Below are 50,001 nucleotides of genomic sequence, written 5' to 3'. Positions count from 1 at the left end.
AAATAAAAATCACTCTGCTCAGATAACCAACTCACAGTATGTTTTGCAAAAAATTCTGGTGTCACTGTTTTACTAGTTGCCTCAAAAGCAACAGCCTTTGCACCATTTTCACAAAAGTTAAAGGCATGAGTATCTTTTTTTTCAGGCCATGCACAACCTGGACAATCAAAGCCTGTCGGCTGATTAATGTTTAATAGTGTGATTGAACCTTTTTTTAGAACATCTTGACGTTTTAGGTTACGTGCAACGCTAAGCAATGCACCCCAACCTCCCGCGGGTTGAGTATATGGCTCTATACGCGCATAACCTTGATTTTCTTGCTTGTGGATGTTTTGTTCTGAATTATCCATTTTGCCCTCATTTGAGCTTTTTTTTGTATATTGGAGATAGAATTATCACGAATTGAGATTCTTTTCTATTTATGATTTGTCGGATTCAGTTTGTTTTATTCTAATTTATGCATAGAAAAGCCTACTTTCTGTAGGCTTTTTTTAAAGTAGATTCAAAAATTCTTATTATTCTTGAATCCTCTAGAGACTATCAGCTACCACATGAATAATTAGTAGTTGTAATTATTCCCCACTCAAAGAACATTCAAAATTTGTACGTTCCACCGTACAACGGGCACGCTTTAGTACACTCATCATCGTACGGTCATATACGCCTAATTTAGTCAGTTCGATGCGTCCATCGCGCAACATTTGCTGATAACGGCGTTTATCATCAGCTGATAAGCTACGTTTATATTTTGTCGGTATTTCCGACTCCAAACGAGCAATATTCGTAAAATTCTTATTCAACTGTTGAGTTGCCCAAGCTCGTGATTTGAGCCCAAAGCCTTGAGGAAATTTGTTCGGTCGAATAATAATATCACCCGTTAAATTGACCACGGGGAAGTTAAACATCGCCCCATTTGCACTAATACCTTTTTCAATTTCTAAAGGTTTATATGCATAAGCAGGTGCAGCAATCACATCGACTTGATTTTGATTAAACTTTTTTGCAAAGTCTGAAATTTCAGATGGCACACCAACCAATTGCAAACGCTCTACAATCATCTTTTGTGCTTGATCATAATGTAAGTAAGCAAACTTTTTCCCTTTACCCTTTTCGATCGTATCAATATTTTTTATCCCGTACAAAAACATAAGCTAGTCCAATTTGGACAATCACCGCAACCTCATACTTATCGCCATCCATTTCTGTAACTAGGCGATTTTTATTACGAGGATCAAGTACATAAGTAATTGCTTTTTTGGCAATCGAATTATTCGGTACGGCACCCAGCGCATCGATTGAACCTGCGAATTTATTATATTTACGTGCTCGCATGGAGGTCATGGAAACTCCATCACATTTCCCAGCATCAAAATCATTTTGCGCTTTGGCTTCATCTTGATAAGGGATGAGATTCATATCCACTTTCCAAGCTTTGGCTGCCAATGCCCACTCCTCGACGGTTTTATATGATTCTCCTGCTTTACCCTGCAAATCAAACACACAAATATCTATTTTTGCTTGTACTGATTGAAAGCCCAACATCAAGGCAATCAATAGAAATCCTTTTCTCATTTTATTTCCTATTGAATTTCAGTTAATTCATTAACTTTTTATTGTTTGCGGAATTCATTTCATTTTTTAAAATTCCGTACTCACCAAATAACTTTTCTCTCCACTCATTCAACAACTGATCAGTGTCATGCTGACTTGGATGAAAATTAGGTTTAAAGAAATCTAATAATTGTGGAACGATTCCCTGAAACATACCGCCACGTCCCCAAAAATGCTTAATACCACGCCAATTTTTGGTAATCGAAAATAATCGTTTGTCATGAGCCAATAAACGTCCATGAAACCACAAGAACATGAATGCCAAAGTGAAGGTCGTTGGAATCATCATTAGGCTGCGCTCAAGATAGTGCCCTCCAATTTGTTGATACACATCAAAAGCCACTGTTTTGTGTTCATTTTCTTCTAAGGCATGCCACAACCATATTTTTAAAATTTCTGAATCAGCCAAGCGATGCATATGATCAGCTTTCAAACAATACTCAGCAATGATAGCCGTGTAATGCTCTAAACAAACGGTGATCGCTATTTGCAGTCGATGTGGAGCGTATTCTTATATTAAGGACAATAAATTTCCTACATCTCGGTCCAAATGATCCATTGGATAGCCTTATGCAGCAAAGAACTTATTAAATGAAACATGCTCTTTACTATGCATAGCCTCTTGACCAATAAACCCTGCAATTTGAGCTTTTAAAATATCACCTTGTACTTGGTTGCGATAATGTCGCACTGACTCAACGAAAAAAGATTCTTCTTTTGGAAATAGTGCAGAAAATGCAGCCCAAAAAGTTGTCATATAAGCATCATTGGCATAGCCATTGATCGGTGCCTTAGAAAAATCAAAATCCATACGTCGTGGTGGAATATTGACCTGAGCGCCAAGTGGTTTTCTACTGCTTTGTTTTTGAACTGTATCTAAATGCGCCATCACTTTTCACCCTCTAACCAAGAAACTGCTATTTTTCCTAGAAAAAACTTGTGACAATAGTTCAGAATTTGCTTTTGGTTTTTATTTAGGTATGCAGATGACTGTGACTTGCCATGGACTAATCGGTTTTGCAGCACTGGCAGCTCAAGATGTACATGATGCCTTAAAAATAGCTCAAGAGTTTATTGCGCTACAGTCAACCATACATAAAATTAAATTAAACACTGATGATGAGTTTGCGTATCTATATTTTGAACAAACCACACCATATCAATACGATGAGGTGATTCAAACTGCTTTATTACTTGGTTTCGTACAAATGGGGCAAGCAATATCAGGTCATAAACTAACAGGTTTTGCTGATGTGCAATTTGAGCGTCCAGTCTATTTTGAAGAACTCTTACACTTGTTGCCAGGAGAGGTTCGATTTAATCAATCTTCAACCCGACTGGTTTTTAACAAACAAATTTTAGAGATTCCACTACCAACTGCTGATCCAATCACTGCTCGTCTAATGCGAGAACAATGCAAAACTCAATTACGCAATTTAATTAAACACTAAACCTTTAGCAGTCTTGTTCAAGACTTGGTTTACGATGAAGTCTTAGGAATCAGCTCAACCACGGAGATCTGTGAGAAACTTCAAATTTAAGAACGTACCATGCAAAGAAAACTCGCAGATGAACAAACGAACTTTAGAGATATTGTGGAGCAAGTCCGCTGCAACAAAGCAATCATGCTGTTAAGAAATCATAATCTAACCTTAAACTACCTTTCAGATCATTTAGGCTATACCAACATCACTAATTTCTCGCGCGCATTCAAAAGATGGACAGGCAAGTCTCCTCGCCGATATTCATAATTCGTCTAAAAAAAGCTTACTGTTGGACACAATGTCAACAGTAAGCTTGAGAAAATATAAGTGATTTAGCATTCTAAGTTTATTCAGTTGATGAATGTGCTGGTTGAATCTTTTGAATATTCTGCTTCTGTTGTGACGGCATATAATCTGGTTGGTTACTGACCGCAAGGAAGAAGAAAACTAAAAATAAGCAACCAAGTAAAATACTGATACCAACTGTTAAGTATGGAAACTTTGATTGTTGCTGAGACATATTGTCTACTCCTATTCAAATACAAATATTCAGTTCTAAAATCTTTAAATTATAGATAAAGTTTTATAACTTGATCCATTTTGGATATGGGTCTGCATGTATTCGGCATAGACTGATAATTTTTCAAAAATATGTTCCGAATAAAACATGTCTTCAATCAAATGAGCTGCCTGTACTTCACTAAGTTGACTTATTTGTGCAATAAGTTTTGCGTTTAAAGATGAAAACAATGTACAAATATTTCGATGGAAATCATCTTTGTTTTTAAACAACAATTTCCGAGTATTTAACATTTCATCCTTTACAATACTTTCTTCACAAACTGTCTGAATGACACTAATCTTTACGCTTAAGAAATCCTGCAACTGTTGAAGTTGGTGATGATTCATCGCTGATGATGTGATCAAAAAAATTTGCGAAATATCTGATCGACAGAGTGCTTTAACCAAGTTTCTAAATAGAAAGTCTTCTTGGTTTTTGGGTTGATCGACAACATCTACATAAACTTTCAGACTTTGCAGCAAATCTATGACATTCAACTTCACTCTTGTTTCTGCCTGATAATATTGATTTAATATCTTTAAAATCGAAGATGAATTGAGCGTGGTATAAATCACAGGCTGATTTATATTGGCAAGCACAAACGGCGCAAATAAATATGCTAGATTTTGGTCATTCTCATAAATTTGAGTTTGCACAATGTAAGTCACTTTCTCTTTAGCAAAATTTCTTAAGACTTTTGCTCTTAATAAAGTCGCTTCAAGATTCACATATTCAAGTTGTAATTCTTCCTTAATCAGTGATGAAGGCATACTGTCTTCAAAAACTGCTGTCATCGCATTAAGTTCTTTGGTCACAAACATCGAATACGCCCTGTCAAATCGAAACATTCTTTAGAACCCAATAAACTCAAATTTTGTGTTTGGAGTTTTAATCGTTCATGGTGTTATTTTGAGCGTTACTTCAAGTATTGAATAGCTACAGAGCATGCTTAAAAAAATATAACAGATGATTCAATTGGACTAAATCTGTTATAAAATCCTGATAGATTTTCTTTAAAATAAAAGCAGATATAATTAGGGCTGCAAACTTCATGTATAAGTCTGAACAGTTAGCGCACAATCTAAAATTACTGATCGAAAATGGCACTTGGAAGGCACATAGCAGACTTCCATCTCTACGTGAGCAAGTACAACGTTCAGGTTTTAGCTTGATCACTGTGATGAATGCTTACCAAGAATTAGAGGCACAAGGATTAATTTATTCAAAAGAAAAATCTGGTTATTTTGTTGCTGAGCAAGTATCGACCCAAATTCCACAAACACACTCAATTGTTGCATTGAATCCCAAAATTGAAATTAACTCTCTGGTATTTAAATATCTAAAATCGATCCAATCTAAACATGTCAGTCCGCTAGGTTCGGCATTTCCTGATAGTCAGTTGCTCTATCCACCCAAGCTGATTCAAATCATGGGACAACTCTCCCGTAACCGACATAGTTACGACCAAACCACCAATCTTCCACCTGGGAATTTGGAACTTCGGAAACTGATCGCCCAACGTTATTGTATGCAAGGTATTCCAACCGATGCGGATGATATTGTTATCACCTCTGGAGGGTTGGAAGCACTCAATCTGTCTTTGCAAGCGATCACACAACCCGGTGATTATATTTTATTGCAGCAAACCATTTTTTATGGCGCTTGGCAGGCAGCCGAACGTTTAGGATTGAAAGTCATTACACTTCCTGAACATCCACAGCATGGTTTTGATATTGAAGCTTTTGAACAAGTAATTAAGACGTATCCAATCAAAGTCTGCTGGTTTATGCTCAATGCACACAATCCAATAGGCTTTACAGTCAGCGATGAAATCAAATTTAAAATTGCTCAACTTTTGCACGAACATCAAATTCATTTAATTGAAGATGATGTCTATGAAGAATTGTTTTATGGCAGTCAGAAACCACTTCCAATGAAGTATTTTGATCAACAAAATTTGGTATTGCACTGCTCTTCTTTCTCGAAAACTTTAGGTTCTGGTTTTCGTATGGGCTGGGTCTATGCGGGTAAATTCTCAGAGCACATCCAACATTTACAACTGATGAGCACGATTTCTGCAAATGCACTCATCCAAAATGCCCTAGTTGAATTTTTAGCCCATCATCATTACGAAAAGCATTTAAGAACGCTTAGACGCTCATTAGAAAAGAATAAAAAACAATTTTTCCAATATCTAAAACAACATTTACCAGAAAACTGCAAGGTATATAACTATCCAAGTGGTTATTTTCTTTGGATTCAATTGCCTGAAAAAGTCAGCAGCATGCAAATCTATGAACAACTGATTCAACAACAGATTGGTATAGCACCCAGTCCGCTATTTAATGTATTGCCTTCACATCAACACTTTATTCGAATGAATTGTTCTTTTGAATGGACTGAAAAAATTCAACATGCCGTGGATCAATTTATTCTAGCTATTGAGAAAGAAATCTCAATTTAACTAGATTTGGCTACGCTACGCTTTCGATATTGGCTTGGTGTTTCTCCAAAGGTCTTTTTAAAAGCACGGATAAAATTGGTCGCTTCTTCATAACCAACAATACTTGCAATATCTTGGATGCTATATTGTTTGTGTTGCAGCATTTTTTTAGCCTCCGTAAATCGCACATCAGCTAGAATCTGTAAGAAAGTCGTCCCTTGCGCCTGTAAATGTCTTTTTAGAGTTCGTTCAGACATATTCAAACGTACAGCAATCATGGGCAATGTGGGATAACCATTGCTTGAGTTATACAATAATTCTGAGCGAATACTTTTCTGTAAATCCCTTATATTTTCTTTAACTAACCGCCATTTATCATTTTCACAATACAAAAGTGCCTGCTGAAAAGAAACTTGATCAGCATTTTTATTTTTGCAGTTAAGGAAGAATTTAGGAAAACGAAGCCCATTTCTTTTTTGACTAAAATGTATCTTAACTTTTGAAAGCTCAATACACTGGTAATCATTGCTTTCTTCCCAATCAAGAAAGACTTCACTCTGCTCAATCAGCTCTTTTGAAAATAAACTTAAAAAATGAATTGCTCCAAAGATCAAACATTCAACTAGAAAAGATCGTAATTGCGCTGATTGTTGCTCATCACCAAATCTAACAGGATGTACATCATCTAAATAGACATACACAAAATCCTGATCAACAGTCCACTCAGGTGTGAAATTTTGAATCCGAGTACAGAAATATTGCTGACAGAGTGTCAAAGCAGTTTCAACATCAGCACAACTTAAAAATGCAAAGCCCAATGCCCCATGTGAAGTAGGACGAAGTTTGAGTCCATACTCAATACCCAAGCGATGATTACCTGTGAGTTGTAATGCATTCACCACCAGCTTAGACCACTGATGAGCACTCATTTTGGCATCAGCATGTTTCATAGCTGATAGAACCAACCCAGTATTATATAAAACAGTTTGATTCTCGATGCCATATGCTTCAGTAATTTCTAATAATACATGAGCATAAGAAACAGAAATGTTTTCTTGAAACAGCCCAAAAGGATCACGCATAGCACATCCAATGTCCTAAAATGATCATTAATATGGCATAGTCTACCCTATTGGGCGAGCAGTTTATTCTGAATAATCAGTCATAGATAAATGAATAAACTTAGAGGAATTGCTTAAATGGCAAGCCTACATCTCGATAAACAACAATCCATTTATGTGCTGACATTAATCAACGGCGATCAGGAAAATGCGCTCAACAAAGACGTTTTAGATGAATATATTTCGGTTTTTGATGAAATTGAAAACGATAAAAATAACGCGAGCCTGATTATTCGAAGTGATCATCACAAAACGTTTTGTAATGGATTAGACCTTGCATGGTTGATGCAACAATCTATCGAAGATAAAAAAGCATTTACTACTCAACTAGAAGATATGTTACTTCGCTTAGCATTATTGAATCTCCCTGTCATTGCAGAAATCAATGGCAATGCTTATGCAGGCGGTGCGATCTTAGCATCAGCTTGTGACTTTAGATTTATGCGGTCAGATAAAGGTCGATTCTGTTTTCCTGAAATAAAACTTACCATTCCTTTTACCGATATCATTGCAGAGATTGTGCAACTGCTACCAAATCAATATGCAACTTGGGAAATGTCGTTAACAGGCAAATCGATGACAGGCATTGAATGTTTACAAGCTCAAGTAGTGAGCCAGATACATTCTGTTGAATCCTTACAGACTGAAACTTTACGATTTGCAGAAGATATGTCACAGAAACATCGCCTGACCTATGCCGTAATTAAACGTCAATTGCGCCATCGAATTGTAGAAATTGCCAAACAACGACAGTTGTATAATCCTGAAAAATTTTCACATCCTTTTATTCTTTAACTTAATTTTTAGCATGAATTAGAAATAGGAAATTACAATGAAAACTATGCAAGGAAGAACTGTTTTTATCACTGGTGGAAGTCGTGGTATTGGTCGATCAATTGCAATAAAGGCTGCCCAAGCAGGTGCGAATGTCGTGATTGCTGCGAAGACTGCTGTCGAAACACCTAAATTATCAGGCACGATATACAGCGTTGCAGAGGAAATTAATGCTGCGGGTGGCAAGGCACTTCCTCTCATTTTGGATGTACGAGATGAGCAACAAATTCATTCTGCTATCAAACAAACAGTTGAAACCTTCGGCGGATTAGATGTGCTCATCAATAATGCAGGCGCAATCGCTCTCACGGGTGTTGAGTCAACTTCACTAAAACAATATGACTTGATCCAGACCATTAATCACAGAGCCACATTTATCTGTGCTCAAACAGCATTGCCCTACTTAAAAAAATCTTCAAACCCACATATTTTGAGTTTGTCTCCACCAGTCAATATGTCACCGAAATGGTTAGGAATGCTTTCTCCCTATGCATTATCTAAATATGGAATGACTATCCTCACGCTAGGTATGGCGGAAGAGTTTCGGCAATATGGAATTTCTTGTAATACCTTGTGGCCAGAAACTTATATCGCGACTGCTGCGGTTTCAAAAAATTTGGGAGAAGAAAATACCCTACAACTAAGTCGCAAACCCGAAATTATGGCAGATGCAGCTTATGCAATTTATACAACTAATCGTGGTGAACTCACAGGACAAAGTTTAACTGATGAGCAAGCGCTTGCAAGAATTGGGATCACTGAACTAGGCGGCTATGCTTGTATTGAAGGAAAGACAGAATTACAAAAAGATTTCTTTTTAGATTAACTTCTAAGACAAAAGCGACCTTAAAACTATGGTCTTAAGGTCGCTTATTGTTATTTCACCCGTATTAACCTGGGAAAATACCACGCTCTTTACGTGCTTTTAAGATACGCTCACAACCAAGAATAAATGCTGCGGTTCTTAGCGTACATACTTTCTCGTTGGCAGTATTCCAAACATCATGGATTGCTTGAATCATCAGCTTATCAAGACGTTCGTTGATCTCTTCTTCTGACCAGAAGTAGCTCGACATATCTTGAACCCATTCAAAGTAAGAAACAGTTACACCACCCGCATTACAGATAACGTCTGGGACAACCGTGATACCACGTTGAACTAGAATATCATCAGCTTCAGGATATGTTGGTCCGTTTGCACCTTCTAAAACCAACTTCGCAGTTAATTTTTGTGCACGTTCAACTGTGATTTGACCTTCTAAAGCTGCTGGAATCAAAATATCCATTTCCACATCCCAGAATGCTTCATCACTGATCGCTTGCGCACCAGCAAAACCGCCCACACCTTGATTTGTTTGAAGATAAACTTTTAACTCTTCAAGGTTAATACCTTCTGGATTATAAATCGTACCTGTATGGTCTTGAATAGTTACGACTTTAGATTTTGACTCAGCGAATAAATACGCAGCTTCACTACCTACGTTACCAAAACCTTGAACTGCGATTTTCGCGCCATCTAGAGGTAATTTGATCTTCTCAGCAACTTGTTGACCTGTGATAAACACACCACGACCCGTTGCTTTGATACGACCTAATGAACCACCTAAATGTACAGGTTTACCTGTTACAACACCTGTCACAGTATGACCTTGACCAGATGAATATGTATCCATGATCCAACCCATGACATTTGGGTTTGTACCTACATCAGGTGCTGGGATATCTTTTTGTGGTCCAATGATGTGACTAATTTCACTGGTATAACGACGTGTCAAACGTTCTAACTCACGAGGTGAAAGTTTACGCGGATCAACACGTACACCACCTTTAGCACCACCAAATGGAAGATTTAAAACTGCAGTTTTAATCGTCATCCACGCAGAGAGTGCCATCACTTCATTTAAGTCAACATCTGGATGAAAACGAATACCACCTTTACCTGGACCACGTGATAAATTGTGTTGAACACGATAGCCTTCAAAGTGCTGGATCGTACCATCATCCATTACAATCGGCACATCCACAATCAAGGCACGTTTAGGGCGCTTCAATGTGTCGATGTAATCTTTTAAATGCTCTAAGTAAGGCGCAACGCGATCGATTTGTTCGAGGTAAGTTGACCATGGACCGTTATTTTGAGAGATATAAGATAAATTAGACATTGTCTATCCTTATAAAAAAAAATAGATGGGTCAGCTCACGCCAAGCCATCAGTCAAAAATGTAGTTAAAAATAATATAAGCGGCTAATTTGGCTGTTCGATTATCCAAATCAAACCGTGGATTGCATTCAGCCACATCGAAAACTCGAATTTTTCCAGATTTCTTTATGGCTTGAAACAATGGATCAAAGACCGAAAGATCAATTCCTTTGACCGAAGGTGCACTCACACCGGGAGCAATGCTGGCACTAAATACATCCAAATCTACTGTAATGTATAACGCGTCAATTTTTTCTATAAAACCGTTAATTTTCGATATCAAATGGTCAATTTCTGAAAGCTGAAGTTGCTGATCGTATATATATTGACAGTTCAGGCGATCTGCCGTGTCAAACAAAGCTTTCGTGTTTGAATGCTTCGCGACACCGATGCACAAATAATGAAATTCTTTTTGATTCTGTTCTGATAATTTTGCAGCATTTAAAAATGGTGTACCTGATGTCACCTGCTCTGCTTCACGCAAATCAAAGTGTGCATCAAAATTAATGATTCCAATTTTTTGCTGCGGCTCATGATGTTGGATGTATTGGAACAGTCCTGAAAAACTTCCAAAAGCAACCTCATGACCACCACCTAGAACAATCGGTTTCATTCCCTGTTGTAAACTTCGTTCAACTTGATCTGCTAACTCAGCTTGTGCCTTTTCTAGTTGACCTTGCTCACATACGACTGTACCAATATCAACAATTGATACAGATTGGTGTACAGGTAAATTTGCCAATTGTGCTCGAATCATATCAGGTGCATCCGCTGCGCCTAAACGACCTTTATTTCGTTTTACACCTTCATCCGAACCAAAACCAATTAAGGCAAATGAAGCATGTTGTGTGGTATTTACCACATGATGGATACGTCGATGTTCTTCACCATCGCCATCATGTCGTCCTTGCCATGTAAATGAATGATTCATATCAAATATCGCTAATTAAAACTGTTTGCACTACACACAAATTTCATTGCCATGCTGAATAATACGTTTAGGCAAATCTCCACCTAGCCAATACACAATCTCAGATGGATGTTCAATTTCCCAAGCAATAAAGTCAGCAACTTTGCCTACTTCTAAACTGCCAAGTGAATCTTGTAGTCCCAAAGCATGTGCAGCATGAAGAGTCACCCCTGCCAATGTTTGTTCAGGTGTTAAGCGAAATAAGGTACTTCCCATGTTCATCATCAAACGTAATGACAATGCTGGAGAAGTTCCAGGATTTAAGTCGCTCGATAAAGCAATACGAACACCATGTTTATGCAAACTCTCTAGTGGAGGAAGTTGTGTTTCCCTCAAGAAATAGAATGCACCGGGTAGTAACACTGCAACGGTTCCTGAAACCGCCATTGCTTTGACATCGTCTTCAGTCATAAATTCCAAATGATCTGCAGACAATGCGTGGTAACGAGCAGCAAGACTAGAACCACCAAGAGAAGACAGTTGTTCAGCATGCAATTTAACTGGGAGATTGAGTGCATGTGCTGTGTTAAATATACGTTCAACTTGTGCAGGTGAAAATGCTAAATACTCACAAAATGCATCGACCGCATCCACGAGTCCTTCTTGATGTAGTTTTGGCAACATTTCTGTACAAATATGATCAACATACGCATCACTTTGATCTTTATATTCAGGAGGTAAAGCGTGCGCTGCTAAGCATGTACTGCGTACAGTCATTGGCAAAATATTTGCAATTTGACGAATCACACGCAACATTTTACGTTCATTCAGATAGTCTAAACCGTATCCTGATTTAATCTCGATGGTGGTAACCCCATCTTTGAGTAAACAGCGAATACGTTTTAGTGCTGAAGCAAGTAACTCGTCTTCGCTCGCTTCACGTGTTGCACGAACAGTACTGGCAATACCACCGCCATTTGCCGCGATCTCAGCATAGCTAACGCCTTGCAAACGCTGCTCAAACTCAACACTACGATTGCCACCGAATACGCTATGGGTATGACAATCAATTAAACCGGGCGTTAACCATGATCCATTTAAATTAATGGTTTCAGCATAATTGTCATTTGGAATATCACTTTCACGACCAATCCAGTGAATGCGATGTCCAGATGTCACTAAAGCAGCATGTTCAATACTGTTGTATTTCCCATCCTGCATAGTAGCGATATGACAGTTTTTCCAAAGCTTTTTCATTTTAGATCCTCTCCCTGTTCAAAAGCTATACGCTCTTGAACAGTTAGGTTATTAGCTTTCCATTTTGAAATTTTGTGGTAAATCCTGATCAACCTTGATCGCATCTTGTTTTGGTTTAACCCAAATGTTGTATGCAATACACAGTAAAACCAACCATGTAATACCGACATATAATGCAGGTCTTGAGTCAGGGAAATAACCCATCATTGCCAAGATAAACAACATGAATGCAATCGCAAATGCAGGAGCATACGGCCACCCAATCACAGGGAAATCTAGTGCTTTAATCTGTTCTTCCGACATCTTACGACGCATCGCAACTTGTGAAAGTAAGATCATCAACCATACCCAAACCGTTGCAAATGTTGCGATTGATGCAATGATAAGGAATACGTTTTCTGGAATTAAATAGTTGAGAAGCACACCGATAAGTAAGACTCCAGCCATAACAACAACAGTCATCCATGGCACACCATTTTTAGAGATTTTTTGAAACACTTGCGGTGCTTGTCCACGACTCGACATACCAAACAGCATACGTCCAGCACCAAATACATCACTATTAATCGCTGATACCGCAGCAGTGATGACGACAATATTCAAAATTGTTGCAGCCGATCCGATTCCTAGATTCTCAAAAATTTGTACAAATGGGCTACCTTGGCTACCTATTTGATTCCAAGGGAAAATCGACATCAAAACAAAAATGGTTAGCACATAAAACAATAAGATACGTACAGGAACAGCGTTGATTGCTTTAGGAATAGAGGTCTTTGGATCTTTAGATTCACCCGCAGTGATCCCAATAATCTCGATACCACCGAAAGCAAATACAACTACAGATAAACAAGCAATCAAACCCGCAATACCATTTGGCATAAAGCCTTCATGAATCCATAAGTTTTGAATACCTGTTGTGAAACCTGCTTGATCGGCATTGAAACCATAAATCATCAGCCCTAAGCCACCCAAAATCATGGCAACAATCGCGGTCACTTTTACGATTGAAAGCCAGAACTCTAGCTCGCCAAAAACTTTGACATGAATGAGGTTAATTGCACCTAAGAACATGATCAGTGACAGAATCCAAATCCATCGAGGAACATCTGGATACCAGAAGCCCATATAGATTCCAAAAGCAGTCACATCAGCCAGCGCAACAATGATCATTTCAAATACATAAGTCCAACCTGTGGTAAAACCTGCAAGTGGTCCAATGTAATGTGAAGCATAGTGACTGAAAGAGCCTGAAACTGGATTTTGAACAGCCATCTCTCCTAATGCGCGCATCACGATATATATTGCGATCCCTGCAACGATATATGCGAGCAAAACAGATGGACCTGCCATTTTAATGGCTGTTGCTGAACCGTAAAAAAGTCCCGTTCCTATCGCTGAACCTAATGCTAAGAAACGGATGTGACGGGTGTTTAATCCCCGCTGTAAAGTGGAGTGTTGTGACATTATTATCTCCAATCCTTGAGGAAATATAGTTAGAGTCGGTCACTCCATGTGACCGTTATCATGATTAGGCGTTTGATAGACTAGGCAAAAGATTTGGGAGGATGAGCTCATTCAAACAGCCACTAGCGAGTAATTCACTTGCCTGTTCAATATCAGGAGCGAAGAAACGATCTTCACTGTAGTAAGGCACTTGGTCGCGCAATACTTTTCGAGTACGTTCAAGTTTTGGAGAGCTTTTTAAACCTTCACGGAAATCAAGCCCCTGACATGCACCTAACCATTCCACTGCGAGAATGCCACGAACGTTATCTGCCATATACCACAAGCGTTTACCTGCATTTGGTGCCATAGAAACATGGTCTTCTTGGTTTGCTGAAGTTGGCAAACTATCTACACTTGCAGGATGTGCTAAAGCTTTGTTGTCACTTGCCAATGCTGCGGCAGTCACTTGAGCGATCATAAATCCAGAATTGACACCACCATTAGCGACTAAAAATGGTGGAAGTTGTGACATATGACGATCCATCATCATCGAAATACGGCGTTCAGAGAGTGAACCGATTTCTGCAATTGCCAGTGCCAAATTATCTGCCGCCATCGCCACAGGCTCAGCATGGAAGTTACCACCTGAGATCACATCGCCTTCAGCTGCGAAAACCAGTGGATTATCTGATACAGCATTTGATTCAATTTCCAATACTTCCGCTGCCTGACGGATTTGAGTCAAACAGGCACCCATCACTTGCGGTTGGCAACGTAATGAATATGGGTCTTGAACTTTGCTGCAATCTTCATGCGAATGTGCAATTTCACTTGAATCAGTGAGTAAGTCACGATAAGCCGCAGCAACATCTATTTGACCACGTTGACCACGCACCTCATGGATACGAGCATCAAATGGCGCACGTGAACCCAACATCGCTTCTACACTTAGACCACCACAAACCGTAGCAGCAGCAAATAAATCTTCTGCTTCAAATAAACCGCGCAGTGCATATGCTGTTGAAACTTGTGTACCATTTAACAGCGCCAAGCCTTCTTTAGCCGCTAGGGAAATTGGTTCTAAGCCAGCAACTTTCAATGCATCAACAGCTGAAAGCCACTCACCTTTATGGCGAGCTTTACCCTCACCTAATAACACTAAAGACATATGTGCTAATGGTGCTAAATCTCCAGATGCACCCACAGATCCTTTAAGTGGGATATGTGGATACACTTCCGCGTTGATCAACGCAAGAATGGCATCAATCACTTTACGGCGAATACCTGAGAAACCACGTGCCAAGCTGTTTGCTTTGAGCAACATGATTAAACGAACCATCGCATCATCTAATGGTTCACCAACACCTGCTGCATGAGAAAGTACTAGTGAACGTTGTAATTTTTCTAAATCTTCAGGCGCAATTTTAGTTGAAGCGAGCAAGCCAAAACCAGTATTGATCCCGTAAGCGGTACGGCCTTCATTCACTATTTTTTCGACACATGCAACACTGGCATTAATGCCTGCGGATGCACTGTCATCAAGTTTGACTTTAATTGGATTTAGGTAGGCATGACGAAGATCTGCTAAGGTAAGTTTGCCGGGTTGAATTAAAAGTTCCATCGTTGGCGTCCTGTTTTGCATTCTATTGTTCGCTTACGATGCTGCTTACACAATTGCAAAAAGCATCGTAATGTTGTTGTCTGTTTACTGTGTAATCATAGGCAAGTTCAAACCTTGCTCTTTAGCGCACTCGATCGCAATGTCATAGCCTGCGTCAGCGTGACGCATCACTCCTGTTGCAGGATCATTGGTTAATACACGAGCAATACGTGCTGCCGCTTCATCTGTACCATCACATACAATCACAACACCTGAATGTTGAGAGAAGCCCATACCAACACCACCACCATGATGTAAAGAAACCCAAGTTGCACCACCTGCTGTATTCAAGAGCGCATTTAATAATGGCCAATCAGATACTGCATCTGAACCATCTTGCATCGCTTCTGTTTCGCGATTCGGACTTGATACTGAACCTGAATCTAAATGGTCACGACCAATGACGATCGGAGCAGAAAGCTCACCACTGCGAACCATTTCATTAAAAGCTAAACCAAGTTTGGCACGTAGACCTAATCCCACCCAACAAATACGCGCTGGTAGACCCTGGAAGCTAATACGTTCACGTGCCATATCCAACCAACGATGCAAATGTTCATCATCAGGGATTAATTCTTTTACTTTTGCATCTGTTTTATAGATATCTTCTGGATCACCTGAAAGTGCAACCCAACGGAATGGACCAACACCACGACAGAACAATGGACGAATATAAGCAGGTACGAAACCAGGGAAATCAAAAGCGTTCGCAACACCTTCTTCTTGTGCCATTTGACGAATGTTGTTGCCATAGTCAAATGTTGGCACACCCATTTTTTGGAAATCAAGCATCGCTTGAACATGCTTTGCCATAGATTGTTTAGCGGCTTTCACCACAACTTCTGGTTCAGTTTTAGCACGCTCACGGTATTCTTCCCATGTCCAACCCACTGGCAAATAACCATTAAGTGGATCATGTGCACTAGTCTGATCACTAACCATATCAGGACGTACACCACGACGAACTAATTCAGGTAAAATTTCTGCTGCATTACCATGCAATGCAATCGAAACAGCTTTACCTTCTTTAGTGTATTTTTCAATACGCGCTAATGCATCATCCAAATCAGTCGCTTGTTCATCAACATAACGTGTGCGCAAACGGAAATCGATGCTGATTTGTTGGCATTCGATATTTAAGGAACATGCACCAGCCAATGTTGCTGCCAATGGTTGAGCTCCGCCCATACCACCTAAACCAGCTGTCAGTACCCAACGACCTGTTAAATCACCGTTATAATGTTGACGACCCGCTTCGACAAAAGTTTCATATGTACCTTGTACGATGCCTTGGCTACCAATGTAGATCCATGAACCTGCTGTCATTTGACCGTACATTGCCAAACCTTTTGCATCTAGCTCATTGAAGTGTTCCCAATTCGCCCAATGTGGAACTAAATTCGAGTTTGCAATCAAAACACGTGGCGCATCTTTATGGGTTTTGAATACACCAACAGGTTTACCTGATTGAACCAACAAGGTTTCATCCGCTTCTAAGTTTTTTTAAAGTTTCAACAATTTTATCAAAGCATTCCCAGTTACGTGCAGCACGACCGATCCCACCATATACAACGAGTTCTTTTGGATTTTCTGCCACATCAGGGTCAAGATTATTCATTAGCATGCGTAACGGCGCTTCAGTTAACCAACTTTTTGCATTCAGTTGTGTACCACGTGGTGCGCGAATTTCTACGTCACGAAATTTTGTTGTCATTGTAGTCACAATCGGACTCCTTCCTTTGAGATTTGAACCGCAAATTAAACTGCTTTTAACGTATAGCAATGTATTAACTTGTATATACATCTATATACTACACAAATCTTTTATCTTGAAAAGATGCATTTCATTCCATTTATGAAAATAAATTTTAAACACATGAAATAAATTGATTTATTTTTATTAAGACCATAAAAAACCCATACAACTAAAAATTGTATGGGTTTCAAAAAAGTGTTAATTATTTAAATTTTTGTGAGTCGAATCGCACAAACTTGTTTTTTATCCTGCTTACCAAAAGAAATACTTTTCAAGTAATTCCGATCTTTTATGATTAAACTTTCTTGATGCTCCAGATAGAAAATAGATTCATTTATTTTAATTTCTAAAGGTTCTAAACTTTGATTAAAAACAAAAAATAAATCAGCAGAACTCTTTATTTCAGAAGCAGCAGACTCGAACATCCATTCATAATCTGCATGAAATTTTTTAGCATCATATATCAGATTAAAGTCTCGAATCTTTCCATTGGGCAATTCATAACTAACCTGACTGTCTCCACTGAACTTTATCGATTCCAGATATTGTAAATGCTTCACTTGATGATCAATATTCAGCAAAATATCTTGACCTTCCAAAACCGTCAAATAGCGTTGCATACCATCAAATTTGGAAAACGAACCAGACGTTTTGACGTCCGCCATGGAAATACGCCAATCAAATAACTCAAGGCTACTCCCTTCACTCCGAGCAAGTTCAATTGTATAGCCTGCACCATTTTTCCACAACATGCGTTTATAATCTGCTGAGCTTAGATGCTGAATCATTGCGTAAATTTACCTTCTAAATAATAACGACTGCCTGGATAAATCAAACGTGCACTAGAAATCAGTTGTTTATTTGACCATGTACGACGGCGAATCAATAGGCAAGGTTCTGTCTTATTAATCTTCAACCATTTACATTCTTGAGCCGAAGCTAAAATCGCTGTAACCACATGCTCACCCTCAGTCACAGGTGCTTTTGACATCAAATATGCATTTGGTGTAATCGCTGTGAAATCTTGTGCTAAGTAGTCTGGTATCAGCACTGGATCAACTAAACGATCTTCTATTTGTACAGGCACGTCATTTTCATAATGCACAATAATCGAATGAAATAGCTTTTGCCCTTCACGCACCTGCATTAATAGGCTTTGTTCTGTGTTGGCTTGAATTTGTTCCAACACCAATACTTCTGCACGATGTTTATGATTTCGAGCGATAATCTCTTCGGCAATATTATTCACATGAAATAAAGCTGTGCGTCCTTGTCCTTCTGCAACAAATGAACCTACACCTTGTATGCGTACTAGCAAGCCCTCACTGGTCAACTCACGCAACGCACGATTAACTGTCATACGACTACAACCAAGCAAGTTGACTAATTCACTCTCGGATGGAATCTTTTTATTGACTGTCCATGTGCCTTCGTAGATTTTCTGTGAAATCATTTGTTTCACACGCAAATACAAAGGTACAGGACTGTCTTCCCCGAGTGATAAATCCAAATCAGTTTGCTTGGATGTTCTTGACATTGACTAAAACTCATACACAATACTTAGAGCTATTGTATATAGTTTATCGCCAATTTGTATATACAAGCTTATACAATTAAACGTCTAAAATTAAATTAATGTTGAATTTCATTTGCTTGATTTTTCAAAATTCTAAACTTGTATAAGCCTAAACTGTATAGCGCTTACTCAAACCCCAATCTGCCAATATACGGCGATACATGGTCGAAGAACGATCCGCTTCAAAATGTGCTTCCATTGTAATATCTACAGGTAATTCTTCAGGTTTTTGAGACTCTACCATCTCTTGATCTTCTGCAAAAATTTGTGCATTAAAGTCATAAACAGCTTGCAAATCCCCAGTGGTATCAAAGTTACGTGTCAGTGGTACAAACAATCGAGTTTTGTTATGTGAGATTGGGCAACAAGCATTTAAAATCTTTAACACACCATCATTCGGAAAATGAATCGTCAATACAGCTGAGAATGGTGGATAAACATCAAAAATCCGCTCCCAAAGGAAATCATCAGACGCTAAATGTTGCATCCCATGCGGGTAATTACTGACGTTACTGACATATTCCGTATGTAACCCATAATCGGTGCGTTCAGTTAAATATTTCGGAACAACTGGATTTTCACGGTCAGCAAACGCTTCATGATGCACCCAAGCAAAATGTGCCACATCAATAAAGCCCTCTAATTGACGACCACTCGAACCTGCAATGTCCACATATGGAGGTAGAATTCCTTGGTGTTCTTCTGTATCCCATGTATCCAGTACTGGGAAATTTGCCAAGCTTTCATCTCTGCCTAAAATACTCGTCCATACCAAACCATATTTTATAACTACTGGAAATTTGGTTAAGGAAAAACGATCAGAAATTTTGGTTAAATCAGGCTGCGCAGGAATTTTTGTGCATTTACCTTGCTCATTGAAATGCAAACCATGATAAGGACAAATAATCGTTTCGCCTTCAACCCAACCCTTGCTTAACGGTACACCTCGATGTGGACAAATATCACGAACTAAATGAATGTTGCCTGACTCAGTTTTATAAATTGCCATATTCAGATCAAGCAACGTGACTTGCTGTGGCTTAGTCGTTACATCTTCAACTCGTGCTACGGGATACCAATGTTGAGCCAATATGTGCCAATCCTGATCGTCAAACTGACTGTGACAAGGTTTATTTGGAAGATTGATTGAAGGAATTGCATTCATGTTTTGTTCTCTTTCTACTAAAGATCACGGATCTATATGGCTTAAATGCAGTGTGGAACAGAACATTTTTTTCGTCTATTAGAATGAATTTGATCATTCATTCTAAAAATTAGAACAGAAACGGCACTAAAATTGCTTTTGTATAAATACTTATTTTATAAAACGTACAAGTAATGGCATTACCCTTTTCTCGCTTCGCTGAATATTTTATTGCAGTCGCCAAAACAGGTAGTTTAAGAAAAGCAGCAGATCAGCTTTTTATTTCAGTATCAGCGGTACATCGTCAGATCGTTTTGGCTGAAGAAGAGCTTGGTGTAGCTCTATTTGAACGTCTGCCGAATGGCTTAAAACCGACCTTGGCTGGTGAGTTGCTATATGCAGATTTACGAAGTTGGCAAAAAGACTTTCAAATGACATAAAAACGCTTGAATGAAATCCAAGGCTTACAGCGTGGTTCAATTGATTTTGGCGTAATTTCCGCGCTCAGTGAAAGTTTTGTTACAGATGTGATTCAATCCATTCATCAAGATTATCCTTGGATTAATTTCAATATTCGCGTGTTAGATAGCGACTATGTTGCTGATCTCGTAATTAATGCAGAACTCGATTTTGGTTTAATTCTCAATCCAAAACATCAGCATCAATTGCAAGTCAGCGCTTTTATTGAAATGCCACTCGGTTTTGTCATTCCCAAACAACATCCCTTAGCAAATAAAGAAAAAATCTATTTCTCGGATACACTGGAATTCAACCATATCATCGCTGCAGCACCGTTGATTATTCATGATCATGTCATGGCCTTATATAAGAAGCATGATTTTAATCCACCCCATCAAATTGAATGCAACGATATTCGTATGATGCTGTCATTTCTTAGAAATAATCTAGGCATTGGTATCATGGGTTATCTAGATGCCTATGCTTTTATTGAAAATGGTGAATTTGAGTTCAGAACGATTCACGAAAATGGACTACATCCGATTACCCTTGCCTTGTGTGTTGCACCAAAACGGCAACTCTCACGAATATCACAAATTATGATGAATCAAATCATTGAACACATGGAAGCACTAAAATTGCGCATGATTGAGATTATCCAGTAAATAAATTCGATTAACGCACCAAAATAAAAAAACACAAACATTTGATTTATATTGCTTTATAATTTTAAACCCAAGCAATTCATCAAGTAATTTAATGAGAAGTTTCACATTTCCATCTTCTTAGGCAAACCCATGACACCCATAGATCAAACTAGCCATGTCACCCATGATTATCCTCGAGATATGCTAGGTTATGCCAATCATCCTCCACATGCTCAGTGGCCAAATAAAGCCAAAATAGCCGTTCAGTTTGTCTTGAATTATGAAGAAGGTGGAGAAAGACACATTTTGCATGGTGATGATGGTTCAGAGCAGTTCCTCTCTGAAATCAGTGGGGCTGATAGTTATCCTGCTCGTCATCTTTCGATGGATTCCATCTACGAATATGGTTCACGCGTTGGTTTCTGGCGCATTCATCAAGAGTTTGCCAAACGTCATTTACCTATGACGATTTTTGCTGTTGCGATAGCATTACAAAGAAATCCTTTAGTGGTTGAAGCAATCAAACAAAATCACTATGACGTTGTTTCGCATGGTTTACGTTGGATACATTATCAAAATGTAGATATTGAAACTGAGAAAGCACATATGGCTGAAGCCATGCAAATTTTAAAAGATTTATTTGGGAAATATCCAACAGGTTGGTATACAGGGCGTGATAGCCCCAATACGCGTCAACTCTTGGCTGATTATGATCAGATTCAATATGACAGTGATTATTATGGAGATGATCTACCTTTTTGGACAACACTATCGAAAGAGAATGGTGAAACTCGTCCACATCTCATTATTCCATATACGCTTGATACGAATGATATGAAGTTCGCTTCACCAACAGGTTTTAATCGTAGTGAAGATTTTTTTGAGTATTTAAAAGATGCTTTTGATGTGTTGTATGCTGAAGGAACGACTTCACCGAAAATGCTATCAATCGGGATGCATTGTCGAATTCTAGGTCGCCCTGCCCGTTTCAAAGCATTACAGCGCTTTTTGGATTATGTGCAAAATCATGATCGGGTATGGATTTGTACTCGTCAACAGATTACGGAACATTGGTATAAATATCATCCTCTGGAGAGGTTATAGGCTTATACGCCAAAAGACTTTTCTCTAATTACATTAAGCCATCTAAAAAGATTTAACCGTTATTTATTGATAATTTGAGATATATACACTAAAAATTTAGTTACATGAATCATGTGAATTTTAAGCTTTCAGAATTAGTCTAATTTTTTCTTTTACCTCTTCTCTTTAGCTTTGCTTCTGTCTTCTGAGTAAGAATAATTTTTCCTGAGCCTAACCCTCTAACAAAGTAATTAATTAGATAAATAATCAAAAATAAAAAATAAAATATTGGAAAAATCAAAAGTAGATTAAGACAAGACTCCCAAATTAACACTCCAATTCTAAAATTATAACTCAATTGAATTAAAGCACCTCGATGACTACCATCATGTAATGTAATATTTTCAAAAGCAACAAAATGATAAAGTGCAAGAAAGAAACAACCTACAAAGATTAATGAAACAATAATTTCTTTTATTATAGGTTTTTCAAGAAATGGATACTTTTTGGAAGACTCAAATTCAATCTGAAAAAACTTACTAAAGAAGAACACTTGAAATTCATCGTTTATTCCAATTTTTTTATAAAATACAAAACAAAAGTAACAGCTAAAAACAAGCAAAATAAAAGTAGTATAAACACTTGAAAGAATAGTAAAAAATGGCAATGGACCTTCTGTTCCGATGATAACAAGCATCTCATCAGTAATATAGCGATAAATATCGTATTGCCATTGGTTTTTAGGATATGCAGGAAATAAAACTAGTGGTGGGATAAATAAAATAAATAAAAGAATGAATAATATTTTATTCTGCTTTTTTTGTTTAGTTTGTTGCTCAAGTGCTTCAGGAGATACATAACGGTTTTTAGACATATAAAATTAATAGTTCTGTTGTTCTATACATATTTTCAATGCACTAAGAATAACAAAAAAGATGAATTAAAAAAATCAATAAAAAATTACGCTAGAAATACCCAGAATCCATTTCTCTTAATCATGATTCAACAACCCATCGTGATACAACCAAAGGATGAACATCACAATTTTGTCCACCTCCAATACGATCCACCACTACAAAATCACTTTTAGCTTCTAAGGTAATTAATGGATGATGCCAAGCCCCTTGATGATAGGTAACCCCCTGCTTACCATTACTTAAAAAAGCAAAGATTTGCTGTTCATCTGGTTGTAAGTGATTCAAAGGTAGCGCTACGATGATGATAAATTTTTGTTGTTGTAATGGAATGAAGGATTGTGAACCGTGAGGATGACGTTCAAGCATGTCTATTTTAAACGGAATCCCTGTTGCGCATAAATTATGAAAAATACTCATACCAACAGCGGTATTATCGCCACTAATTTGAGCAACTGATAATGCATGATAGCGCTGAGTTAAACCTTGGTTAATCGCAAAAAAATCATGATTTTCTTTTTCAATCACATCACCAAAAGCGGAGAAACTCTCTTGAGTTAAAGGCTGAATTTGGATGTTTTTTCTCATATATTGAACTTCACTTTATTTTAGCAGAACGAAACTTCGTAGATTATTCTTTTCTAATCCAATGCATAATGAACATTTGCTATCGAGCTAGGCGGCATGGATGCCGCCCGTTAGGCTGTCTTGCGCTGCAACCCAAGCAGTACTTTGGTTTTGCTCAGGATGTGCCATCAGCCTAACAAAAGATTTTTGTTACTTTTGATCTTTCAAAAGTAAGCAAATACGAATTCAAACATGATCTGTTTTATCAAAACTTATATGACCTTGCTCATTACTGAAGAAACAATTTCATTCTGTGATTTTCCCCCACAAACGAATGCGACTGATTCCACCATCAGGAATCATATTGACACGAATATAGTTCACTTTTTGATGCTGCAAGATTTCAGCTATATATGAGTGAATCGCGTCCATTGATAAAGGTTGCTGTTCTAATAAGTAAGACCAAAACATACTTTGAGGAATCAACTGTGCATCTGTTGCATCCTCAACATAAGCGGCTTGGATCGAACAAAATGCAGGAAAATTTCCTTTAAAATGTGCTGTATCAACTTCTATTTTTTCTACATGCCCAGTTTGTCCTAACGCAATAACACACCAATCAAAACCAGGCTCACGGCGGCGCTTGGTTTCCCAACCATCGCCCATATTAATGCCACGATCTGGGCTGAGTAAGTTATTCGGATGCCCGTAATGTGCATCACTAAATGCAACAATACGTCCACCATTTTTCAAACCAATCAGGTCAATTTGTTGGGTTGAATCTATATTTTCCAGTAGGACATTTCCGTAAAAACGTAAACGAGCAACACCACCATCAGGGAAAATGTTAAGTCTAATATGAGTGATTTTATGTGCTTCGCAGCTAAAAAAAATGATGATGATCAGGAGACAAAACCGAGTTTTCTAACAATGGGATCCAAGTAATATTTTCCAGTTGATCATCAAGTGCATAACACCCTCCTATTGAGGCAGAAGCAGGATAATTCCCTGTGAAAAAAGAAGTATCGAGATCAAAGCCTGAAATTTTTCCAGTTACACCTAAGCGAACAATACACCAATCATAACCAGCTTCGCGCTTACGGCGTGTTTCCCAGCCATCCATCCATTTGCCATGATTATCAAACTTACCTTCAATAAATTTTGCAGGTTCTGGTTGTAGCATTCGTTCCGCACTTGCAAAAAAACTCATCTGAACAAGATACAATGCTCGCGCCGATGTGCGCACCAGCTAAATTGGTTAAACCCTGTAAGTTATCTGGCAAAGTTACTACTTTGGCAATATGCACCGTCATTGATCAATCCTAAAAACATTTTCATATGGTTCATTCTATGCAAAATCCAGTCCAACTGGTCTGACCTGTTGCAAATAATTATCTAATTTTAGCTTTGAAGCAATTTAAATTTATGAATTTTGTGTAGAATCAAATTGTTCATTTTATTTTTAGGAAACGATGTATATGAGTCCACAAGCTATGCTCAACGGAAAATCATCTCAAGTGACTGAGCAAGCGGTGGAAGTCATTCATCAACGTATTCAAGAAGGTACTTATGCAATTGACTCTACATTACCTTCCCAACGTGATCTTGCTGCCCAGTTAGGAATAAGTCGCGCTTCTCTACGTGAAGCTTTAACTCGCCTTGCTGCTTTAGGCTTGTTAGAAATTAAGGCTGGTAAAGGTGTTTATGTCATTTCAAAGCATAGTAAAGCAGCCAAACAATGGGAAGGTGAACATCGCATTTCTCTAAAAGATTTCTATCAACTACGCTATGTGCTTGAAGGATTTTGCGCCTTGCTGGCATGTGAATATCTAACTGAACAAGATAAATCTACTTTAAAACAACACTATGAAGCGCTCTCAAATGCAATTTTGCAACAAAATTGGCAAGCTGCTTCTGAATTTGATTATGCATTTCATCAACATATCATTGATTTATGTCATAATCAGTCGATCATTCAAACACTTAAAATGCATAATGAATGGATTAAGAAAAGTCAGATTCTTCCTTTTGTTCAACCAAATTTAGCATTTAAAACCATTAAAGAACATGATGCGATTTTACAGGCACTCTTTAAACATGATGCTTTAGCGGCTGAAAAGGCAATGCAGGCACATATTATTGGCGCTGCTCAACGTGCTGGTGTTTATTTTTCTCGTCATGAGTCTTGATAAAATACCCATGCACCACTTTAACTCAAACTTTGAACCACATCAAAACACCCATCCTATTTCCGCTTCTTCATAGTGCATAATAACTGGTATGACCTGTTAAACCACTAAATAAAATTGGCACAATTCTCGCTTAAGACTCATTAGAAATTTTATCATTTTGAATACTAGGGTCTGAACAATGAATATTGCGATTGTAGGTGCAGGTATGGGCGGTTTAACTGCTGGTATCGCTTTAAAAAAATTTGGACATCAGGTCACGATTTATGAACAAGCAGCTGAAATATTACCTGTAGGAGCAGCGATATCACTCTGGTCGAACGGCGTAAAATGCCTAAATTATCTTGGTTTGACTGAGCAAATTCAAACTTTAGGCGGACAAATGGAATCATTAGCCTACATCGATGGCCTGAATAATCAAACCATGACTCAGTTTGATTTAACTCCTTTGTATAAAGAAGTTGGACAACGTGCCTACCCTGTTGCGCGTGCAGATTTACAACAACTTCTCATGGAAAAATTTGGCTTAGAAAATATTAAACTAGGCATGAGAATGACCGAGATTGAAGATCAGTCTGAATATGTCAATATTCATTTTTCCGATGGTTCCCAGATAAAAGCAGATCTACTGATTGGTGCAGATGGCACTCACTCTATCACGCGTAAGTTTGTACTCAGCAATCAAGTTGAACGACGTTATGCTGGTTATGTCAATTGGAATGGGCTGGTTCAAATCGATGAAAAAATTGCACCAGCGCAACAATGGACAACCTACGTCGGTGAAGGAAAACGTGTCTCCCTTATGCCTGTAGCACAAAATCGTTTCTATTTCTTTTTTGATGTTCCTATAGAAGCAGGTCTACCCAATCAACGTGATCAATATAAAACTGAGCTGAAAAAATATTTCAAAGATTGGTGTTCACCTGTGCATCAACTGATTGATTGTTTGGATGAACAAAAAACCAATCGCGTTGAAATCCATGATATTGAACCTTTTATGAATTTTTATAAAGGTCGTGTCGTTTTACTTGGTGATGCAGCCCACAGTACCACTCCAGAGATTGGGCAAGGCGGTTGCCAAGCAATGGAGGATGCTATTTACTTGGCACGTGCTTTGCAAATAAATACTTTTGGGCTAAGTGATGCACTAGAACGATACCAAAACAAACGTAATGACCGAACCAAACAAATGGTATTACGTGCTCGTAAGCGTTGTGATGTAACGCATATGAAAGATCAAAAAGTGACTGAAGAATGGTATCAATCACTCTATACAGAACAAGGTTCGCACATCATGCAAGGAATTATTAGCAATATTGTGGGAAATCCTTTAGATTAATAACATAAAGTTTTAACTCCCCCCTTCAATGGGGGTTTTTTTTATTCAAATAATTTAATCAGGTAATTTTTATAAAATAGCTTATGAGAATCTTTAGCTATTGATCATCACCAACTTAGTAACTGGCTTTTTTTCACGATATTCACTACAATAAAAATACGCCATTGACGTACTGACGCCATGCTATTTATTGAAACCAGTATTTTTACCAAACAAATCAAAGAGCTTGTCTCTGATGATGAATATAGAGAACTCCAACAAGAACTTTTAGTTCAGCCAGATAAGGGAGATCTCATTAAAAATGGTGGTGGAATTCGTAAAGTACGTTGTGCTCAAGGCAGTAAAGGAAAAAGTGGTGGCATTCGAGTAATTTATTACTGGATCACTAAAGATGATCAGATATTTATGCTATTGGCTTACCCTAAATCTGTTAAAGAAAACCTAACTGAGAAAGAGACCGCTATCCTATGTCAACTTGTGAAGGAGCAATTTCATGGATAATAACTTATTTGATGACCTCGTTGCTTCGATCAAAGAAGCAGGAGCTATTAAACGTAATGAAGTTAAAGCAAGTCGAGTGACTGAGCTGACCCTTCCTAATATTAAAGAAGTTCGTGAGAAAACAGGCTTGAGCCAAACAGAATTTGCTGCACGTTTGCATATTAGCCCTCGTACACTTCAAAACTGGGAACAAGGCCGACGCTATCCAACAGGGCCAGCAGCAACCCTGATCCGCATTCTAGATGCACATCCGAGCCTGATTTAAATTGTTACTAGCTCAAATCCGATCTGACAGTTATCCATTTTTTCGTATGCCTATCAGGTTAAATTTGAGGTACACCCTATACGAAGTTAAGCTATTTAAGACCAAAACTTTCTAATTCAGCAGGGTTAAAGGTTTCATCAAACATATAGTGATCCCGCTTGGCTGTTTTAAGTACGGTAAGCATATTAAAAAAAACAGGTTTCACATAGCTGAAATAGGCAATTGGGATAAGCAGACTTTAAAATTTATAGCTCAATGTAAATCGATTTTGTAAAAAGTCTTTTTCATAACGTGGTGAAGTTTGGATACCAAAGAAGTTACTCACACTAAATCCTTTTAAAGCGCCTGTGAAATTATAAATGCCAAAAACCATATACTCAGATTGATTGCGACTCGCAACATGATCGGCCTCTTTCAAATCCATAAAAGAATATCGAGCACCCGCAATCACTTGATCTGTGAGCTTTCCTTCCAAGGTCGTCATAAAAGCATTCCCTGCACCTAAATCTTGCGTACTGGTAAAAAATGGTTGTGCGAAAATTTCACCTGAAGAAGTTTTAGTAGCGTATGGAGTTAATAAAGCACCATTTAGATAACTTTCGCTATCTGGTTTGATATAGTTATAGGCCACTTTCACACTTGCTTTTGACAAAACTTTAAACGCCGCCTGAACCCCAAAAATTTGGCTATCTACCGCTCCAGCCAAAGCTTTGCATTGATCTTTACCCGAAATATATTGCATAGAAAACTCTGGCGAATAATTCAATTTTGGCAAAGACAAATCTGCTTGGGTATAAATCAAACGCGTGTAATCATCATAGTCTTGATACCAAAATTGAGCTTTAAGCTTTTTATCTTCGGCGATATCAAAACTCTTACCTGCACCAACTGACCACACACCATCTGATTGAATATTTGAATTTTGACGTGTGGTTTTGGTAAATTCATCATCAGCATAGCTTTTAAATTTATTGACTTTAGTTAAGCGTATAAAGTCAGTGTTATTTCCCACTTGGAAATCCGCAGCTTGATACAAAGCCATTAAAATACGCCGATCTGCATAATCCCCCCATAAATGGTAAATTAAGACGCTGATTACCGACTGTCACTCGTGCGAAATCATTTTTCCAAGTGACATAGGCTTCCGCCAAGCCATCGCTATCTTCTTATAACTCGGATACTTCATCATTTTTATTTTTCTCATCTAAACGACGTTGCAGATCATAAAGCCATAAAATGGCGCTGTTTCATATTTAATATAACCACCAATGGCAACAGTATCTTGATTAAGATTATTGACAAAATAACCATTATTCAAAGAATAATAAGCTGTTTTAACTGCACCATGTATCGCTCCACAAGTCAGCATTTCCTGTATGGATTTAACTGAATTATCTTGCACTTTGCAGTCTTGCGCTAAATTAAACAGACCATTCAAGCTCGTATCTGCAGCCCAAACTTGGCTCATGCTCCCCATTGTGATGAGCAGAGTCACCGATTTAAAAGTAAAATTTTTCATAATATTTCCCTAATGATTCATTTAAAAATCAACTCAATTCATTTTTTAAGTCGTCAAAGCCCCAACCTTTGATTTTTAAAATCAAAGCTCCCCTAGACCTATTCAAAAATGAATAAGAAATTTTTTAATGGTTGATGATTAAAACGTGTGATGGATTTAGAAAATCAAGCCACTTCAGTACCGTTATGAGTGGCCAGAATTAATAGGTAATGTTGTTGTTTCCACCGATTTTTTGGCGAAAGGTAAATGATTAAATAAAATATTGAGCAAAATAGCAGTAATACATGCTGAGCTAATTCCAGAATGTAATAGGGTACTAACCCATTTTGGAAACTGTGCATAGAACTCATGGTTTGCAATCGGAATCATTCCAATTGCCAATGAGGTTGCGACAATAATCAAATTTTTATAATCGTTATAATCTACTTTTGCCAATGTACGGATGCCACTTGCGGCCACTGTGCCAAACAACACAATACCTGCCCCACCTAATACTGGCATTGGAATAGCAGCCACTAAACGCCCAACGATAGGTAACAATCCTAGAACCACCAGAATTCCACCAGCGGTTGCCACCACAAAACGACTCTTAATCCCTGTAATTGCAACCAAGCCTACATTTTGTGCAAATGCGGTTTGCATAAACGAACCAAAAATTGGGGCAACTGCACTAGATAACATATCAGCGCGTAAACCGTCTCCAATCCGTTTAGAATCAACTTTGCTTCCAACAATTTCACCAATTGCGATAATGTCTGCCGTAGTCTCAGTCATAATAACTAAAGTTACGATCACCATAGAAAAATGGCAGTAAATTCAAACACTGGCATGCCAAAATGGAAGATATGAGGAAAAGCGAACACTGAACCATTAGCAACTTTGGAAAAATCTGCAAACCCAGCCAATGAAGCGATAATCGTTCCTAATACAATCGCCATTAAAATTGCCAGACGACGAATTAACTGACTTTTTAACATACTGAAAATAATGACTATCGCTAAAGTCATCGCAGCTAAACCAATATTTGCTGGATCTCCCCAATTTTCAGCTTTTGGATTCCCCCCCATCATCCAACGAATCGCAACGGGCAATAAAGAAATACCAATCATCGTAATCACACAGCCAGTCACCACAGGTGGGAAAAAACGAATAATTTTTGAAAAGAATGGTGCTAGTAATAAACCAATCAATGACGCAACGATGACTGCGCCAAATGCTGAAGCTAATCCTCCACCTGTGGTGACAATTGCCAAAATTGTTGCAACACCAGCAAAAGATACCCCCTTGAACAATCGGCAATTTTGCACCGAAATGCTTAAAGCCCAATGTTTGTAACATTGTTGCTATGCCTCCAACAAAAAGCGCAGCAGCAACCAACAAACCTATTTCCGAGGCTTCTAAACCTGCGACAGCGCCAATAATGATAGGTGGTGCAATAATTCCACCATACATCGTCAGCACATGTTGCAGTCCATAAATGATGTTTTTATTCATTCCTAAATATTGATGTTCTGCAGATACGCTTGCACGAGCTTCACTGTGCATTTTATCGTTGTGCATGTAATTTTCCTCTATAAAAATTCTTTGTTAATGCATGATGTACCTAACTACCGCGATAGGTTGAATAGGAAAATGGACTAATTAATAAAGGCACGTGATAGTGCTGATGAATATCCGATACTGTAAAATCGATACAAACTTTTGGATAAAAGCTTTCAATCTCTAGAGATTGAAAGTAATCGACAGTGTGGAAAATGAGCTGATAATTGCCTGTTGTGAATTAATCAAGATTAAAAGCTTTAATACGACCATCTACATCGGTTAATTGCGTACCCATCGAAATATAGCCTTGCGACGTTTCCTGTAATAATTCAACAGAAACCCCTACAGCAGGTTTACCCAATGCAGCATTTAGAATATGTGTACTTATACCTGCCATTATTGAATCTCCTGCTTTAAGCGAATTAATGCAATTTCACTGAGTTGTTGTTTAACTTCTTGCTGCTCTTGTTCAGATGAATTTTCTAAACGTCGATTGAGTTCTGTTAACATTTCTGTACCTGAACGCCCTGCCGCTCGAATCAAAAAAATATGACCAAATTTGTGCTCGTAAGCTAAATTGCCCTGAAAGAGTGCTTGTTGAATATCTTGATCTACACCAAGCTGAGCCTGTTCTTTTTGTGAAAACTGCTGCTCTCTTTCCGATAATGTCATGGCAGCTTTTTTTTCACCAATTCGTGGATGTTGTTTCAGTGCTTCTAATATTTCTGACCATTGCCATATTCGAGCTTGTAAAGCAGCCGCTTGATATAATTCTTCAGCTGAACCAAAAGGTCGTTGCAGAACAATACTTTCAATCCATGATGGAATATGAACGCATGGTTTTAATGCTTCAAATGCTTGCTCATCATTTAAAAGATTAAATCTTTCTAAATTCATTGTTGCTCCAAATTATTTAATTGTCAGACTGGTCTGACCAGATAATTTATATTTAATCAATGAACATGCCAAGACCGAATTTTGAGGACTAATTATTTTTTGAATTAAATAAAATTAACAGTTAGAAAAATCTTAAATCACTGTTCAATAATTAAAAAAATTTTTATGTTTCATCGCTATAAAAGCATGGTTTTTCAAGTTCACGTCATATTCACACCTTCACGTCTAACATCAAAATATGGATGTAATTGGATGATAAATATGACACTCTTAAAAACTCTAGCAATATCAACACTTACCTTGATTTCTCTCGTCGGATGTAAAAGCGTGCCAAGTTATACATCTGATTATCGTGAAGCAGATAAAAATATTACAGGTGTGACTCTTGATCAAGAAAAAGCACAAATGATTGGTAATCGTTTTGTGAATGCCTTTAATACTTTAGGTACACCAGATTTTGTTAAAAATGCCAGTGAATTATATGCAGATCGTCTATTTATCAATGACACACTTTCTCAATTTTCCAATAAACAAGACCTAATCAAACACTTTGAAGGCATGAATAAACGTGTGAGTAATGTCACGGTTAAACTTGTGAGCGCCACATATCAACGTGACTCTGCTTATATTCATTGGTATATGGCATATGACTTTAAAATGTTTGGTCGAACTAAATCTATGGCTTCATATGGTGTCACTCAGATGAAAATAAACGGTTCGAATCAAATCATTTTCCAACAAGACTATTGGGACCCAGCAAATGGTTTATATCGCTCATTACCATATGTCGGAAGTGGTTATTCTATGATCTTACCGTTCAAAAAATAGTTTAAAATTCAGCCCCCTTTAAGCAGAAAATAAATTATGGAAATCAATTTATTATCAAAACAATTAAAACGGATTAAGGGTTTAATTGTTCTAGCGCTGATCGATGCCTATGATGGTTCGATTCTCGAATACTTTGGTGATGAATTTTTCAATATTGATTTAGCTGCTGCTGAAGGGGCAAATTTACTCAGCTATCAACGACAACTGATGGCTGAGCTTGATTCAAATGATTACTTAGAAGGTGTCTTGGTCACGATCCGCGATCAACATCATATCGTGACGCCATTGGAAACCAATCATACGCTTTTCCTTTATGCTGTTTTAGATCGTACCGACACAAATCTTGCTTTCGCACGGTATGAGATACAGCAAGTTGAACGGAACCTTAATTTCTATACCTATTAAGCTCGGTCTATATAAGCCTAGATCTACATTTGAAAACTGAGGATTTGTTATGTTTTACCACAGAAAAATCATAGTGCTCTCAAGTGTACTATTTCTCTCTCTCGCAACAAATCTTAGTCATGCAAGCACTCAATTTTGTAAAAACGCGCCGATTATCGTGACTAAAAAGAATGTTGGTACAGTCAGTTATTATGCTAGTGACTGTGGTCAAAAATGGGATAGTCAAGATATACAGCTCGACTTCATGTACACTCGTGATATTCCAGAATGGGCTTTTAAAAGAGCAGCCACCCATTTTCTCAAGAAAAATGTCAGCAATTTTACGGATAATTCTGCGTTGAATAAAATTACATCTTTATATAAGCCTGTCCGTAAAGGCGATCTGTACTCGTTAAAATATAGTCATTCTAATCAAACACTTTCACTGTCTTTAAATCAAAAACCACTTGGAAAAATTACTGATACTGAAGCCAATCAGTATTTTAAAATTTGGTTTGGAAGCCAGCCATTTAATGCTAAATTAAAGCAACAATTACTAAATCAATAACTTGACTATTATTATGAGCAATCAATTTATTCTGATGGTTGAAGATCACTATGAACTTGCAGCAACAGTGTGTGAGTTCCTAGAAGAGCATGGCTTTGTGATCGATCATGCACGCAACCTCGATGCGGCACGAAATTTTCTAAAGAACCAACCCTACCATTTGCTACTTTTAGATATCAATCTTCCCGATGGTTCAGGCTACGACTTATGTGAATGGCTTAGAAATGATCAAGGTAAAGATATTCCTATCTTGATGTTAACCGCGAGAGATACCTTAGATGACAAATTAAAAGGTTTTACTGCTGGAACAGATGACTATTTAGTTAAACCTTTTGATTTTAATGAATTAGTGATGCGTATTCGTGCGTTGATTAAACGATCTCTTGGAGAGGTTTCTTCTAGTAAAATTCAAATCCATGATCTTATTTTAGATAGTTCTACCCAAACAGTTACCCGTGCGGGTCAACATATTGAGCTGCCAAGAATTCAGTTTAAATTACTCAAAATTTTGATGCGCAATTCACCTAAAGTAATCACTAAACAAGAAATTATCATCGAACTATGGGGAGATGAAGAACCTGAAAGCGATGCCTTACGCAGCCATATCTATAACTTACGCAAAATGGTCGACAAACCATTTGACCAAAAGTTAATTCATACCGTCTCAGGTGTTGGCTTAAAAGTCGCTTTTGAAGATTATTAAACTCAATTCATATACACCACAACGATTAAACCCGTTGTGTTTTCCAGTTTAAGATATTTGCGTGTGCTCAAATAATATTGTCGGTCAAATAGTTCAACACGCCAACCTAATTGATTACAGAGTTTTTGAACTAACTGTAACCCGATACCATGCCCTTTTGCCTTAAGTTGCAGTTGAGTCGTATTTAATTCTTGAACTTTGGAATCATTCGGCATCGTGATTCCAATCCCATTATCCGCAATCACAATACTATTTTTACGTTGAATAATATGAATGTTTGAGCCTTGGGAATAATTCAGAGCATTACGCAGGATATTGCTCAGAACCATTTTAGTCATAGATGGATAAATCATACGAGGAAATTCTTGAGAATCGTATTGAACTAGAATCTCCATGCCTTTGCTTTGACTCACTGGATCTAAGTCACTTACCAAATCACGAATGATCGTTGATAGAGTCATTTGTTCAGCGGTTAGCGTGTTCGTGGTGTTTCGAGCAATAGCCAATAGCGTATCAACCAACAATTGCATATCTTCGATGGTATTCGAAATTCGATTTAGTGATTTATCTTCACCATATTTCGCCTGACAAAGTTGCACATTGCCTTTCAAAATCGTTAGCGGAGTACGCAATTCATGGCTCACATCACCCGTAAACTCTCTTTCTCGATAAATAAATTCAGTTAAAACTTGATGATATTTTTCCAGCGCTTGTTTTAGATATTCCGCTTCTAAATTGCCATTGGTACTAATACCTTGAAACGGCGATGCTTCTTTATTTTGATGCGCCCAATCAATATGTTCTAAAGCATTGGCTAATCGAGTTATCGGTGAGAAATAACGTTTAGCACGACGATTAGACCACCATAAAATACTGTAAAGCACAATTAGGCTAAACATTAATGGTGCAAGTCCGAACATCCATACAATTTTATTAACGTTACTTTCGCCAAAAACCAATAAAACGTGCTGACCATTTCGCTCTCCGTAAACAGTCATACGTTCTTTTCCATCCACAAAAATGCGGTGTACACCTTGTTCTAAACGTTGTCCTTTAAAAGCAGCGGGCGGCATTGCTGTGTTCCAACGATAGCCGTACAAATTCTTTGTGTCTGGTAAATCTGCATTTGGGTTACGATCGACTCGAAGCCAATAATGTTCCATCTCTTGCTCGAGTGCAGTTTTAAGTAAAGAACCCTTAATTACCCATGCACTACACGCAATACCAATAATGATTGAAAGTGCGATCAGCCCTATTTGCAACCAATAATGACGATTAAACATCTTGCTCAATGGATGTGTATTCACGCCATGATTTTTCGGTTTTAACATAAACTGATCTGCAATAAACAATTGTTAATTATACGACTTTCTTATTGAACAGGAAGTGACCAATCACCCACTCTTGTCCTTGTTCAAATCCAAATAACTCTGCACAAGCCATAAAGAATATACGCCAACGTTGCCACCATGCATCTGCATCTTGTGCATAGACTTGCTCAAACAAAGGTCTTAACTCATCAGCATGGCGATCCATATTTTCTAGCCAAGCATTAGATGTTTTTTCATAATGTGTGCCTGACCACTGCCAATGCTGCGCAAGCTCTAAATGATCTTGGAAATGTAAGAATGTAGAAGTAGATGGCATGAGACCACCCGTAAAAAAGTAACGTGACATCCAGTCATATTCACTTTTGATTTCAAAAGGATAATGTAAGAAGCGATGACAGAAAATATGACACCACAACTTACCATCTTCTTTAAGCCAAGACTGAATTTTCTCAAAGAGTTTCTGATAGTTTCTAACGTGTTCAAACATTTCAACCGAAACTACACGATCGAACGTATTGGTCTTTAATTCGAGCACATTGACATCGCAAGTGATGATTTGAATATTATTCAAATTACGTTTTTCAGCTTCAGCTAAAATATGCTGACGTTGAGTTGCAGAATTTGAAACACCTGTGATCTTCGCATTTGGATAACGCTCAGCCATCCATAGGGTAAATGATCCCCAACCACAGCCCAATTCTAAAATCTCTTGACCATCCTGCAACTGTGCACGATCACTATATATTTGCAGTGCAAACTCTTCGGCTTCATCTAGTGTGGTGTGCTCATGTGGAAAGAAACAGGCACTATATTTCAAACGTTTACCTAAGACAGCCTGAAAGAAAGCAGTTGGCAACTCATAATGTTGCTCATTGGCTTTGTCTGTTTCAATCGCAATCTCACTGTGCTTCAACATATTGAGCACGTCCATATAACGCTGTGCACCTTGCTCAGGATCATAGCGCCCTTCTTGAATCAAACGCTTTTTACTCAATGCACGGATTGCTGCACGAATCGCCTGATCTGGAACTAAACCGCTTTCAACGAGTTTTAAAGATTTTTGAATAATAAAGTCCATGTGCAGTACCTACTGTTTGGGTTTCCACGGAATAAACATTGAAGTTCGTTTTTGATAATCGAGATAATTTTGACCTCGATTTTTTAATGCTTGTTGCTCACTGAATGGAATACCCGTGATGTAATAAAAGAATAACCACATCAAAATTGGATAGATCCACAAGCTTAATAATCCTGCCGCTAATCCTATGATTGGATAAGCAAACCAATGCAGCCATTCAAAGAAGTAGTTTGGATGCCTTGAATACTTCCATAGACCTTGATCCATTGTTTTGCCATGATTTTTAGGATTTTGCTTGAAACGATATAATTGTTGATCTGCAACCGTCTCACCGACGAATGCAACAAACATAATTAGACCTGCAATAATCAGATAATCATTGGTATTCATGCTCCACGACACGCTTGGCATATTGAGCAAGCTCCACATCGGAATGCTAAATAAAATGGCTAATCCAGCCTGAAACATGAAAAATAGAAAGAAACCAAAATGTTGATATTTGCCCATTGCTCTACGCATGTTGGCATATCGACGATCTTCTTCATGCTCAGCTAAATAACGACGGAATAGATGCAAAGTTAGACGCAAGAACCATATTGAACTGAATACGCCGAGAAACAATCTGACATTTAACGGAGCGATGTCAACAACCAATGCTGTAATGGCAATATTGAGAACAATACAGAAACTCCATGCGACATCTACGATACCAGCACGATGGTTAACTGTTGCCCACAACCAACAAAGCGTCATCAAAACGGCATCAAGTAAAAACAATTGCCATATCATAACTGCCTCCTTGATGCTTAAAAATAATGAGAAATTAATAAGGACTTGCTTCAAATAACAGGTGTACATCGCTGATCACCCCTTCTTTAAAGCCACCTTCGCAATAGCAAAGATAGAAATCCCACATCCGAATAAAGTTTTCATCAAATCCTAAAGCCAAAACTTGTTCTTTAGCATTTAAGAAACGCTCACGCCATTGATGAATCGTCTCAGCATAGCTCAAACCAATATCTTCAAGATGCTTTAAGCGTAACTGTTGTTCAGATGCCGCTTGAGTTAAAACGCTGATACAAGGGATAAAGCTCCCTGGGAAAATATAGCGTTTAATGTAATCCACGGTATTCAAGGCTTTTTTATAGCGCGCATCTTCAATCGTAATAGCTTGAATCAATCCCAACCCGTTCGGTTTTAATAAGGATCGGCATTTATTAAAGTAAGTCGATAAATATTGCTCACCCACCGCTTCAATCATTTCGATCGAAACTAACTTGTCGAATTTGCCTTCTAACAATCGGTAATCTTTGAGCTGAACATTGACACGATGACTGAGACCCGCATCGGCAATACGTTTGGTTGCTTCATCGTATTGTGCTTGAGAAATAGTGATCGTAGTCACTTTACAGCCATAATGCTGAGCAGCGTAGATCGCAAATCCGCCCCAACCACTACCGATCTCAACCAAGTGATCCATTGGTTTGAGTTGTAATTTCTGACAAATCAGCTCTTTCTTATAATCAGAAGCTTCTTCTAGAGTCATATCTTTGTGCTTATATACTGCACTGGAATACATCATTGAAGAATCAAGAAAGAGTTTGAAAAAGTCATTGCTCAGGTCGTAATGCTCTGCAATATTTTTTCGACTTCCTGACAATGAATTTTTACGTGTTTTGTACCAAGCTTTTAATACAAGTTGGCTGGCTTGAGAAATCACATTCTGATTAATCTTATCAAGCACATGACGATTTCTCGCCAAAATTTGAATGACTTCAACGAGGTGTTCACTGCTCCAATAGCCGCGAATATAACCTTCAGCCGCACCAAGTACACCGTTTTTAAAAATCAGATCGATCAATTCTTTATTATGAATATCTATCGTAGCTTCTAAATCTGAAGGCTCACCCACGGTACCATTCCATTCTCCACGAAAATGAATTTGACCATGACGAAGTTTGAGCAAGCTCCGAAGAACCAAAGGCAGTGAATCGTGTTCACCGAAAATAAGCGTTTTCATCATGTTGTTTTAAATCCTTATCTTTTTTAGGGTGCCGATAAAATGGAACTTTCTTTCGCCATAGATGAAAAGCTTGAAGGTAGATCGAAGCTAACATCTTGAAAGGTTCAAAGATATGATAAATAGCATAACGATTCAGTTGTGAAGGAACTGTGATGCTGGTTAAAGTGAAACGCATCGTTGCATCAAAGATAAATTTATCTGATTGATAAAGCTGCATATGAATCACATTTTGTTCATCTGAAAAGTTAAAGCACCATTTATAGTGAATATCCATCGGCATAAATGGAGACACATGAAAACTCTTTTCAAATTCGAACTCATAACTTTTGAAATGACTGTGCTCTTTTAATTTTTGACGGCAGTCATGCACATAAACTTTACGTTCATTCCAAGGGGTATTGGTGATTTCACTCAATATGAAAACAGGTTGTTTTTGAGGATTAAGTACAAAATAAAAGATGACTGAATTAAAACTAAATCCTAAAGTTCTTGGCAATGCGAGCACACGAATTTCTGATTGAGTCGATAAAATCGTGTCCACTTGCTGCAAAAGGATTTTCTTAATTCGCTCTCTGATCGAACCTGTATAGCCTTTTAGAAAATCATTTTCATAAAGATTTAAGATATTCCAACGCGAAGTTGAACAAAGCCATGAACGATCTAGGTTTTGATCGATACGATCTGGATCAAAGCATAAATAGCTCAAACTAGACTGAAAATCGTGTGCTTTGGGATGAAAGCGCCGATGTCTAATCTGAGCTTTGGCTATGGAAAGTGAATCTTCAAACATGTGATCACCTCCAAATTAGTCTTTAAGTTCTAATAGCTTATCTACTACACGCTGAGCACTTCTCGCCCCATCTTCATGAAAGCCCCACCCCCAATATGCTCCACAAAATGAACTGCGGTTTTGACCATTAATCAGTTCCCAACGCGCTTGTGACTCAATTGCTTTTTTATCAAAAACAGGATGTCGATAATGACGTTCGACATAAATCTTATTTTTCGCGATCGGCATATTCGGATTCAATGTAGAAAATACCTGCGTTTTACAAGGTAGATTCTGCAAGCTGTTCATCCAATAGGTAAATCCATAGTGTACTTGATGAACTTTACTATTTTTTTCAGGTTTTTCTTGAGCAGTGACATGCACATGCCAACTTGCCCATTGAGATTGACGCTTCGGCATAATCGAAGTATCACGATGTACCACCATAAAGTTATCTTGATAATCAAAACAACCTAATACATCTCGCTCATCTGCCGAAGGATTTTGAATAAGCTTTAACGTATCATCAGCATGACTCGCAAACACAACCCAATCAAAAGTTTCTTGTTCTTGATTCGTGACAATATGAACTAAATCATTTTCACGAATCACTTGTTGAACTTGCGCTTTCTTCCAAATAATCGATGGGCAAGCTTTTTGAATCGCTCGTATATAAGAAGCTGAACCACCTTTTACTGTCTGCCATTGTGGTCGATCAGCCAACTGCAACATACGATGATGTTGAAAGAAACTGACCACAAATTTGTAGGGTATCTTCCCAACTTGATCAACTGGACTTGACCATAGTGCGCCACACATTGGATAGAGATGTTCTTCTCTAAAGACCTGAGAGTAGTCATTTCGATTTAGATAATCTTCAATACTTAACTCAGCATCACATTGATCCACGACGACATCTTTATTCTCCTGATAAAACCTGATCAAATCAGACAGCATCAATCGAAAGTTCTTATTTAAAAAATTTTGCGGACGAGTCAATAATGACCATTTTTTAGATGGATTGTACTGTAGACCAGTGACCTGATTATTCACAGAAAAACTCATATCACTATTCTGTGCTTGGACACCAAGTTCAGCAATCATTGCACTGAATAAAGGATAGTTATAGTCATTAAATACAATAAACCCACTATCTACTGCAACATTCTGTTCATCAATCCAAAGATCGTGGGTGTCAGTGTGTCCTCCGAAATAATTTTCTTTTTCAAAGATCGTGACTTGATGCTGCTGTGATAATTTCCATGCGGCATACATGCCTGAAATACCTGAACCTACAATTGCAATCTTCATCAAGACTTCTCACTTTGAATTTTATTCGCGTTCATTTTTAAATTTTGTATTTGAGTTTTGTGCGCATCATAAACGCGCTCAGGTACTGGTTTGATCGCCCAAATGAGACCAAAAAAAGACATCATTTTTAAAATGTAATAAGTAATATCGATTTGCCACCAGAAAAAACCTTGTCGAGTGCTACCTGCATAATAGTGATGATTATTATGCCAACCCTCGCCCAATGTAATAATCGAAAGGAATAAGTTATTTCGACTATTGTCATTAGTCTCAAAATCTCGGCTTCCATACAAGTGAGCAAGCGAGTTAATACATAAAGTTGCGTGAATCAACAAAACTGTTGAAACCACAAAACCCCAAACCAGCAATTGCAAACCTGATGTACCTAAACTTGGATAAGCAACTGCTAACCACTCACCCAAACCATAGATTGATAAAGCAGTCAGTAACACAACGGGTAAACTAAATCGGTCTAACCAAACTAATTCTGGAAATTTGATCCAATCTTTGATGACCTCCTTTCGCGTTGTGAAATTCTGTTCATTTAGGAACCAGCCGATATGGCTATACCAAAAACCATGCTCTGATGAGTGTGGATCATGCTCTGTATCGGTAAAACGATGATGATAGCGATGATGAGCAGCCCACCATAAAGGACCACGTTGCGCACTCATCGTTCCAATCAAGACAAATATAAATTGCACAGGACGAGAAGTCTGAAATGTTTTATGTGACAAATAACGATGAAAGAATGCTGTGATCGCAAACATACGAATAAAATAAAAAAACAGCATAAACGCGACTGCAAACCAAGATACACCGACCCAGAAAACGGCTAAACATGCGATATGCAAAAAAATAAATGGAAGGATTCGCAACCATTGAATTTTAGTATCTTTATATGTTTTAAACGTATCAGACTCATTTGTCTCAGAAGTTTGTGTAGTTGACCAACTGTCTATCCATCGCAGAAAAAATTTAAACATTGATTCTTCCTGACCCATTTCTCTTGTAATTTTGATTTTATAAAATTTGGTATGAAATTTATGTGAAGATCAATTATATAAAAAAATATTAGCAAAATGATCTTGTAAAATCATTTAAAAACAAAAATTTATTTATACTCATCAGCCTATTCCTAAAAATAGGCTAATCATAGAATTTCATTTTTTAAATATGACACTTTCTATAAAAATAGTACAGAAAGACTTGTCCAAATTAGGTAAACAGCGACACCAATTACCACAGTTGCAAATATCTTTTGCACTGTTTTTAGATCAATCAAATTAATGAGTCGTCGTCCGACCAACATCCCTAAAATGCAAGCAACCACAAAACTGATCGTTACTGAAACTGGATATTGGAAGCCATCGAGTACGTGGATAGAAATGCTCACACCGCCAATCAGAAAAATGATCATTAACGACGTTGCAACTATACTACGCATATCGAGATCCGTTGCTTTACGCAGCGCTGGAACAATGACAAATCCACCACCAACACCAAGCAATCCAGTCAACAAACCCGCAACCACACCAATAAGACCCAATACACTGGCTGTTTTCACATTCCAAATAAGTTTTCCAGTAGACTGATTGACCTTACATGGTGGATCTTCAAAATCATGAACTTTATTGAAGAAAATTCGATAGGCAACAACCATCATCACTAAACTAAAAGCTAGGCTTAACCATGTAGGAGAGATGATGTTAGATAAATGCACGCCATATCGAGCCGATGGAATACTAATCAAAGCAATCCATATTGCAGCTTTATAGCGTACGATTTTTTTCAATAAGCCTTGTACACTCCCCACAAACGCAGAAAGTGTAATTGCAAGTAGTCCAACAGGTGCAGCTTGTGAGACAGTCCATCCTTGACTCGCCATCAGTGCGGGAACGGCTAAAATTCCTCCTCCCGCACCTGTTAATCCAAGCAAGCATCCGATTGCTAGACCTTCCAAGACTAATAACCAAATATCCATAAAGGACCTCATGAAAAATGAGATACACTTTTTCAAGTGTGAAAAAACCTAACCCAGCTCTAAATTTAGAGCTAAGCTAATGATTTATATGATCTAATAAATAAATTACAGTTTAGGTTTTACAAGCCACTCATGCCCTTTTAACATGCCATCCCAATACATCGGGGGTAGGATCTGTTCTTTTAACAGCCATGCCATACGTGAAGGTTTTTGACCATCCAAGAACCACTTTGGAAAACTCGGAAGCAGTTTCCCACCATAACCAAATTCTGCAAGAACGATCTTGCCTCGCTCAACAGTCAAAGGACATGAACCATAACCATCGTACTGAGCAAATTGATCACTACCTTTTAAGTACTGCAAAACATTCACTGCAACAATTGGCGCTTGTTTACGTGCTGCAGCAGCAGTTTTCGCATTCGGAGCATTCATGACATCTCCAAGTGCAAAAATGTAAGGATATTTACTGTGCTGCAAAGTATTTTGATCAACGCTCACCCAACCTGCTGCATCGACTAAATTACTTGCACGAATAAAATCAGGTGCTTGTTGCGGTGGAACGACATGAATCATGTCAAAATCAGTTTCTAACAGTGATGTACTTTCACCTCGATTGACCTTGAACCATGCACGTTTGTTTGCACCATCAACTTTTACCAGCTGATGGTTGAAGTGCAGATTGGCGTTATAGCGTTTCACATATTCCATCAATGCTGGCACATAAGCTTCAACACCAAATAACACCGCACCCGTATTGAAGAAATCAACTTGAATATCTTTCAATACGCCTTGTTTTTGCCAATAATCGGCAGATAGATACATCGCTTTTTGTGGCGCACCAGCACATTTGATCGGCATAGGTGGTTGAGTGAAAATCGCCTTACCACGTTTCATTTGACTGACTAACTGCCATGTATACGGCGCTAGATCATAACGATAATTCGAGGTCACACCATTTTTGCCCAATGTTTCAACTAAACCGTCAATACCGTGCCAGTTGAGCTTCAAACCTGGGCAAACCACCAATACTTCATAGTTGATCGGCTTACAGCCCTCTAACAACACCTGTTTATTGTCTGGATCAAAGGCCGCCACAGCAGCTTTTATCCACTGTACTTGCTTGGGTATCAAACTCGCCATGGTTCGAACTGTTTTTTCAGGTGCAAAAATTCCACCACCGACCATCGTCCAACCAGGTTGATAGTAATGAATTTCTGCTGGATCAATCACAGCAATATCTAGATTTGGTTCTCGTGAAAGTAAGCTTGAAGCAACTGAAATACCAGCAGCTCCACCACCTACGATCACCACCGAAAATTTAGGCACATTATTTAATTGTGTCGGATGTTGATTGAGGATTCTTGGAATTAAACCTTGTAAGTCATAACCCAGAGTTTTAGACACCAATAGCAATTGATCCAGACTTAATCCAGAAACCTGAGATAATCCCCAAAGCGTGATTGAGCGTGTACCTGTTCGGCAAAACGCCAAGATTGGCTTTTGAGCTGCTTGATAAACTGATTTAAACTCTTCAGCCTGCTCATCAGTTACACGGCCACTCACCACAGGTAAATACTCAACTTGAATCCCGTGAGTAGATGCTACTTCTTGTATTTCAATGATATTGGGTTGATCAGCACCCTCACCATCAGGACGATTACAAATAATTGTTTTGATACCTTTATTTGCAAGTTCAGCCACATCTCGTTGAGAAATTTGATCTGCAACATAAAATTCTTGATTCACTTGTTTTAATTGCATGCCACTCTCTCCTATTACTGACCGCAGGCTTTATTCGCAGGTAAAGCAATATCAATTTTCTTTGGATAAGGAAGATTGAGGTTTTCCATCAAAATAATGAAGTCTTGCTTACTTTTGCCTTCCCCCAATCGAGAGTTATATAGTCGCTCTTGTCCAACCGTAGATGACAAACGCCCCTTGTAGTCATGACCTGGATAAACAATAGTTTCATCAGCTAAAGTGAATATCTGTTGATGAATACTGTCATACAAAGTTGCCGCATCACCTTCTTGGAAATCAGTACGCCCGCACCCATCTATAAGCAATGCGTCACCCGTAAATACCATGCCGTCCACTACATAACTGGTACATGCGTTTGTATGTCCAGGCGTATAGCGAGCTTCAATTAAAATCTCCCCTACGCGAATTGCACTACGGTCAGATATAAAAATGTCACCACATGCAACTTCGGAGTTGCGATGTAACACTGTTTTACATCCAAAGCGTTCACGTAACAGATTTGCTGCCGTTACATGATCTGCATGCACATGCGTATCAAGGCTATAAACCAGCTTCAAATTATTTTGTTCAAGCATTTCCGCATAACGCTCAATTTCCGATGCGACAGGATCAATCAGTACCGCTTCACGTGTCTGTTCAGATGCGATGAGATAGGTATATGTTGAACTTTCATTTTCAAAAAACTGATGAAATATCATGTGGATCAATCTCGATGTACTTATTTATATATTCTTAAATTGCAAACAAGATGCCAACTCTATGCAAAAATTATTATATTCAAATAAAACAATATATTATTACATATTATTTAATAGTTTCTTAAATTTATGTTTCACCATCAGTTCATTTTATGTTTCAATGAAACATTCAAAGAAACAACACCTGAAACAATATGAATCAATCCATTGATTTTATAAAACAAGTAGATTTGGAAAACTTCTTAGGATATTTACAACAACTCATTACAGACTGCGCCCTGTTTATTGTTGATCAATCAAACTCAGCTATAATTTATGAGTTCAAATCAACACGTTTTAATCCCTCTATTGCTCAACTGACTAAACAAAAAATACTAAACAATCTATTAGAAACTGGGAAAATTCATCTGCAATCTGCCACAGCTTCAATTGAACTTTTAAGTTACCAACACAATATCCAAGTTTCAGATCAGGATTTCTCTGGAAAGTTGTACTTAGTTCAACCATTGCAACAGACTGAAACTTCAAAAAAGGAAAATAGTGGTCAGAGTTTGTCTGAAACATTTCATAGCCAATCTCCTGAAATGCAACGTATGTTTTCAATTATTGAACGTGTGGCGATTACAGAATTTCCAGTCTTAGTTCGTGGAGAGTCTGGAAGTGGCAAAGATCTGGTTGCACAAGCCATCCATGACCATAGTCAGCGAAAAAACAAAGTTTTTATCGCAATCAACTGCGCTGCTTTAAATGCAAACATCTTAGAAAGTGAATTGTTTGGGCATGTCAAAGGTGCTTTTACGGGTGCGATTCGTGAACATAAAGGAGTTTTCGAGCGAGCTGCTGGCGGAACGCTATTTTTAGATGAAATTGCTGAAATCCCACTGGAGTTACAAGCCAAACTTTTGCGTGTACTCGAGACAGGTGAATTTACGCCTTTGGGTGGTGAAAAATCAATTAAAGCCAATGTACGAATCATCACCGCGACTCACCGAGCTTTGCGCGAAGAAGCGAAACAAGGACGTTTCCGTCAGGATTTATTATATCGCCTAAGAGTTATCCCTATTTTTATTCCGCCTTTACGTGATCGTAAAGAGGATATTCCGTTGATCGCTGAATTTATTTTGAGTCAGCAGCAATCTGTATTTCACACACAACCGCATCTATCCGACGAAGCATTAAAAACCTTAATTGCTTATGATTGGCCAGGAAATGTCCGTGAGCTTAAAAACACCCTTTTATATGCATTGACTATGGCAAATGAAAAATCAGAAATTGAAGTTGCTGATCTACCAGATGAAATCATAGATACTCATTTGCATTCATCACAATTACATGATCAAGTGTCAGAGAAGCCTGTTTATCCAGAAAAAATCAATAAAAATAAAATTAGAGATGTTTTGATTAAGCATCAAAATGACCTGAATCTTGCTGCAAAAGAACTCAATATGAGTCGAACAACTTTATGGCGATATAGAAAAAAATTTAATCTCTAATAAAAAAGCGAGCTATTTAAAATAACTCGCTTTTACTTATGATGGATGACAAATTCTTAACTTGGCAGATGCGGATTTGCTAAAGGTCGCTCTTGTTTCAGTTCACGATCAAATACATCCGTTAACATACTGTCATAACGCTTAGCATTATATTTCAGTAGTTTATCTGCCTCTGCAGGAGTAATAAAATCAATCGCCACAGCATCATGGATTCTTTCCTCAAAGCTGAGTCCTTTGAACTTATCTTTTGATTCTGCCCGTTTGAACTTATCCCACAACGGTTGCATAGTGAGCAACATCTGGAATGTAGATTCCATACGCCCCATCACATCTGTTGCTTCAGTGGTGTAATACACATGCTCCTTCAATTCTTCACGGAAAGCATTTTCCTGTAAGAGCAATTGAGCCACTTCTTGTTTCAAATGATCTGTTGGTTTTGCGACTGGACGTCCAAATGGGAAACAGATCAATTTCACTAATTTAGCTGCAACTTTTACTGGGAAGTTTTCATAGAATCCAAAGAAAGCCTCTTGTGCATTAAATAAAGCTTTGTTTAATGCCAATTCAGCATGTTTTTGCTCAGCTTCCGTCCGTTTACCACTTTCATAATATTTAAGAATCGAAGTTGCGATAAATAAGTATGAATGGATATCAGCCAAGCGTCCTGAAAGCATTTCTTTACGTTTTAAATCTCCAGCTAAAAGACCTAAAGCCATATCAGCGGTTAGAGCAAAATCAGTGCTCATGCGATTGATAATCACATAATACGGTTTGGTGAAAGTATCAGACTGCTTGGATGCATGACTCGGTCCACCCGTAATACCATAAGCTAAAGCTCTCGCACCTCGGTTAAAGGTATAAGCCAAATGCTTAAACAACAACGTGTTAAATTGTTTCAAAGCAGCTGATTTATCTTCTGCTTGCAGAAGTTGTAATTCTTCAAACAAATACGGATGGCAACGCATAGAACCTTGACCAAAAATCATCAATGATCGAGTTAAAATGTTCGCACCTTCAACCGTAATCGCAACTGGGATTGATTGATAAGTCAATGCCAAGAAGTTACGAGGACCAAGCTGAATCGCACGTCCACCGACTACATCCATCCCGTGATTGATCACAGTTCTCATCGTTTCGGTTGCATAATACTTCGCCATAGCGGTCATAACTGATGGTGTACCACCTTGATTCAAACCACAAGTGACCATATATCTGAATGCTTCTAACATATAAGCATCACTGGCAATATCACTGGTCGCTTCTTGTACACCTTCAAAGTTACCGACAGAAACTTTGAACTGTTGTCGTACACTCGCAAATGCACCAACCAATAAGTAACTCATCTCACCTGCGGCTGTAGCTAATGCTGGTAATGAAATACCACGTCCGACGCCGAGACATTCCATCAACATACGCCAACCCTTACCAGCATTTTTTTGTCCGCCGATGATCCAGTCAATTGGAATAAATACATCTGTTCCTTCGACTGTACCATTCATAAACGGCGCACCTGGATTATGACGTGCACCAATTTTAATTCCTTCATGATTTGCAGGAATTAATGCACAGGTGATGCCATATTCGGTTTTGGATTTATCACCCAGTAAACCATCAGGATCATACAGTTTAAAAGCCAATCCAATCACAGTCGCAATTGGTGCTAGTGTGATCCAGCGCTTAGAAAAATTCATTTTTAATCCAAGCACATCCTGACCTTGATACTGGCCATAACAAACCACACCTGTATCTGGAATTGCACCAGCATCTGACCCTGCTTCAGGACTTGTTAAGCCAAAACATGGAATTTCTGTACCATCCGCAAGACCTGGTAAGTAACGTTGTTTCTGTTCAGTCGTTCCATAATGCAATAAAAGCTCTCCTGGTCCTAAAGAGTTAGGAACCATACAACTCACAGCTGCAGTTAAAGAGCGTGATGCAATCTTGCTCATAATACGACTTTGCGCAAATGGGCTAAATTCTTTGCCACCAAAAGATTTTGGAATAATAAGACCTAAGAAACCTTTATCCTTGATGAATTGCCATACTTCAGGAGGTAAATCTTTATCTTGATGATGAATTTTCCATTCATCGAGCATGGCGCATAGCTGCTGAACTTCGTTGTCTAAAAAGGACTGTTCTTCAGCTGACAATGTCGGATAAGGATAATCATCAAATTTATTCCAATTAGGAGAACCCATAAACAGTTCTTTTTCCCACCAACTGGTTCCTGCTTCTAGGGCTTCTCTTTCTGTCGTACTCATCGATGGCATTGCTTTTGACAGTGCTTTATATGCAGGACGACTGATGAATGCTTCACGTAATGGAGGGAGGAGAAGAATCACACTCGCGAGAATAATTGGTAAACCAATCAATAAACTCCAAGGTGTGATAAATACACTACATAAAATAGCGATAGTAATTGATAAAAAACTACCAATCGTGCGATTTAGTTCGAAATAAAATACAGCCCACAACAAAACAAACTGAATCAACAAGCTAAGCAATATCAATAATAGAGTCATGGTTACTCCTTTGCCTGCAACTTGAACTGAGAAAATTGATTTATTTGAATTACTTGATTTTTGAACTTAGATGGCGATAAGTGAAAAAAGAGTGAATTTTGATTGTACTGATTAAAGACTGATTTGCTTAAATAACTACCATTCATTACACAAGCACATCACAAAAAACTTTTTAAAATAAGAAAACAAAATAATTTACAGATACTTAAAATTACCAAAAGATAAATTAAAAGCCAAATAGCTATATGATGATTTATTCAAATGATTGCAATCGGTTTAAATTATATTGAACGCTACAGTCAACTTATAATATTTTGCTCTGTACACGACAAATTTCATAGGGCCCTTGTCCTATCAGGCTTTTTCTTTCTTAAAATTGCGAGCACTTTCTTAAATTCTTCTTTTTTTCCAAAACCAATCAAACGTAGAATAGCCATTTGAACATAGTCCAAACCGTAGCGAAATAAACTTACTGAAAGTCGTCCATGCTTCTTTATTTTTATCGCTTTTTTTCGATCATGTTGCCATTCACCTGTTAAATAGCACCAACAGAAACCGATAGCTAGCACTGCTATCAATTTCTTGACTCGTCTAGGGTCTGTTAAACGAGTATTTTCAAGAT

38 protein-coding genes and 11 pseudogenes are annotated in these 50,001 nt (G+C 38.0%); 15 read left to right on the top strand and 34 right to left on the bottom strand.

Annotated features, from left to right (window positions below):
- The 3 pseudogenes from IRT38_RS09470 to IRT38_RS09460 form a co-directional block, all read right to left on the bottom strand.
- A pseudogene (locus IRT38_RS09470) lies at positions 1-350 on the bottom strand (CbbBc protein); the annotation flags it as partial.
- Between the two features lie 222 nt (positions 351-572).
- Positions 573-1,572: pseudogene (locus IRT38_RS09465) on the bottom strand (putative solute-binding protein).
- Between the two features lie 22 nt (positions 1,573-1,594).
- Positions 1,595-2,422: pseudogene (locus tag IRT38_RS09460) on the bottom strand (metal-dependent hydrolase).
- Positions 2,423-2,525: 103 nt separating this feature from the next.
- Here IRT38_RS09460 and IRT38_RS09455 point away from each other — a divergent pair.
- Positions 2,526-3,362 (top strand): annotated as a pseudogene (locus tag IRT38_RS09455) (helix-turn-helix domain-containing protein).
- Positions 3,363-3,441: 79 nt separating this feature from the next.
- Here IRT38_RS09455 and IRT38_RS09450 read toward each other — a convergent pair.
- On the bottom strand, positions 3,442-3,615 hold the full coding sequence (locus IRT38_RS09450) for a cbb3-type cytochrome oxidase assembly protein (protein WP_146751479.1): 174 nt from the start codon (positions 3,613-3,615) through the stop codon (positions 3,442-3,444).
- A gap of 44 nt (positions 3,616-3,659) precedes the next feature.
- A complete protein-coding gene (locus tag IRT38_RS09445; RefSeq protein WP_194597539.1) occupies positions 3,660-4,478 on the bottom strand; it encodes a hypothetical protein in 819 nt (272 codons plus the stop codon).
- Positions 4,479-4,708: 230 nt separating this feature from the next.
- On the opposite strand from IRT38_RS09445, the gene IRT38_RS09440 reads away from it, so the two are divergent.
- Entirely contained in the window at positions 4,709-6,121 is a 1,413-nt protein-coding gene (locus IRT38_RS09440; RefSeq protein WP_194597538.1) for a PLP-dependent aminotransferase family protein, read from the top strand.
- Here the strand turns inward: IRT38_RS09440 and IRT38_RS09435 are convergent.
- Positions 6,118-7,182, bottom strand: a complete 1,065-nt coding sequence (locus IRT38_RS09435; RefSeq protein WP_194597537.1) for an AraC family transcriptional regulator — start codon at positions 7,180-7,182, stop codon at positions 6,118-6,120. The two genes, IRT38_RS09440 and IRT38_RS09435, sit on opposite strands and share 4 nt — an antisense overlap.
- 117 nt (positions 7,183-7,299) lie before the next feature.
- On the opposite strand from IRT38_RS09435, the gene IRT38_RS09430 reads away from it, so the two are divergent.
- Together IRT38_RS09430 and IRT38_RS09425 are read left to right on the top strand one after the other, a co-directional pair.
- Positions 7,300-8,016 (top strand): enoyl-CoA hydratase/isomerase family protein, encoded by a 717-nt coding sequence (locus IRT38_RS09430; RefSeq protein ID WP_194597536.1) that lies wholly within the window; start codon positions 7,300-7,302, stop codon positions 8,014-8,016.
- A 37-nt stretch (positions 8,017-8,053) separates the two neighbouring features.
- Positions 8,054-8,881, top strand: a complete 828-nt coding sequence (locus IRT38_RS09425; RefSeq protein WP_194597535.1) for an SDR family oxidoreductase — start codon at positions 8,054-8,056, stop codon at positions 8,879-8,881.
- A gap of 64 nt (positions 8,882-8,945) precedes the next feature.
- On the opposite strand, the gene IRT38_RS09420 is transcribed toward IRT38_RS09425, so the two are convergent.
- From IRT38_RS09420 to IRT38_RS09380, 9 genes and pseudogenes are all read right to left on the bottom strand, one after another.
- Complete coding sequence (locus tag IRT38_RS09420) at positions 8,946-10,217, bottom strand: Glu/Leu/Phe/Val family dehydrogenase (RefSeq protein ID WP_004959222.1); 1,272 nt, start codon at positions 10,215-10,217, stop codon at positions 8,946-8,948.
- Positions 10,218-10,265: 48 nt separating this feature from the next.
- Positions 10,266-11,186, bottom strand: coding sequence for a formimidoylglutamase (gene hutG, locus IRT38_RS09415; RefSeq protein ID WP_194597534.1), 921 nt, complete (start codon positions 11,184-11,186; stop codon positions 10,266-10,268).
- 30 nt (positions 11,187-11,216) lie between these two features.
- Positions 11,217-12,422, bottom strand: a complete 1,206-nt coding sequence (gene hutI / locus IRT38_RS09410) for an imidazolonepropionase (RefSeq protein ID WP_194597533.1) — start codon at positions 12,420-12,422, stop codon at positions 11,217-11,219.
- A 51-nt stretch (positions 12,423-12,473) separates the two neighbouring features.
- Positions 12,474-13,886 (bottom strand): amino acid permease, encoded by a 1,413-nt coding sequence (locus IRT38_RS09405; protein ID WP_194597532.1) that lies wholly within the window; start codon positions 13,884-13,886, stop codon positions 12,474-12,476.
- A 64-nt stretch (positions 13,887-13,950) separates the two neighbouring features.
- Entirely contained in the window at positions 13,951-15,489 is a 1,539-nt protein-coding gene (gene hutH / locus IRT38_RS09400; protein ID WP_194597531.1) for a histidine ammonia-lyase, read from the bottom strand.
- Positions 15,490-15,573: 84 nt separating this feature from the next.
- Positions 15,574-17,242 (bottom strand): annotated as a pseudogene (gene hutU, locus IRT38_RS09395) (urocanate hydratase).
- Positions 17,243-17,490: 248 nt separating this feature from the next.
- Positions 17,491-18,072, bottom strand: coding sequence for a HutD family protein (locus IRT38_RS09390; protein ID WP_194597530.1), 582 nt, complete (start codon positions 18,070-18,072; stop codon positions 17,491-17,493).
- On the bottom strand, positions 18,069-18,821 hold the full coding sequence (gene hutC, locus IRT38_RS09385; protein ID WP_194597529.1) for a histidine utilization repressor: 753 nt from the start codon (positions 18,819-18,821) through the stop codon (positions 18,069-18,071). Before hutC ends, IRT38_RS09390 begins: the two co-directional genes overlap by 4 nt.
- 148 nt (positions 18,822-18,969) lie before the next feature.
- Positions 18,970-20,025 (bottom strand): aromatic ring-hydroxylating oxygenase subunit alpha, encoded by a 1,056-nt coding sequence (locus IRT38_RS09380; protein WP_194597528.1) that lies wholly within the window; start codon positions 20,023-20,025, stop codon positions 18,970-18,972.
- A gap of 173 nt (positions 20,026-20,198) precedes the next feature.
- On the opposite strand from IRT38_RS09380, the pseudogene IRT38_RS09375 reads away from it, so the two are divergent.
- Positions 20,199-21,128 (top strand): annotated as a pseudogene (locus IRT38_RS09375) (LysR family transcriptional regulator).
- A 132-nt stretch (positions 21,129-21,260) separates the two neighbouring features.
- Positions 21,261-22,214: an allantoinase PuuE gene (puuE, locus tag IRT38_RS09370; protein WP_194597527.1), complete on the top strand. Its 954-nt coding sequence runs from the start codon at positions 21,261-21,263 to the stop codon at positions 22,212-22,214.
- Between the two features lie 139 nt (positions 22,215-22,353).
- On the opposite strand, the gene IRT38_RS09365 is transcribed toward puuE, so the two are convergent.
- The 3 genes and pseudogenes from IRT38_RS09365 to alc form a co-directional block, all read right to left on the bottom strand.
- Positions 22,354-23,067, bottom strand: a complete 714-nt coding sequence (locus tag IRT38_RS09365) for a hypothetical protein (protein WP_194597526.1) — start codon at positions 23,065-23,067, stop codon at positions 22,354-22,356.
- A gap of 121 nt (positions 23,068-23,188) precedes the next feature.
- Positions 23,189-23,695: an ureidoglycolate lyase gene (locus tag IRT38_RS09360; protein WP_194597525.1), complete on the bottom strand. Its 507-nt coding sequence runs from the start codon at positions 23,693-23,695 to the stop codon at positions 23,189-23,191.
- 285 nt (positions 23,696-23,980) lie between these two features.
- A pseudogene (alc, locus tag IRT38_RS09355) lies at positions 23,981-24,987 on the bottom strand (allantoicase).
- Between the two features lie 165 nt (positions 24,988-25,152).
- Between alc and IRT38_RS09350 the strand changes: the two are divergent.
- The 4 genes from IRT38_RS09350 (at position 25,153) to nadS (ending at position 27,968) form a co-directional block, all read left to right on the top strand.
- Positions 25,153-25,863: a FadR/GntR family transcriptional regulator gene (locus tag IRT38_RS09350; protein WP_194597524.1), complete on the top strand. Its 711-nt coding sequence runs from the start codon at positions 25,153-25,155 to the stop codon at positions 25,861-25,863.
- 181 nt (positions 25,864-26,044) lie between these two features.
- The gene (hpxO, locus tag IRT38_RS09345; protein WP_194597523.1) at positions 26,045-27,202 is read left to right on the top strand and encodes an FAD-dependent urate hydroxylase HpxO; all 1,158 of its coding nucleotides are present in this window, start codon (positions 26,045-26,047) and stop codon (positions 27,200-27,202) included.
- A gap of 180 nt (positions 27,203-27,382) precedes the next feature.
- Positions 27,383-27,703: a type II toxin-antitoxin system RelE/ParE family toxin gene (locus IRT38_RS09340; protein WP_194597522.1), complete on the top strand. Its 321-nt coding sequence runs from the start codon at positions 27,383-27,385 to the stop codon at positions 27,701-27,703.
- Complete coding sequence (nadS, locus tag IRT38_RS09335; RefSeq protein ID WP_194597521.1) at positions 27,696-27,968, top strand: NadS family protein; 273 nt, start codon at positions 27,696-27,698, stop codon at positions 27,966-27,968. Before IRT38_RS09340 ends, nadS begins: the two co-directional genes overlap by 8 nt.
- A gap of 238 nt (positions 27,969-28,206) precedes the next feature.
- On the opposite strand, the pseudogene IRT38_RS09330 reads toward nadS, so the two are convergent.
- The 4 genes and pseudogenes from IRT38_RS09330 to uraD form a co-directional block, all read right to left on the bottom strand.
- Positions 28,207-29,487, bottom strand: a pseudogene (locus IRT38_RS09330) (hypothetical protein).
- A gap of 183 nt (positions 29,488-29,670) precedes the next feature.
- Positions 29,671-31,047 (bottom strand): annotated as a pseudogene (locus tag IRT38_RS09325) (nucleobase:cation symporter-2 family protein).
- Positions 31,048-31,090: 43 nt separating this feature from the next.
- A pseudogene (gene uraH, locus IRT38_RS09320) lies at positions 31,091-31,426 on the bottom strand (hydroxyisourate hydrolase).
- On the bottom strand, positions 31,426-31,926 hold the full coding sequence (gene uraD, locus IRT38_RS09315; RefSeq protein ID WP_194597520.1) for a 2-oxo-4-hydroxy-4-carboxy-5-ureidoimidazoline decarboxylase: 501 nt from the start codon (positions 31,924-31,926) through the stop codon (positions 31,426-31,428). Before uraD ends, uraH begins: the two are co-directional and overlap by 1 nt.
- Before the next feature lie 261 nt (positions 31,927-32,187).
- Between uraD and IRT38_RS09310 the strand changes: the two genes are divergently transcribed.
- Genes IRT38_RS09310 through IRT38_RS09295 form a run of 4 tightly spaced genes read left to right on the top strand, consistent with a single transcriptional unit; the run spans position 32,188 to position 34,409 of the window.
- A complete protein-coding gene (locus IRT38_RS09310; protein WP_194597519.1) occupies positions 32,188-32,754 on the top strand; it encodes a nuclear transport factor 2 family protein in 567 nt (188 codons plus the stop codon).
- A 36-nt stretch (positions 32,755-32,790) separates the two neighbouring features.
- On the top strand, positions 32,791-33,159 hold the full coding sequence (locus tag IRT38_RS09305) for a roadblock/LC7 domain-containing protein (protein ID WP_194597518.1): 369 nt from the start codon (positions 32,791-32,793) through the stop codon (positions 33,157-33,159).
- A 49-nt stretch (positions 33,160-33,208) separates the two neighbouring features.
- Complete coding sequence (locus IRT38_RS09300; protein WP_004953474.1) at positions 33,209-33,706, top strand: chalcone isomerase family protein; 498 nt, start codon at positions 33,209-33,211, stop codon at positions 33,704-33,706.
- Positions 33,707-33,719: 13 nt separating this feature from the next.
- On the top strand, positions 33,720-34,409 hold the full coding sequence (locus tag IRT38_RS09295; protein WP_004959303.1) for a response regulator transcription factor: 690 nt from the start codon (positions 33,720-33,722) through the stop codon (positions 34,407-34,409).
- Positions 34,410-34,411: 2 nt separating this feature from the next.
- On the opposite strand, the gene IRT38_RS09290 is transcribed toward IRT38_RS09295, so the two are convergent.
- The 10 genes from IRT38_RS09290 to IRT38_RS09245 all read right to left on the bottom strand — a co-directional run bounded on the left by IRT38_RS09290 (position 34,412) and on the right by IRT38_RS09245 (position 45,364).
- Positions 34,412-35,740 (bottom strand): sensor histidine kinase, encoded by a 1,329-nt coding sequence (locus IRT38_RS09290; protein WP_194597517.1) that lies wholly within the window; start codon positions 35,738-35,740, stop codon positions 34,412-34,414.
- Positions 35,741-35,768: 28 nt separating this feature from the next.
- Entirely contained in the window at positions 35,769-36,818 is a 1,050-nt protein-coding gene (locus tag IRT38_RS09285) for an SAM-dependent methyltransferase (protein WP_004914975.1), read from the bottom strand.
- A gap of 9 nt (positions 36,819-36,827) precedes the next feature.
- Complete coding sequence (locus tag IRT38_RS09280; RefSeq protein ID WP_194597516.1) at positions 36,828-37,607, bottom strand: DUF1295 domain-containing protein; 780 nt, start codon at positions 37,605-37,607, stop codon at positions 36,828-36,830.
- Positions 37,608-37,641: 34 nt separating this feature from the next.
- On the bottom strand, positions 37,642-38,841 hold the full coding sequence (locus tag IRT38_RS09275; RefSeq protein ID WP_194597515.1) for an SAM-dependent methyltransferase: 1,200 nt from the start codon (positions 38,839-38,841) through the stop codon (positions 37,642-37,644).
- Complete coding sequence (locus IRT38_RS09270; RefSeq protein WP_075696384.1) at positions 38,816-39,631, bottom strand: DUF1365 domain-containing protein; 816 nt, start codon at positions 39,629-39,631, stop codon at positions 38,816-38,818. The genes IRT38_RS09275 and IRT38_RS09270 overlap by 26 nt, the downstream gene beginning before the upstream one ends.
- A gap of 15 nt (positions 39,632-39,646) precedes the next feature.
- Complete coding sequence (locus tag IRT38_RS09265; RefSeq protein WP_194597514.1) at positions 39,647-40,921, bottom strand: NAD(P)/FAD-dependent oxidoreductase; 1,275 nt, start codon at positions 40,919-40,921, stop codon at positions 39,647-39,649.
- Entirely contained in the window at positions 40,921-41,907 is a 987-nt protein-coding gene (locus tag IRT38_RS09260) for an acyl-CoA desaturase (protein WP_125299369.1), read from the bottom strand. Before IRT38_RS09260 ends, IRT38_RS09265 begins: the two co-directional genes overlap by 1 nt.
- Before the next feature lie 200 nt (positions 41,908-42,107).
- Positions 42,108-42,905, bottom strand: coding sequence for a sulfite exporter TauE/SafE family protein (locus IRT38_RS09255; RefSeq protein ID WP_194597513.1), 798 nt, complete (start codon positions 42,903-42,905; stop codon positions 42,108-42,110).
- 105 nt (positions 42,906-43,010) lie between these two features.
- On the bottom strand, positions 43,011-44,666 hold the full coding sequence (locus IRT38_RS09250) for a bifunctional protein tyrosine phosphatase family protein/NAD(P)/FAD-dependent oxidoreductase (RefSeq protein WP_194597512.1): 1,656 nt from the start codon (positions 44,664-44,666) through the stop codon (positions 43,011-43,013).
- Positions 44,667-44,680: 14 nt separating this feature from the next.
- The gene (locus tag IRT38_RS09245; RefSeq protein WP_194597511.1) at positions 44,681-45,364 is read right to left on the bottom strand and encodes an MBL fold metallo-hydrolase; all 684 of its coding nucleotides are present in this window, start codon (positions 45,362-45,364) and stop codon (positions 44,681-44,683) included.
- Between the two features lie 194 nt (positions 45,365-45,558).
- On the opposite strand from IRT38_RS09245, the gene IRT38_RS09240 reads away from it, so the two are divergent.
- Positions 45,559-46,857 (top strand): sigma-54 interaction domain-containing protein, encoded by a 1,299-nt coding sequence (locus IRT38_RS09240; protein ID WP_194597510.1) that lies wholly within the window; start codon positions 45,559-45,561, stop codon positions 46,855-46,857.
- 56 nt (positions 46,858-46,913) lie between these two features.
- Here IRT38_RS09240 and IRT38_RS09235 read toward each other — a convergent pair whose 3' ends face one another.
- On the bottom strand, positions 46,914-49,379 hold the full coding sequence (locus IRT38_RS09235) for an acyl-CoA dehydrogenase (protein WP_194597509.1): 2,466 nt from the start codon (positions 49,377-49,379) through the stop codon (positions 46,914-46,916).
- 335 nt (positions 49,380-49,714) lie between these two features.
- Positions 49,715-50,001 (bottom strand): annotated as a pseudogene (locus IRT38_RS09230) (IS4 family transposase); the annotation flags it as partial.

Origin of the sequence: Acinetobacter sp. SK-43 (assembly GCF_015351505.1) — a bacterium.
In the GTDB taxonomy this organism is placed as follows: domain Bacteria; phylum Pseudomonadota; class Gammaproteobacteria; order Pseudomonadales; family Moraxellaceae; genus Acinetobacter; species Acinetobacter junii.
The sequence above is the reverse complement of the archived record's forward strand: the minus strand, read 5'-3'. Positions and strand labels throughout refer to the sequence as shown.

What these genes read in the sequence shown, in the direction of transcription:
- IRT38_RS09420 (WP_004959222.1), bottom strand. Translation starts at nt 10,217, where the DNA reads ATGTCTAATTTATCTTATATCTCTCAAAATAACGGTCCATGGTCAACT.
- IRT38_RS09310 (WP_194597519.1), top strand. Translation starts at nt 32,188, where the DNA reads ATGACACTCTTAAAAACTCTAGCAATATCAACACTTACCTTGATTTCT.
- IRT38_RS09440 (WP_194597538.1), top strand. Translation starts at nt 4,709, where the DNA reads ATGTATAAGTCTGAACAGTTAGCGCACAATCTAAAATTACTGATCGAA.
- IRT38_RS09380 (WP_194597528.1), bottom strand. Translation starts at nt 20,025, where the DNA reads ATGAATGCAATTCCTTCAATCAATCTTCCAAATAAACCTTGTCACAGT.
- IRT38_RS09425 (WP_194597535.1), top strand. Translation starts at nt 8,054, where the DNA reads ATGAAAACTATGCAAGGAAGAACTGTTTTTATCACTGGTGGAAGTCGT.
- IRT38_RS09390 (WP_194597530.1), bottom strand. Translation starts at nt 18,072, where the DNA reads ATGATTCAGCATCTAAGCTCAGCAGATTATAAACGCATGTTGTGGAAA.
- puuE (WP_194597527.1), top strand. Translation starts at nt 21,261, where the DNA reads ATGACACCCATAGATCAAACTAGCCATGTCACCCATGATTATCCTCGA.
- IRT38_RS09245 (WP_194597511.1), bottom strand. Translation starts at nt 45,364, where the DNA reads ATGATATTTCATCAGTTTTTTGAAAATGAAAGTTCAACATATACCTAT.
- IRT38_RS09300 (WP_004953474.1), top strand. Translation starts at nt 33,209, where the DNA reads ATGTTTTACCACAGAAAAATCATAGTGCTCTCAAGTGTACTATTTCTC.
- uraD (WP_194597520.1), bottom strand. Translation starts at nt 31,926, where the DNA reads ATGAATTTAGAAAGATTTAATCTTTTAAATGATGAGCAAGCATTTGAA.
- IRT38_RS09270 (WP_075696384.1), bottom strand. Translation starts at nt 39,631, where the DNA reads ATGTTTGAAGATTCACTTTCCATAGCCAAAGCTCAGATTAGACATCGG.
- IRT38_RS09450 (WP_146751479.1), bottom strand. Translation starts at nt 3,615, where the DNA reads ATGTCTCAGCAACAATCAAAGTTTCCATACTTAACAGTTGGTATCAGT.
- IRT38_RS09360 (WP_194597525.1), bottom strand. Translation starts at nt 23,695, where the DNA reads ATGAGAAAAAACATCCAAATTCAGCCTTTAACTCAAGAGAGTTTCTCC.
- IRT38_RS09340 (WP_194597522.1), top strand. Translation starts at nt 27,383, where the DNA reads ATGCTATTTATTGAAACCAGTATTTTTACCAAACAAATCAAAGAGCTT.
- IRT38_RS09405 (WP_194597532.1), bottom strand. Translation starts at nt 13,886, where the DNA reads ATGTCACAACACTCCACTTTACAGCGGGGATTAAACACCCGTCACATC.
- IRT38_RS09435 (WP_194597537.1), bottom strand. Translation starts at nt 7,182, where the DNA reads ATGCGTGATCCTTTTGGGCTGTTTCAAGAAAACATTTCTGTTTCTTAT.
- IRT38_RS09365 (WP_194597526.1), bottom strand. Translation starts at nt 23,067, where the DNA reads ATGTCTAAAAACCGTTATGTATCTCCTGAAGCACTTGAGCAACAAACT.
- IRT38_RS09240 (WP_194597510.1), top strand. Translation starts at nt 45,559, where the DNA reads ATGAATCAATCCATTGATTTTATAAAACAAGTAGATTTGGAAAACTTC.
- IRT38_RS09430 (WP_194597536.1), top strand. Translation starts at nt 7,300, where the DNA reads ATGGCAAGCCTACATCTCGATAAACAACAATCCATTTATGTGCTGACA.
- IRT38_RS09235 (WP_194597509.1), bottom strand. Translation starts at nt 49,379, where the DNA reads ATGACTCTATTATTGATATTGCTTAGCTTGTTGATTCAGTTTGTTTTG.
- nadS (WP_194597521.1), top strand. Translation starts at nt 27,696, where the DNA reads ATGGATAATAACTTATTTGATGACCTCGTTGCTTCGATCAAAGAAGCA.
- IRT38_RS09275 (WP_194597515.1), bottom strand. Translation starts at nt 38,841, where the DNA reads ATGATGAAAACGCTTATTTTCGGTGAACACGATTCACTGCCTTTGGTT.
- hutH (WP_194597531.1), bottom strand. Translation starts at nt 15,489, where the DNA reads ATGGAACTTTTAATTCAACCCGGCAAACTTACCTTAGCAGATCTTCGT.
- IRT38_RS09260 (WP_125299369.1), bottom strand. Translation starts at nt 41,907, where the DNA reads ATGTTTAAATTTTTTCTGCGATGGATAGACAGTTGGTCAACTACACAA.
- hutI (WP_194597533.1), bottom strand. Translation starts at nt 12,422, where the DNA reads ATGAAAAAGCTTTGGAAAAACTGTCATATCGCTACTATGCAGGATGGG.
- IRT38_RS09295 (WP_004959303.1), top strand. Translation starts at nt 33,720, where the DNA reads ATGAGCAATCAATTTATTCTGATGGTTGAAGATCACTATGAACTTGCA.
- hpxO (WP_194597523.1), top strand. Translation starts at nt 26,045, where the DNA reads ATGAATATTGCGATTGTAGGTGCAGGTATGGGCGGTTTAACTGCTGGT.
- IRT38_RS09290 (WP_194597517.1), bottom strand. Translation starts at nt 35,740, where the DNA reads ATGTTAAAACCGAAAAATCATGGCGTGAATACACATCCATTGAGCAAG.
- IRT38_RS09250 (WP_194597512.1), bottom strand. Translation starts at nt 44,666, where the DNA reads ATGCAATTAAAACAAGTGAATCAAGAATTTTATGTTGCAGATCAAATT.
- IRT38_RS09305 (WP_194597518.1), top strand. Translation starts at nt 32,791, where the DNA reads ATGGAAATCAATTTATTATCAAAACAATTAAAACGGATTAAGGGTTTA.
- hutC (WP_194597529.1), bottom strand. Translation starts at nt 18,821, where the DNA reads ATGTCAAGAACATCCAAGCAAACTGATTTGGATTTATCACTCGGGGAA.
- IRT38_RS09445 (WP_194597539.1), bottom strand. Translation starts at nt 4,478, where the DNA reads ATGTTTGTGACCAAAGAACTTAATGCGATGACAGCAGTTTTTGAAGAC.
- IRT38_RS09265 (WP_194597514.1), bottom strand. Translation starts at nt 40,921, where the DNA reads ATGAAGATTGCAATTGTAGGTTCAGGTATTTCAGGCATGTATGCCGCA.
- IRT38_RS09285 (WP_004914975.1), bottom strand. Translation starts at nt 36,818, where the DNA reads ATGGACTTTATTATTCAAAAATCTTTAAAACTCGTTGAAAGCGGTTTA.
- IRT38_RS09255 (WP_194597513.1), bottom strand. Translation starts at nt 42,905, where the DNA reads ATGGATATTTGGTTATTAGTCTTGGAAGGTCTAGCAATCGGATGCTTG.
- IRT38_RS09350 (WP_194597524.1), top strand. Translation starts at nt 25,153, where the DNA reads ATGAGTCCACAAGCTATGCTCAACGGAAAATCATCTCAAGTGACTGAG.
- hutG (WP_194597534.1), bottom strand. Translation starts at nt 11,186, where the DNA reads ATGAATCATTCATTTACATGGCAAGGACGACATGATGGCGATGGTGAA.
- IRT38_RS09280 (WP_194597516.1), bottom strand. Translation starts at nt 37,607, where the DNA reads ATGATATGGCAATTGTTTTTACTTGATGCCGTTTTGATGACGCTTTGT.